48 protein-coding genes (1 of these 48 cut by a window edge) are annotated in these 57,058 nt (G+C 69.9%); 33 read left to right on the top strand and 15 right to left on the bottom strand.

The window, feature by feature from the left end:
* Positions 1-946 (top strand): tetratricopeptide repeat protein (locus FL311_RS04590; protein ID WP_141323726.1); only part of this gene is annotated, 946 nt, incomplete at its 5' end.
* Between the two features lie 44 nt (positions 947-990).
* Here FL311_RS04590 and FL311_RS04595 read toward each other — a convergent pair.
* The 4 genes from FL311_RS04595 to FL311_RS04610 all read right to left on the bottom strand — a co-directional run bounded on the left by FL311_RS04595 (position 991) and on the right by FL311_RS04610 (position 4,321).
* Positions 991-1,758, bottom strand: a complete 768-nt coding sequence (locus FL311_RS04595; RefSeq protein ID WP_141323727.1) for an ABC transporter permease — start codon at positions 1,756-1,758, stop codon at positions 991-993.
* Positions 1,755-2,735 carry an ABC transporter ATP-binding protein gene (locus FL311_RS04600; RefSeq protein ID WP_141323728.1) on the bottom strand — a complete coding sequence of 327 codons (981 nt, stop codon included), beginning with the start codon at positions 2,733-2,735 and terminating at the stop codon, positions 1,755-1,757. The genes FL311_RS04595 and FL311_RS04600 overlap by 4 nt, the downstream gene beginning before the upstream one ends.
* On the bottom strand, positions 2,716-3,636 hold the full coding sequence (locus tag FL311_RS04605; protein WP_141323729.1) for a lipopolysaccharide assembly protein LapB: 921 nt from the start codon (positions 3,634-3,636) through the stop codon (positions 2,716-2,718). Before FL311_RS04605 ends, FL311_RS04600 begins: the two co-directional genes overlap by 20 nt.
* Positions 3,637-3,727: 91 nt before the next feature.
* Positions 3,728-4,321 carry a type IV pilin protein gene (locus tag FL311_RS04610; RefSeq protein ID WP_141323730.1) on the bottom strand — a complete coding sequence of 198 codons (594 nt, stop codon included), beginning with the start codon at positions 4,319-4,321 and terminating at the stop codon, positions 3,728-3,730.
* Positions 4,322-4,537: 216 nt separating this feature from the next.
* Here FL311_RS04610 and FL311_RS04615 point away from each other — a divergent pair, with 216 nt between their 5' ends.
* The 19 genes from FL311_RS04615 (at position 4,538) to FL311_RS04705 (ending at position 31,469) form a co-directional block, all read left to right on the top strand.
* Entirely contained in the window at positions 4,538-5,746 is a 1,209-nt protein-coding gene (locus FL311_RS04615) for an A24 family peptidase (protein ID WP_141323731.1), read from the top strand.
* Between the two features lie 16 nt (positions 5,747-5,762).
* Positions 5,763-6,884, top strand: coding sequence for a sensor histidine kinase (locus FL311_RS04620; RefSeq protein ID WP_141323732.1), 1,122 nt, complete (start codon positions 5,763-5,765; stop codon positions 6,882-6,884).
* 57 nt (positions 6,885-6,941) lie between these two features.
* A complete protein-coding gene (locus tag FL311_RS04625) occupies positions 6,942-8,360 on the top strand; it encodes a sigma-54 dependent transcriptional regulator (RefSeq protein ID WP_141323733.1) in 1,419 nt (472 codons plus the stop codon).
* 195 nt (positions 8,361-8,555) lie between these two features.
* The gene (gene pilM / locus FL311_RS04630; RefSeq protein WP_046715650.1) at positions 8,556-9,638 is read left to right on the top strand and encodes a type IV pilus assembly protein PilM; all 1,083 of its coding nucleotides are present in this window, start codon (positions 8,556-8,558) and stop codon (positions 9,636-9,638) included.
* Positions 9,639-9,665: 27 nt separating this feature from the next.
* The gene (locus FL311_RS04635) at positions 9,666-10,349 is read left to right on the top strand and encodes a PilN domain-containing protein (RefSeq protein WP_141323734.1); all 684 of its coding nucleotides are present in this window, start codon (positions 9,666-9,668) and stop codon (positions 10,347-10,349) included.
* Positions 10,350-10,363: 14 nt separating this feature from the next.
* Entirely contained in the window at positions 10,364-10,948 is a 585-nt protein-coding gene (locus FL311_RS04640) for a type 4a pilus biogenesis protein PilO (protein WP_141323735.1), read from the top strand.
* A 43-nt stretch (positions 10,949-10,991) separates the two neighbouring features.
* Positions 10,992-11,564: a pilus assembly protein PilP gene (locus FL311_RS04645; RefSeq protein ID WP_194869053.1), complete on the top strand. Its 573-nt coding sequence runs from the start codon at positions 10,992-10,994 to the stop codon at positions 11,562-11,564.
* 56 nt (positions 11,565-11,620) lie between these two features.
* Positions 11,621-14,341, top strand: a complete 2,721-nt coding sequence (gene pilQ, locus FL311_RS04650) for a type IV pilus secretin PilQ (RefSeq protein ID WP_141323737.1) — start codon at positions 11,621-11,623, stop codon at positions 14,339-14,341.
* A 36-nt stretch (positions 14,342-14,377) separates the two neighbouring features.
* Positions 14,378-15,022 carry a hypothetical protein gene (locus FL311_RS04655; protein WP_141323738.1) on the top strand — a complete coding sequence of 215 codons (645 nt, stop codon included), beginning with the start codon at positions 14,378-14,380 and terminating at the stop codon, positions 15,020-15,022.
* Positions 15,023-15,063: 41 nt separating this feature from the next.
* Positions 15,064-15,426, top strand: a complete 363-nt coding sequence (locus tag FL311_RS04660) for a hypothetical protein (protein ID WP_141323739.1) — start codon at positions 15,064-15,066, stop codon at positions 15,424-15,426.
* Positions 15,427-15,561: 135 nt separating this feature from the next.
* Entirely contained in the window at positions 15,562-16,143 is a 582-nt protein-coding gene (efp, locus tag FL311_RS04665) for an elongation factor P (RefSeq protein WP_141323740.1), read from the top strand.
* A gap of 30 nt (positions 16,144-16,173) precedes the next feature.
* Positions 16,174-16,770: an acetyl-CoA carboxylase biotin carboxyl carrier protein gene (gene accB, locus FL311_RS04670; protein WP_141323741.1), complete on the top strand. Its 597-nt coding sequence runs from the start codon at positions 16,174-16,176 to the stop codon at positions 16,768-16,770.
* A 70-nt stretch (positions 16,771-16,840) separates the two neighbouring features.
* Positions 16,841-18,226: an acetyl-CoA carboxylase biotin carboxylase subunit gene (gene accC, locus FL311_RS04675; RefSeq protein ID WP_141323742.1), complete on the top strand. Its 1,386-nt coding sequence runs from the start codon at positions 16,841-16,843 to the stop codon at positions 18,224-18,226.
* Between the two features lie 188 nt (positions 18,227-18,414).
* Complete coding sequence (locus FL311_RS04680) at positions 18,415-21,588, top strand: tetratricopeptide repeat protein (RefSeq protein WP_141323743.1); 3,174 nt, start codon at positions 18,415-18,417, stop codon at positions 21,586-21,588.
* A 24-nt stretch (positions 21,589-21,612) separates the two neighbouring features.
* Positions 21,613-22,557, top strand: a complete 945-nt coding sequence (locus tag FL311_RS04685) for an ExeA family protein (RefSeq protein ID WP_141323744.1) — start codon at positions 21,613-21,615, stop codon at positions 22,555-22,557.
* A gap of 5 nt (positions 22,558-22,562) precedes the next feature.
* The gene (locus FL311_RS04690; protein ID WP_141323745.1) at positions 22,563-26,495 is read left to right on the top strand and encodes a translocation/assembly module TamB domain-containing protein; all 3,933 of its coding nucleotides are present in this window, start codon (positions 22,563-22,565) and stop codon (positions 26,493-26,495) included.
* Between the two features lie 11 nt (positions 26,496-26,506).
* A complete protein-coding gene (locus tag FL311_RS04695) occupies positions 26,507-29,593 on the top strand; it encodes a POTRA domain-containing protein (protein WP_141323746.1) in 3,087 nt (1,028 codons plus the stop codon).
* Positions 29,593-30,114: a hypothetical protein gene (locus FL311_RS04700; protein WP_141323747.1), complete on the top strand. Its 522-nt coding sequence runs from the start codon at positions 29,593-29,595 to the stop codon at positions 30,112-30,114. Before FL311_RS04695 ends, FL311_RS04700 begins: the two co-directional genes overlap by 1 nt.
* 35 nt (positions 30,115-30,149) lie before the next feature.
* Positions 30,150-31,469 carry a lysophospholipid acyltransferase family protein gene (locus FL311_RS04705; protein ID WP_141323748.1) on the top strand — a complete coding sequence of 440 codons (1,320 nt, stop codon included), beginning with the start codon at positions 30,150-30,152 and terminating at the stop codon, positions 31,467-31,469.
* A gap of 317 nt (positions 31,470-31,786) precedes the next feature.
* Here the strand turns inward: FL311_RS04705 and FL311_RS04710 are convergent, their stop codons facing one another.
* The 7 genes from FL311_RS04710 to FL311_RS04740 are packed head-to-tail and all read right to left on the bottom strand — an operon-like array spanning position 31,787 to position 38,548.
* A complete protein-coding gene (locus tag FL311_RS04710) occupies positions 31,787-33,088 on the bottom strand; it encodes an MFS transporter (protein ID WP_228556672.1) in 1,302 nt (433 codons plus the stop codon).
* Positions 33,085-34,020, bottom strand: coding sequence for a Ppx/GppA phosphatase family protein (locus tag FL311_RS04715; RefSeq protein ID WP_141323749.1), 936 nt, complete (start codon positions 34,018-34,020; stop codon positions 33,085-33,087). The genes FL311_RS04710 and FL311_RS04715 overlap by 4 nt, the downstream gene beginning before the upstream one ends.
* Before the next feature lie 17 nt (positions 34,021-34,037).
* Positions 34,038-35,222 carry an aminotransferase class V-fold PLP-dependent enzyme gene (locus FL311_RS04720; RefSeq protein WP_141323750.1) on the bottom strand — a complete coding sequence of 395 codons (1,185 nt, stop codon included), beginning with the start codon at positions 35,220-35,222 and terminating at the stop codon, positions 34,038-34,040.
* 50 nt (positions 35,223-35,272) lie between these two features.
* On the bottom strand, positions 35,273-36,568 hold the full coding sequence (locus FL311_RS04725) for an LpqB family beta-propeller domain-containing protein (protein WP_141323751.1): 1,296 nt from the start codon (positions 36,566-36,568) through the stop codon (positions 35,273-35,275).
* A complete protein-coding gene (locus FL311_RS04730) occupies positions 36,565-37,347 on the bottom strand; it encodes a TonB family protein (protein WP_141323752.1) in 783 nt (260 codons plus the stop codon). Before FL311_RS04730 ends, FL311_RS04725 begins: the two co-directional genes overlap by 4 nt.
* Positions 37,348-37,350: 3 nt before the next feature.
* Positions 37,351-37,824, bottom strand: a complete 474-nt coding sequence (gene tolR / locus FL311_RS04735) for a protein TolR (RefSeq protein WP_141323753.1) — start codon at positions 37,822-37,824, stop codon at positions 37,351-37,353.
* A gap of 13 nt (positions 37,825-37,837) precedes the next feature.
* Positions 37,838-38,548, bottom strand: coding sequence for a MotA/TolQ/ExbB proton channel family protein (locus tag FL311_RS04740; RefSeq protein WP_046715628.1), 711 nt, complete (start codon positions 38,546-38,548; stop codon positions 37,838-37,840).
* Between the two features lie 163 nt (positions 38,549-38,711).
* Here FL311_RS04740 and FL311_RS04745 point away from each other — a divergent pair, with 163 nt between their 5' ends.
* Together FL311_RS04745 and murI are read left to right on the top strand one after the other, a co-directional pair.
* Positions 38,712-39,992 carry a hypothetical protein gene (locus tag FL311_RS04745; RefSeq protein ID WP_141323754.1) on the top strand — a complete coding sequence of 427 codons (1,281 nt, stop codon included), beginning with the start codon at positions 38,712-38,714 and terminating at the stop codon, positions 39,990-39,992.
* Positions 39,993-40,106: 114 nt separating this feature from the next.
* Positions 40,107-40,925 (top strand): glutamate racemase, encoded by an 819-nt coding sequence (gene murI / locus FL311_RS04750; RefSeq protein ID WP_141323755.1) that lies wholly within the window; start codon positions 40,107-40,109, stop codon positions 40,923-40,925.
* A 31-nt stretch (positions 40,926-40,956) separates the two neighbouring features.
* Here the strand turns inward: murI and carF are convergent, their stop codons facing one another.
* Positions 40,957-41,823, bottom strand: coding sequence for a plasmanylethanolamine desaturase (carF, locus tag FL311_RS04755; RefSeq protein ID WP_141323756.1), 867 nt, complete (start codon positions 41,821-41,823; stop codon positions 40,957-40,959).
* 246 nt (positions 41,824-42,069) lie between these two features.
* Here carF and FL311_RS04760 point away from each other — a divergent pair, with 246 nt between their 5' ends.
* Positions 42,070-42,627: a hypothetical protein gene (locus FL311_RS04760; RefSeq protein WP_046715624.1), complete on the top strand. Its 558-nt coding sequence runs from the start codon at positions 42,070-42,072 to the stop codon at positions 42,625-42,627.
* 82 nt (positions 42,628-42,709) lie between these two features.
* Here FL311_RS04760 and FL311_RS04765 read toward each other — a convergent pair whose 3' ends face one another.
* Complete coding sequence (locus FL311_RS04765; protein WP_141323757.1) at positions 42,710-44,182, bottom strand: DASS family sodium-coupled anion symporter; 1,473 nt, start codon at positions 44,180-44,182, stop codon at positions 42,710-42,712.
* 122 nt (positions 44,183-44,304) lie between these two features.
* Here FL311_RS04765 and ftsE point away from each other — a divergent pair, with 122 nt between their 5' ends.
* The 9 genes from ftsE (at position 44,305) to FL311_RS04810 (ending at position 54,700) form a co-directional block, all read left to right on the top strand.
* The gene (gene ftsE / locus FL311_RS04770) at positions 44,305-44,997 is read left to right on the top strand and encodes a cell division ATP-binding protein FtsE (protein WP_141323758.1); all 693 of its coding nucleotides are present in this window, start codon (positions 44,305-44,307) and stop codon (positions 44,995-44,997) included.
* Entirely contained in the window at positions 44,994-45,896 is a 903-nt protein-coding gene (locus FL311_RS04775) for an ABC transporter permease (protein ID WP_141323759.1), read from the top strand. Before ftsE ends, FL311_RS04775 begins: the two co-directional genes overlap by 4 nt.
* On the top strand, positions 45,893-47,017 hold the full coding sequence (locus tag FL311_RS04780; protein WP_194869054.1) for a murein hydrolase activator EnvC: 1,125 nt from the start codon (positions 45,893-45,895) through the stop codon (positions 47,015-47,017). Before FL311_RS04775 ends, FL311_RS04780 begins: the two co-directional genes overlap by 4 nt.
* A gap of 75 nt (positions 47,018-47,092) precedes the next feature.
* Positions 47,093-47,953 carry an alpha/beta fold hydrolase gene (locus FL311_RS04785; protein WP_141323761.1) on the top strand — a complete coding sequence of 287 codons (861 nt, stop codon included), beginning with the start codon at positions 47,093-47,095 and terminating at the stop codon, positions 47,951-47,953.
* Positions 47,954-48,011: 58 nt separating this feature from the next.
* The gene (locus tag FL311_RS04790) at positions 48,012-49,388 is read left to right on the top strand and encodes a S41 family peptidase (RefSeq protein WP_194869055.1); all 1,377 of its coding nucleotides are present in this window, start codon (positions 48,012-48,014) and stop codon (positions 49,386-49,388) included.
* 70 nt (positions 49,389-49,458) lie between these two features.
* Entirely contained in the window at positions 49,459-51,339 is a 1,881-nt protein-coding gene (locus tag FL311_RS04795) for a PEGA domain-containing protein (protein WP_141323762.1), read from the top strand.
* A 2-nt stretch (positions 51,340-51,341) separates the two neighbouring features.
* Positions 51,342-51,650 (top strand): hypothetical protein, encoded by a 309-nt coding sequence (locus FL311_RS04800; protein ID WP_141323763.1) that lies wholly within the window; start codon positions 51,342-51,344, stop codon positions 51,648-51,650.
* A 218-nt stretch (positions 51,651-51,868) separates the two neighbouring features.
* Positions 51,869-52,849, top strand: a complete 981-nt coding sequence (locus tag FL311_RS04805; protein WP_141323764.1) for a D-alanine--D-alanine ligase — start codon at positions 51,869-51,871, stop codon at positions 52,847-52,849.
* 327 nt (positions 52,850-53,176) lie between these two features.
* On the top strand, positions 53,177-54,700 hold the full coding sequence (locus FL311_RS04810; protein ID WP_141323765.1) for a cellulose synthase family protein: 1,524 nt from the start codon (positions 53,177-53,179) through the stop codon (positions 54,698-54,700).
* Positions 54,701-54,767: 67 nt separating this feature from the next.
* On the opposite strand, the gene FL311_RS04815 is transcribed toward FL311_RS04810, so the two are convergent.
* On the bottom strand, positions 54,768-55,298 hold the full coding sequence (locus FL311_RS04815) for a hypothetical protein (RefSeq protein WP_141323766.1): 531 nt from the start codon (positions 55,296-55,298) through the stop codon (positions 54,768-54,770).
* Between the two features lie 83 nt (positions 55,299-55,381).
* Here FL311_RS04815 and FL311_RS04820 point away from each other — a divergent pair, with 83 nt between their 5' ends.
* Positions 55,382-56,470, top strand: a complete 1,089-nt coding sequence (locus tag FL311_RS04820) for a PEGA domain-containing protein (RefSeq protein WP_141323767.1) — start codon at positions 55,382-55,384, stop codon at positions 56,468-56,470.
* A gap of 55 nt (positions 56,471-56,525) precedes the next feature.
* On the opposite strand, the gene FL311_RS04825 is transcribed toward FL311_RS04820, so the two are convergent.
* A protein-coding gene (locus FL311_RS04825; protein ID WP_141323768.1) for a hypothetical protein crosses the window boundary here: on the bottom strand, positions 56,526-57,058 show its 3' portion. 58 nt of this gene lie beyond the right edge of the window; only the last 533 of its 591 coding nucleotides appear in the window; its start codon lies off the right edge, out of view; it ends in the stop codon at positions 56,526-56,528.

Raw genomic sequence — 57,058 nt, forward strand, 5'->3', positions numbered from 1 at the left:
CCTCTACCCGCTGCACATGCTGGCGTTGGTGGGGAAGTTGGGCGCGAAGCTCTTCTGGCCCCATCCGCTCGTGGTGACGATTCCCTCGCGAGTGACTCCTTTGGCCTCGGAGATGGTGCTGGGCGGCATCCTGCTCCTCGGCCTGGCCGTCGTGTCGTGGCGCTCGTGGCGCGCGTCCCGGGCCACCTTCGCCGGAGGCGTCTGGCTGCTGACGCCCCTGTTGCCCATCTTCCTCATGCAACTGCGTGGCGTGGAGGCGTACGCGGAGCGCTTCCTCTACCTGCCCTCCGTGGGCTTCTGCCTGCTGGTGGCGGCGGGCGTGAAGTGGGTGCTCGAGCGTTGGCCCGGGCAGGTTCGGGCGGTGGGGCTCGTGGCCGGCGGCGTGGTGGTGGTCTTCGCCGCGTTGACCCTGGCGCGGGTGCCTGCGTGGCGAGATGACATCTCGCTGTGGGAGGACACCCTCTCGAAGACGCCGGATGAGCCCAGCATCCACGCCTACCTGGGCGCGTCCTATCTCAAGGCGCGTCGCGTGGAGGACGCGATTCCGCACTTGCAGGTGGCGGTGGCGTCACTGCCGCAGCTGTACCAGCCGCAGAGCGACCTGGCCGTCGCGTACGCCATGCTGGGGCGCATGGACCTGGCCATCCCGCAGCTCGAGCGTGTCCACGCGCTGCGTCCCAGGGAGCCCGTCGTCCTCCACAACCTGGGGCTCGCCCTGCGCAAGGCGGAAAGATTGGAGGAGGCGGTGGAGCGCTTCCAGGCGGCGCTGCGGCTTTCGCCCCGGCGCGCGGACTCGCAGCTGGAGCTGGGGCGCACGCTACTTCGGTTGGGACGCGCGGGCGAAGCCGTGGCCCCGCTGGAGGAGGCGCTTCGGCTGCGGCCCGACTGGGCGCCCGCGCGAGAGGGCTTGCGGCAGGCGCGACTGGCGGCCGGCGCCACGCAGTGATGCACGAGGGGGACCGGGCGGTCACCCCTCATGCCAACGGCGCTTCAGCGGAAGTCGCGCCGCTCGAAGATGAAGATGGCGGCGGCGGTGAACAGCGCGGCCCAGCCCACCCCATAGCCGATGCCCGAGAAGAACGTCGACGCGTCCACGGGCAGCGCGTACGTCGCCTGGGGCCGGAAGTTCATCCGCTCCAGGTTGGGCAGCAGGTAGTAGAGCGCCGTGGCCACCGTCTTCACCGGGCCATCGTCCAGCCTGCGCGCGATGTCGAACAGGTCATTGGCCAGGTGGCCGGCGAAGTAGATGCCGGTGGTGGCGATGGCCGAGACGGCGGGGCCCGCGAAGCTGGAGAAGAGGATGCCCGCGCTCGTGAGCACGAGCAGCTCGAACCACAGGCCCACCACCGCCAGGAGCTGCGTGGTGTTGACGCTCACCATGAACAGCGCCATCTGGCTGATGAAGATGAGCATCATCGCCGCCATCAGCACGGCGAGCGTCAGCATGTTGCCCGCCAGCCGCGCCAGCAGGAACTGCGAGCGCGACACGGGCTTGCTCACCACCAGGAAGATGGTGCGCCGCTCGATTTCGCGGCTCAACAGGCCGCTCGACAGGAAGATGGTGAGGAAGACGAGGATGAGGCTCATCATCCCCAGGCCGAAGTCGGTGAGCACGCGGTCGAACGTGGCGACCGTCACCTCCGTCACCAGCGTCGACGACAGCAGCACCACCGCCGCGAACGCGCCCACCACCACCGTGACGCGGTTGCGGCGCGCCTCGCGAAACCCGTTCCAGACCATCGCGCCGAACGCGCTCATGTGTTGATCTCCCCGCCGACGCTCGTCGCCCGCCCTGAATCCTTCAGGGCATCCATGAAGAGCTGCTCCAGGGAGAACTTCGCCGCCTGGAGGCTGTTGACCCGTCCGCCCGCCGCGAGCACCTGCCCCAGCAGCCGCTGGCTGTCCGAATCGGCGACCTGAAGCAGCACGCGCCCATCCAGGGCCTGCGTGGATTCAAGCGCCACGCCCAGGTTCTTCACCTGCTCCATCTTCAGCCCCTCCACCACCACCTCCACGGAGGGGACCTGCGCGGAGAGCAACTGCTGCACGCTGCCCTCGCGCACACGGCGGCCGCCCACCAGCACGGCCAGCCTGTCGCAGAGCGCCTCCACGTCCGGTATGATGTGACTGCAGAAGAGCACGGTGGTGCCCCGGTCCCGCTCGGCGAGGATGAGGTCTCTCATCTGCCTGCGGCCCACGGGGTCCAGGCCGCTCGTCGGCTCGTCGAGGATGAGCATCCGGGGCCTGGCCACCAGCGCCTGCGCGAGCGCCACGCGCTGCACCATGCCCTTCGAGTAGCGGCGGATCTGCAGCTTCTCGGCGTGGCTCATGTCCACCGCGCCCAGGACCTCCTTCACGCGCAGGTCGAGCTCGTGGCCGCTCATGCCGCACAACTGTCCGGCGAGCGTCACGAACTCGCGGCCGGTGAGGTACTCGTACGGCGCGGGGTTCTCCGGGAGGAAGCCCACCATCCGTCGCGTCGCCGCCTGGTCCACGGGCTGGCCGTACAGCAGCGCGGTGCCGCCGCTGGGGCGCACCAGGTTCATCAATATCTTGATGGTGGTGGACTTGCCGGCGCCATTGGGGCCGAGCAGGCCGTAGATCTGCCCGGGGCCGACCTCGAGGTCGAGGCCTTGGAGCGCGCGGACCGTGCGGTTGAACCAGAAGCCGACCTTGTACGTCTTGGAGAGGCCTTGGGTCTGGATGGGAGGAGCGTCAGGGCTGGGGGTCGTCATGGCTCTCTACGACGCGGGGCTTGGGGACGATGCGCTCGCCCTCTTCGGTCTTCAGGTTCTTGATGAGCTCGAGCCGGAACTTGGCGGCGGAGGAATAGCTCCGTCCATCCTCGCCGATGAAGAACTCACCGCCCAACGGGTCGGCGGGCAGCTTGTCCAGGTCTCCGGCGGAGACGAGCGCCTTGATCCTGTCGGGCAGGCGTCCTTCGCGTGCCTTGTAGCGCTGAATGGCCGCATCCAACTGCTGGAGCAGCCGCTCCTGGAGGATTTCGCTGACCCGACGCGCGTAGTACTCGCGCGTCTGTTCGTCCTCGGCGCTGTCGCGCAGCATCATCGCCAGGCTCAGGCTGGTGTCGAAGTCGCCCGCCTGGGCATACAGGCGCGTCGCCAGGGCGGAGTACCACTCGGGCGCGTCCGGCTCCTTCGCGAGCTCCTCGATGATGGCCGCCGCTTCCTTGTAGCGGCGCTCGAAGAACATGAGGTTGTAGGCGAGCTGGAAGTGGATGCGCTTGTCCTCGGGCGTGTTGGCGATGCCCTTGCGCAGGATGGCCGAGGACTCCTCCACATTCGTGTACTGCTCGCGCCCCAGGTGGATGGGGATGGTGATGCCCGCGAAGGTGTAGACCTTCGAGAAGCGTGGGTCGAGGTCCGTCGTGAGGTCCGCGTAGTAGTACACGTCGCGGTATTCAGACGGCGTCGAGGCGGAGCCCACCCGGTTGATGGTGAGGATCCAGAAGTAGTCTGAGATGAGCGCGAGCTGCGCCTTGAACAACACCCTGAGGAACCCGGCGCGGGGCAGCAGCGGGCGATCACCCAGGTGGAGGGGAGGGGAGGGCCGGGCCGCCAGCGGCACCACCAACAACAACCCAGCGGCCAGGAGCATGAAAGGCAGCTTGCGCATCGGTCCTTGGAAACGGAGGCGGGGCACTCGGTCTCCCGAGCGCCCCGCTGGTACCACAGGATGGCTCGCCGTGAGCGAGCTCCCGAGGGATTTAGCAGCTCACGTCGTTGTACGCGTTGCCCGGCTCGCCGCCGCTGATGGTGGTCGAGTCCACGCCGCAGGTGCCCGTGAGGGTCGTGGCGGAGGACGCGAGGGACGTGATGCCCCACGTGTCGGCCGCGGGGTCGTTGTCCACGTTGCCGATGGCCGTCGCGGAGAACTCGCAGTTGGGGCAGTCAGCGGGGGTGGGCGACACGCCGGCGGTCAGCGGCGCGGTGGCTCCCGTCGGGATCTTCGCGAAGCGGGCCTGGTCCTGGCCGATGCAGCCCTCGCCGTAGCGACGGCCCGTCACGAGGACGGTCTCGTTGCACGTACCGGTGATGCCGTAGCTGAAGCGGTTGCCGGGCTCGGGGTCGAAGCCGACGACCTTGAAGTCGGTGACGTACTTGTCCTTCTCGCCGAAGTACGCCTTCTGGGCCGTGAAGATGGCCTTCAGGTTGGTCTTCGCCTCGGACTGCTTGGACTTGGCCTGGAAGCGGATGAAGTTCGGGATGGCGATGGCGGCCAGGATGCCGATGATGGCGACGACGATCATCAGCTCGATGAGGGTGAAGCCACCCTTCTTCTTCATGAGGCGATTCAGCATGTCGGGAGTGCTCCGCAGGTGCAGAGGGGGGTTGAACGACTGCCCGGATTCTTAGCACGAAGGGTGCCATGGCCAACAGTCACCCCAACCCGGGGATTTCCCACGAGGTCGGGCCGCGCACCCCGTCAGGCTGGGCGCCTGGTTGCCAAATTTTGTCACTGCTTCTGACGGAAATCGTCGATCCAGGGGGCTGACCTCTCCGGGCGCGACGCTAGGATGCCGGGCTCCGTGACGGACATCTCCCTCCTGCCAGGCTGGGCCGGGCCTCTCTTCACCGCCTTCCTCCTGGTCCTCGGCCTGTGTATCGGCAGCTTCCTCAATGTCGTCATCGCGCGTGTCCCCGAAGGACTGAGCATCGTCCGGCCCGGCTCGCGCTGTCCCCGGTGCGGGCACATGCTCTCCTGGTACGAGAACATCCCCGTGCTCTCGTGGCTCGCGCTGAGGGGACGGTGTCGTTCGTGTCACGCGCCCATCTCGCCGCGCTACGTGCTCGTCGAACTACTCACGGGGCTCTTGTTCCTCGCGTGCCTGCGCCGCTTCGGCTGGACGTACGAGCTGTTCCCCGCGCTGGTGCTGGTGTCGCTGTTGATACCGCTCACCTTCATCGACCTGGCGCACTGGATACTGCCGTTCTCGCTGACGGTGCCGGGCATCGCCGCGGGGCTCTTGCTGGCGGTGCCGCGCGGCGCGGACGCGGTGGTGGACGCGACCGTGGGCGCGGTGCTCGGCTTCCTCGTGTTCCGCCTGATGGAGTACATCGGTTGGAAGGTCTTCAAGAAGGAGGCGCTGGGCGGCGGCGACAAGTTCCTCGTCGCGCTGCTCGGTGCGTTCCTCTCCTGGCGGGCGCTGCTCGGCATCCTCTTCCTGTCCTCGCTCCAGGGCGCGGTGGTGGGGATTGCGCTGCTCGCCCTCACGGGACGCGCGGGGCCCTCTGCGCAACCTCCCGCTCCGGACGCGCCCCCCTCCCCGACGGGGCCAGGGCCCGCGCCGGCCGCGGACGCGGCTCCGGCCAGTGATGGGGCGTCGGATGTCGCGACGACGTCGACCTCGAGCGGTGTCACGCTGCCGTCGTCCGATGATGTGTCACTGCCCGGGATGGCCGCGCACCCGGCGGGTGGCGCGCCTGTGGCCGAGGCGGAGCCGGAGGAGGAGCCCGAGCCCACCATGACATGGGAGTTCACCCGGCCCGGCATTCCGCTGTGGAAGCGGCTGCTCCTGGTGCCCTGGTGCCTGCTCGTCCAGCCGATTCCCGACGCACCCGTCAACGAGGAGACGGGTGAGGAGGAGGAGTGGGTGCCCGGCCCCACCAACATCCCGTTCGGTCCGTGGCTCGCGCTCGCGGGGCTGGAGGTGATGCTGCTCGGTCCGTGGCTGGCTCGGGTGCTGCCCATGGACATCGCGCTGCTCCTGGGAGGCGCGCCGTGAGCCGCGCGGCTTCTCGATGAAGTGGCGCATCGCCAGCGTGGCGTTCCTGCTGGCCTCGCTCTGCACGGGCCTGTCGTGGCTGTCGCTCCAGCCGGTCCTCATCCGGCTCCTGGAACTGGGGCGGCGGCTGGCCCGGCCGGGCACGCCGGACGCGGAGGTGCTGTCGCAGGTGCGGGGCTTCCTGCCGCTGGCGCTCGGGCTGGACCTGGTGGCGCTCACGCTGCTGGCCTACGGGATTCTGTACCTGACGGTGGGGCGCCCGCTGCGCTCGGCCGAGGAGATGGTGGAGCAGCTCGGCCGCCTGGAGCCGGACCCGCACCTGACGCCCACACAGGGTGGCCCTCTGCTGTCGCGCATGCAGCGCGCGCTGCAGCGGCTGGCGGATGCGCTGCGCCAGGAGCAGTCCCTCACGCGCTCCCAGATGGAGTCCCTGCGCGAGGCGAACACGCGGCTGACGCGCGCGCAGACGGAGCTCGTGACCTCCGAGCGACTCGCCACCGTGGGACGGCTGGCGGCGGGCGTGGCGCACGAGGTGGGCAACCCGCTCGCGGGCATCCTGGGCTACCTCTCCCTGGCGCGGATGAAGGCGCCCTCGGCGGAGCTGAAGGACTACCTGGAGCGCATCGACCACGAGGTGCAGCGCATCGACCGCATCGTGCGGGGGCTGCTCGACCTGGGTCGTCCCGAGACGGCCTCGCCAGGCCCGGTGGATGTCGGCTCGGTGGTGGAGACGTGCGTGCGGCTGGTGCGGGCCGCGCCGGAGCTGGCGGGCGTCTCGGTGGAGCTGTCGCTCGAACCCGGGGTGCTGGCCCGCGCGGAGCCAGGGCCCTTGTCGCAGATCCTCATCAACCTGCTGCTCAACGCCGCGCAGGCCATGGGAGGGCAGGGCAGCGTCAGTGTCACCACCCGGCTGGAGGCGGGCGAGGCGCGGGTGATGGTGACTGACCAGGGGCCGGGAATCCCGCAGGACGTGATGCCCCGGCTGTTCGAGCCCTTCTTCACGACCAAGGGGCGTCAGGGCACGGGCCTGGGACTCGCGGTGTCGCTGCGACTCGCGCAGGTGATGGGCGGGCGACTGGGCGCGGAGAACCTCCCCGAGGGCGGCGCGCGCTTCACCCTGGCCCTCCCCGCCGTGTGAGCGGGCCAGAAGCTATCTCCTCCCGCGACTCTGGGGGATGATGGAGGCAAGGCCGCCATGTCCCTGTTCCGCTCCATCCTCGTCGCCGACGACGAGCCCTCCATCCGCCACATCCTCACGTTGGTGCTCACCGACCGGAAGTACGAGGTGCGCGCCGTCGCGGATGGGGAGGAGGCCCTGCGGGAGCTGGCCGCTCGCGACTACGACGTCCTGCTGTGTGACGTGCGCATGCCCCGCAAGGACGGCCTCACGCTCCTGCGCGAGGCCCAGGCCGCGCACCCGGGGCTCACCGTGGTGGTGATGAGCGCCTATGGCTCGCAGGAGCAGGCGCTGGAGGCGGTGTCCGCGGGCGCCTACGACTACGTCCAGAAGCCCTTCAAGCCCGAGGAGATCGTCTTCGTCCTGCGCAAGGCGGAGGAGCGCGAGCGACTGCTGCGCGAGAACAAGCGCCTGAAGCAGTCGGGCCTGCCGTCGCTGCCCCAGGGCCACATCCTCGGCTCGAGCGCTCCCTTGCAGGCGGTGCTCCGGCAGGTGGCGAGGCTGGCGCCCGTGGACACCACGGTGCTCATCAGCGGCGAGAGCGGCACGGGCAAGGAGCTCATCGCCCGGGAGCTGCACGCGAAGAGCCCCCGCGCGCCGCTGCCCTTCGTCGCCGTCAACTGCGGCGCCATCCCCGGCGGGCTCCTGGAGAGCGAGCTGTTCGGCCACGCCAAGGGCGCCTTCACCGACGCGCGCACCGCCAAGCGCGGCCTGTTCGCGGAGGCCGACGGCGGCACGCTCTTCCTGGACGAGGTGGGGGAGCTGCCGCTGCCCGCGCAGGTGAAGCTCTTGCGCGTGCTGCAGGAGGGGGAGATTCGCCCGGTGGGAGAGAGCCGGGTGGAGAAGGTGGACGTGCGGGTGGTGGCGGCCACGCTGCGCGACCTGGGCAAGCTGGTGGAGAAGGGGGAGTTCCGCGAGGACCTCTACTACCGGCTCAACGTGGTGAACGTGAGGATTCCTCCCCTGCGCGAGCGCCGTGAGGACGTGCCGCTCCTGGCGAGCGCATTCCTCCACCGCTTCAACCGCGAGCTCAACCGGGAGCCCCCCGTGGAGGGGCTGTCCCCGGAGGCGGAGGCGCTGATGTCCGCCTACGCGTGGCCGGGCAACGTGCGCGAGCTGGAGAACGCCATGGAGCGCGCGGTGCTCCTGGCGGATGGCCCGCACATCCTCCCGACCAACCTGCCCGAACGGCTGTGGGCCGCGCCCGCACCCGGACCGGCCACGGCGGGGGATGGCGGAGTGCAACAGGTCGGTAGTGACCTGTCGCTCAAGCGGGCCATCCGGGACCTCGAGGAGTCCTACATCCGGGCGGCGCTTCGTCGAACGAAGGGAAACCGCACCCGGGCGGCCGAGGTGCTGGACATCAGCCACCGGGCGTTGCTGTACAAGATCAAGGAGTACGGCATCGACCCGGACGCCGAGGCGGAGCGGGGATGACCGGGTGGGGTGTGCCGTCCCCATTTGACCAAATGCGTCCGAGGCCGGAAAATCGGGCCTCCGCGACCGTGGTGGGGGCCTGGCGCAGCAAGAACGCAGGGGTCCCGGCCGAACGGAGAGCAGGCGGGCTCCGGGCACTTTTTAGGTGGGGTTGACGGCCAGTGCTACGCTGGCCGCCTCTCGACGGAGTCAAGAATGGCGAAGGGCAAACTGGCACTCGGTCTGGACATCGGATCGACCTCCATCAAGATGATCCTGCTCAAGGAGCAGCGCAAGCGCGGCGAGGTCGGCTTCGCGTTGCAGAGCTTCGGCATGAAGCCGCTGCCTCCGGAGGCCATCGTCGATGGAGCGCTGATGAACTCCACCGCCATCGTGCAGGCGGTGCAGGAGCTGATGTCCGAGCTGAAGGTGAAGGGCAAGGACGTCGCCATCGGCGTGTCCGGCCACTCGGTCATCATCAAGAAGATTCAGATGCCGCGCATGTCCCAGGAGGAGCTCGAGGAGAGCATCCAGTGGGAGGCCGAGCAGTACATCCCGTTCGATGTGAAGGACGTGAACATCGACACGCAGATCCTCGACGGCGGCGGCAACGACGCCACCGGGCAGATGGACGTGCTGCTGGTGGCCGCCAAGAAGGACATGATCAACGACTACACCACCGTGGTCTCCGAGGCGGGCCTCGCGCCGGTGGTGGTGGACGTGGACGCCTTCGCCGTCCAGAACATGTTCTCCGTCAACTACGACCTCCCGGAGAAGGAGACCGTGGTCCTCATCAACGCGGGCGCCTCGGTGGTGAACATCAACATCATCGCCAACGGCGTGACGGTCTTCACCCGTGACGTCACCATCGGTGGCAACCAGTTCACCGAAGAAATCCAGAAGCAGCTCAACGTCTCCTACGAGGAGGCCGAGGCGCTGAAGATCGGCGGCAACCGCGCGGACGCGGACGCCGTGGTGCCCCAGGACGTCGAGCGCGTGCTCTCCAGCGTGGCCGAGCAGGTGGCCGGTGAAATCCAGCGCTCGCTGGACTTCTACGCGGGCACGGCGGCGGACTCGAACTTCACCAAGGTCTACCTGTCCGGTGGCACGGCGAAGATTCCGGCCCTGTTCAAGACGATTGAAGCGCGCACCGGCGTGCCGGTGGAGATCCTCAACCCGTTCCGCAAGATTGAAGTGGACAACCGCAAGTTCGACCCCGCGTTCATCATGGACGTGGCGCCCATGGCCGCGGTGGCCGTGGGACTGGCGCTCCGGCGTCCGGGCGACAAGCTGGCCTGACCTGTCCACCTCCTGGAGACGACGCACATGATGATTCGCATCAACCTGCTTCCCGTCCGGAAGGTCCAGACCCAGCAGAAGGGCCGCCAAGTCCTGGTCCTCTTCGCGCTGGCGCTCCTCGGCGCCGCCGTGGGCAACTACTTCTGGTACGACGACCGTGATTCCGAATACCAGCGCAACGCTCAGGGCATCGCCCAGACGCGCGCGAAGATCGCCGAGCTGGAGAAGGTCATCGGCGAGGTGAAGAACATCAACGCCCGCAAGGCGGAGGTCGAGAAGAAGCTCGCGGTGCTCGACTCGCTGCGCAAGGGCCGCAACGGCCCGGTGCGGATGATGGACGCGCTCGCGTCCGCCACGCCCAAGAAGGTCTGGGTGAAGGGCTTCGTCGAGTCCGCCAGCGCGGTGTCCATCGACGGCTCGGCCGTCAGCCACGACGAGGTCGCCGAGTTCATGCGTGGCCTGAATGGCGTGGTGTGGACGCCCAAGGGCATGGGGCGCCTGGTGGACCAGCGTCGTGACGCGAAGACGTCCCGCGTGGAGCTGCTCACGGCGGAGGCCACCATCGAGGAGTTCCCGGCCGGGCAGATCACCCCGTTCTTCACCAACATCGACCTGACCAGCGCGGTGCAGACCAAGGCGTCCGCTGGCGTCGCGGGCATGCCCGCCCTGGTCGACTTCAAGATCACCCTCAGCGCGAACTACGCCATCTGACCGAGGCCCCCACCATGGACAAGTACCTGGACCAATTCGTCAAGGCGTCCCCGGGCGTCAAGTTCGGTGGCCTCGCCGCGATCATCATCCTGATGACCGCCGCCAACTACTTCCTGCTCATCGAGCCGACCGAAACGCAAATCGAGGCGCAGCTGGGTGAGCGGCGCACGCTGGACCTGGAGCTGGCCGAGAAGAGCGAGATCGCCCAGAACCTCAACGAGCGCCGGCGCGAGATGGACGTGCTGGAGCAGAAGCTCGCCGAGGCCCTCACGGAGCTGCCGGAGAAGAAGGACGTCGAGGAGCTGCTCGCGCAGATCAACGACATCGGCAAGAAGAGCGGCCTGGAGATCTCCCTGGTTCAGCCCGACCGCGAGTACGTGGGCGGCGGCGAGTTCTTCGCCCGCATCCCCATCCGCATGACGGTGAGCGGCAACTACCACGAGATCGCCATGTTCCTGCAGGAGATGGCGAACATGCGCCGCATCGTGAACGTCAACAACATCAACCTGGGGCAGCCGACGCTGAAGAACGAGAAGGTCGTCCTTCAGAGCAGCTTCCTGGCGACGACCTTCCGGTTCGTCGAGACCCAGAAGAACTAGAAACTTGATCCGTCCCGGAAGTAGGGCGACAAGGGGATTGAGGATGAAGATGTTCAAGGCCACCATGACGACCGCCGCGCTCGCGCTGACGCTCGCAGCCTGCGAGGACGCGCCCCCGCCTCCTCCGCCGGTGGCGGCGGCTCCCGCGCAGGCCGCTCCCGCCGCGCCGGCGGAGACGGCTCCCGCAGCGGTCGAGGCCGCGGCGGCTGCGCCGTACGTCTACTCGTACAACCCGGTGGGCAAGCGCGACCCGTTCCGCAGCCCGCTGGAAGAGCTGGGGCCGGTGAACCCCAACATCGCGGCGCCCACCTGCACGGAGCCGCTGTGCGCGTTCGACCTGGACCAGCTCAAGCTGGTCGCGGTCGTCACGGGCGACGCCAATCCACTTGCCATGGTCGAAGACCCGCTGGGTCGAGGCCACATCGTGCGCCGCAACACCCGCGTGGGGCGCCAGGGCGGCAAGGTCACGCAGATCCTCCGTGATTCGTTGACGGTGACCGAGGTGTTCTCGGGCAACGGAGAGATCATCAAGAATCCGGTGACCCTGCAGCTCAAGCCCGATGATCGGCAGGACCCGAGCTACAATTTAATGACGGGCAAGAACTACGGGGAGTAGCGCCCCCGTGGCGCGCCCGCGGGCGGCAGCCCGCTTCCAACTTGGTGAGGGGACGCATGCTCGAGAGGAGCGCTGTGACGAGGGGCAAGTGGATGTTGGCGACTGCATTCGCGGTCGTCCTTGCGGGCGCCAGCAGTAGCGGCGCCGAACTGAATACGCTTCGGGACCTGGATGTGTCCCGTACCGGCTCGGGCGCCCAGGTGGTGGTGACCGGAACCCGGCCCCCCACCTTCACCGTCTTCCGGCTCAGTGGGCCGGAGCGGTTGGTGGTGGACCTCTCGTCGGCGGATGCGACGGGTATCAAGGGCCACCATGACGGCTCCGGACCGGTGTCCGGCGTCGTGGCGTCGCAGTTCTCGGACGAGCGCGCGAGCGTTGGCCGGGTGCTGCTGGCGCTCGACAAGGCGTCCCAGTACGACGTGCGCGCGGACGGCAACCGCGTGGTCATCTCCGTGGATGGAGCGGCCTCCGCCCCCGAGGCGAAGTCCGCCGCGCCCGCGACTGTCGCGACGGCCCCCGCCGCCCCGATGACGCCCGCGCCCTCCGCCGAGGTGAAGCCCGCCGCCGTCGTCGCGGAGGCCCCGGTGAAGCAGGAGGCGGCCGCGAAGCCCGCGCTGCCCGAGAACGTCGTCGCCGCCGAGGCCGACGAGCGCGAGGTGGCGCAGCCCGCCCAGCGCATCACCCAGCTCGCGTACGCCGATGACACCCTGCGCATCCGCGCGGACGGCGACATCGCGCGCTACGAGGTGCTGGAGCTGGCGGACCCGCCGCGGCTCGCGGTGGACCTGTACGGGGTGGGCCTGGCGGCCCGCGCGCCCCGAATCAATGGCGCGACCCTGAAGGAAGTGCGCGTGGGCGCCCATTCGGACAAGGTCCGGCTGGTGCTCGACGTGCGCGGCAAGATGCCCGCCTACCGCGTGGACCGCGCGGACAAGGGCCTCGAGGTGGTGCTCGGTGGCGCGGTGGCCCGCAAGGCGGCGCCGTCGCCCGCGCCGCAAGAGGTCATCGCCTCGGTCGCCGAGGTGGAGCCCCTGCGTCCGGCCCCCGTGGTCGTGGAGGCTCCGGCCACCGCGTCCGTGGTCGAGGTCAAGGACCTGTCGTTCCAGGAGGGTGGGGCGGGTGGCCGCGTGGTGCTGAAGCTGTCCGGCACCGCGGGCTGGAAGGTGGACCGTCCGGACCCGCGCAGCGCGGTGCTGACGCTGGACAACGCCCGGCTGCCCAAGAAGCTCGAGCGCAGCCTGGACACCAGCGCGCTGGAGACGCCGGTGAAGATGATCAGCGCCTTCAGCGTACCCGGTGAGGGCCGCAAGGTGCGCGTGGTGGTCGCCGCCGACGGCGCCATCGAGGAGAAGGTCAGCCAGAGCGGCAACACCCTGTCGTGGCGCCTGGACGTCAAGGGCGTGAAGACGGACGAGGTGTCCGTCGCGCAGCGCACCGCCGGCTTCACCGCCGAGGCCCCCGCCTACGCCGCCGAGGGCGCGCCGCAGCAGGCCCGCTACCGCGGCAAGCGCGTGTCCTTCGAGTTCAAGGACATCGACATCCAGAACCTCCTGCGCGTCATCGCGGAGATCTCCAAGAAGAACGTGGTCGTCGCGGACGACGTGAGCGGCCGGGTCACCATCCGCTTGCGCAACGTGCCCTGGGACCAGGCGCTGGACCTCATCCTGCGCACCAAGCAGCTGGGCAAGGAGGAGTTCGGCAACATCATCCGCATCGCCCCGCTCAAGACGCTGGAGGAGGAGGCCCGGCTGCGCCAGGAGCGCAAGAAGTCGCTCCAGCAGCAGGAGGACCTGCTGGTTAACCTCATCCCGGTGAACTACGCGGTGGCCTCCGACATGTCCGCCCGCGTGAAGGACGTCCTGAGCGAGCGCGGCACGGTGACGGTGGACACCCGCACCAACGTGCTCATCGTCAAGGACGTGCGCTCCAACACGGAGAAGGCCCGCTCGCTGGTGCGCAGCCTGGACACGCAGACGCCGCAGGTCCTCATCGAGAGCCGCATCGTCGAGGCGAGCACGACCTTCAGCCGTCAGCTCGGCGTGCAGTGGGGTGGTCAGGCCCGGGCCGCCGCCGCCACGGGCAACTCGACGGGTCTCATCTTCCCGAACAACGTCGCCGTGACCGGTGGTTCGCCGAGCATCGGTGCTCAGGGGGTGCCGGCCGTTCCGAACTTCGCGGTGAACCTGCCGGCGCCGGTGGGAGAGAACGCCGGTGGCGCGCTGGGCTTCGTCTTCGGCTCGGCGGGTGGCGCGCTGCAGCTCAACCTGCGCCTGTCCGCCGCGGAGACCGAGGGTACCATCAAGACCATCTCCGCGCCCCGCGTGACGACGCTGGACAACAACACCGCTCGCATCAGCCAGGGTGTGTCCATCCCGTTCAGCCAGACGTCCGCGGCCGGTGTGAACACGACCTTCGTGGAAGCGCGTCTGTCGCTGGAGGTGACGCCGCACATCACCCAGGACGGCAGCATCCTGATGGCCATCAACGCCTCCAACAACCAGCCGGACCCGGCCAACACGGGCGCCAACGGTCAGCCTTCCATCCAGCGCAAGGAGGCCGTCACCCAGGTGCTGGTGAAGGATGGCGACACCACGGTCATCGGCGGCATCTACGTGCGCCGTGGCTCCACGCGGACCAACTCGGTGCCGTTCCTCTCGAAGATTCCGGTCCTCGGCTTCTTCTTCCGGCAGACGAACGACACGGATGAGCGTCAGGAGCTGCTCATCTTCATCACGCCCCGCATCCTCAACCGGCAGACCATTGCGCAGAGCCTGTAAGGCATCGCGCCTCTTCTTCGAGGAGAGAGTACGCTCATGAAGCCCATCTATTTCGCCGCGCTGCTGGCGTTTGGCTCGGTGTCTTGCGTCGACGACGTTCCTCAGTTGCAGGTCCTCCACGCCGCCCTGCCGGACCAGGACTGCACGATTCCGGAGGATGAGGCCATCCTCCGGGGCTCGCTGGACATGTCCCTGGCCTCGAACTTCCGGCTGGGGCTCATCGTCACCTCGAACCGCATCGGCACGGAGGTCCTCGTCGGAGAGGGCGGTCAGGTGTCGAGCCCGGGGTCCCAGGTCGTCTACATCACCTCGATGGACGTGTCGTATCAGACGGAGCCGGACCTCGGCATCGAGGACACCAACGTGCGGCTGTTCGGCGGCTTCGAGGGAGGGGAGGGGAGCAACATGCTCCTCAACGTGCTGACGCCGCAGGCCCGGGATGCGCTCGCCGCTGCGACCGCGGGCGGGGCTGTCGTCGACACCCTGATCACCATGAAGTTCAAGGGGCACACGAGCGCCAACAGCAAGGTGGAGGCGAACGAGTTCACCTTCCCGCTCACGGTCGGTCGCACTGGTTACAGCTGCCCGGCGGGTCAGCAATTCGCCGCGCCGACCGCGAACTGCGACCTGCGTGGCCACAATGGCATCGTGCCGGAGTGCGAGGACATCCCCGTTCCGTAGCCGTCAGCGCCGTACCGCTCCACCCAGGAACCCCCGAGCCCATGTCCTTTCGCACGCACCTCGAGTCAGTCGTCAACCAGGTGGACGGAGCCCTCGCCTGCAGCGTGATGGGCTTCGACGGCATCTCCGTGGACACCTACCAGCGCGAGGAGGCGGGCGAGCTGGACCTGGGCGGGGCCTGGGTGGAGTACGCCAACCTCCTCACGCAGCTGCGCCACGCCGCGGAGACGCTCAAGACGGGCGCGGTGAGCGAGGTCAGCGTCAACAGCGACAAGGTCCTCACGCTGATGCGGCTGGTGTCCCCTGAGTACTTCCTCGTGCTCGCCCTGCGCGCGGATGGCAACTACGGCAAGGGCCGCTATGTGCTTCGCGTGACGGCCCCCAAGGTGAGCGCGGAGCTCTAGCCGCGCCCTCTGTAAAGCAGTCGTCCGGACGACGCGGCGCTCCGCAGCTTTCCCCTTCCCATGGGAGGGGGCATGGGCTAGACACCCCCGACTTTTCAAGCTTCCGTATTTTCGAGTCTGAAGGAGTCGGTCCCCATGGCCGGTGTCATCGATACGTCCGAGTTTCACAACGGTATGAAGATCGAAATCGACGGTGAGCCGTTCGTCATCGTCGAGTTCCAGCACGTGAAGCCCGGCAAGGGTTCCGCCTTCGTCCGCACCAAGATCCGCAGCCTCACCACGGGCCGCGTCCTGCAGCCGACGCTGAAGTCCGGTGAGAAGGTGGGCCGTCCCGACATCGAAGAGAAGGACATGCAGTACCTGTATGTCCAGGGCGACGACTACTACTTCATGGACAAGCGCGACTTCGAGCAGACCTTCATCAGCGAGAAGGCGCTCGGCGACGCGAAGAACTTCCTGAAGGAGAACACCGACGCGACCATCCTGTTCTGGAACGGGAAGGCCATCAGCGTGACGCTGCCCAACTCGGTGGACCTGAAGGTCATCAAGTGCGACCCGGGCGTGCGCGGCGACACGGTGTCCGGCGCGCTGAAGCCCGCCACGCTGGAGACCGGCTTCGTGGTCAACGTCCCCCTGTTCATCAACGAGGGTGATGTCCTCAAGATCGACACGCGCGAGGGTGGCAAGTACCTGACCCGCGTGGCCACCGCGGGCTGACCCAGGACGCCCGAGGGAGGGGACGCGAGCATGGCAACCAAGCGCAAGTCGACCCGGGCCTCCGCGCCCGCCAGCGCGTCCGCTCCGGCGAACGCGGCCAACGCGGGCAACACGTCGCTGGACGTGGAGGCCCTGCGGGAAATCGTCAACATCCTGGAGGCCTCGGACGTGACGAGGCTGGTGTGGAAGCGCGGGGAGGAGAAGCTCTTCATCCGCCGCGGCCACGCCCCGGAGACGACCATCGTCCACCACGCGGCCCCGTCGGCCGTCCCGGTGGGCCCGGCGGTGGAGTACGCGGCGCCCGCGCCCCGCCCCGTGTCGTCCGCTCCTGCCTCCGCGCCCGCGGCGGCCCCGGCCCCCGCGGCTGAGAAGGCCCCGGAGAAGCCCGGCCACGTGGTGACCAGCCCCTTCGTCGGCACGTTCTACCGGACGCCGGCGCCGGACCAGCCGGCCTTCGTCGACGTGGGCACCGTGGTGAAGAAGGGCCAGGTGCTCTGCATCATCGAGGCGATGAAGTTGATGAACGAAATCGAGTCCGAGGTCTCCGGTCGCGTGGTGGAGATCCTCGTGGAGAACGGGCGGCCGGTGGAGTTCGGCCAGTCCCTGTTCCGCATCGAGCCGGCCTGACGCTGGCGGGCGCGCCCCTCGCCCCACGACGGGCGCGCGCCCCACGCCCACCGCTCCAGGAGACACCCCCGTGTTCAAGAAGGTGCTGATCGCCAACCGCGGGGAGATTGCCCTGCGGGTCATCCGCGCCTGTCGGGAGCTGGGCATCGCCACCGTGGCGGTGCACTCCACGGCGGACGCCAACGCCCTCCACGTGCGCTTCGCGGACGAGGCCGTCTGCATCGGCCCTCCGTCGTCCAAGGAGAGCTACCTCAACGTCCCGCAGCTCTTGTCCGCCGCCGAAATCACCCGCGCGGACGCCATCCACCCCGGCTACGGCTTCCTGTCGGAGAACGCCGAGTTCGCCGAGGTCTGCGAGAACTGCAAGATTCGCTTCATCGGTCCGCGCCCGGAGATGCTGCGGATGATGGGCAACAAGGTGCGGGCCCGGCAGGCGGCGCGGGAGGCGGGCATGCCGCTGCTGCCCGGCAGCCCCGGCACCGTGAAGGACCCGCGCGAGGCGGAGGAGTTCGCCCGTCAGATTGGCTTCCCCGTCATCCTCAAGGCGGCCGCGGGTGGCGGCGGCAAGGGGATGAAGATCGTCCGCGAGCCGAGCGCGCTGGCGCAGGCGTTCTCCACCGCGCAGGCGGAGGCGGTGGCGTCGTTCAACAACGGCGACCTCTACATCGAGCGGTACGTGGAGAAGCCGCGCCACATCGAAATCCAGATCGTCGCGGACGAGCACGGCAACATCATCCACCTCAACGAGCGCGAGTGCTCGGTGCAGCGGCGGCACCAGAAGCTCATCGAGGAGGCCCCGTCCCCGGCGCTCACGCCGGAGCTGCGCGAGCGGATGGGCAGGGTGTCCGTCGAGGCGATGCGCAAGCTGCGCTACAACAACGTCGGCACCATCGAGTACCTGCTCGACGAGCGCGGCGAGTTCTACTTCATGGAGATGAACACGCGCATCCAGGTGGAGCACCCGGTGACGGAGCTCGTCACGGGCGTGGACCTGGTCCGTGAGCAGATTCGCATGGCTTACGGCCACCCCCTGCGCTTCAAGCAGGAGGACATCCAGATCCGCGGGCACGCCATCGAGTGCCGCGTCAACGCCGAGGACCCCATCACCTTCGCGCCGTGGCCCGGCAAGATTACGGGCTACAGCGTCCCGGGCGGCTACGGGGTGCGCGTGGACTCGGGGGCCTACGAGAACTACACGGTGCTGCCGTACTACGACAGCCTGCTGGCCAAGCTCATCGTGCACGCGGAGGACCGCGAGACGGCCATCCGCCGCATGCAGCGCGCGCTCGGCGAGTACGTCGTGGAAGGCATCCGCACCAACATCCCGTTCCACCGCGCGGCGCTCGGCGAGGAGTCCTTCCAGGAGGGCAACTACGACACGCGCTTCGTGGAGCGGCTGCTCGCGAGTGAGACGGGTTCCCGTCGACTCAAGAAAGCCGTGGAAGAGACGCCGTAGCGCACGTCCGCCTACGTGGCGCGTCCGTCTAATGGGCGGGTGTGCAAGCAGGTGAGCTGGCCCCGGGGGGAGCCGGGCTGTTTCTTGACCCGCGTCGGAGGATTCCGTTAGCCTCCGACTCTCCCCCTTTTGAAGATAGAAACCCGCGAAGTTCCAAGGGGTTTCGGCTCGCCGGAAGCCCACGCTCGATGGACAAGAACAAGATCATCGAAGCCGCCGCGAAGCTGGTCGCGAAGGGCGCGTACGACAAGGCCATCAAGGAGTATCAGAAGGTCCTGGAGGTCGACCCGAAGGACATCCGGGTGCTCCAGAAGATGGGGGAGCTGTACCAGAAGAAGAACGACAACGCCCAGGCGGCGCACTTCTTCACCAAGGTCGCGGAGAGCTACTCCTCGGACGGCTTCTTCCTCAAGGCCGTCGCCCTCTACAAGCAGGTCCTCAAGCTCAACCCGAACCTGCTCGAGGTGAACCTCAAGCTGGCGGAGCTGCACCAGCAGCTCGGGCTGATGTCGGAGGCGATGGCCTACTTCCAGATCGTGGCGAACCACTACGACAAGGCGGGCGACACCAAGTCGTCGCTCGACACCTTGAAGAAGATGGTGGACCTCGACCCGGAGAACGTGGCGTCGAAGATCAAGCTCGCGGAGCTGTACGCGCGCGAGAACATGTCGCGTGAGGCGGTGCAGGAGTTCAAGCGCGCCGCCGAGTACCTCAAGCGCAACGGCCGCGGTGACGACTGGGCCCGCGTGGCCGAGCGCCTGTCCACGCTCGAGCCGGACAACCTGCCGCTCGCCAAGGAGCTGGCGACCTCGTACCTGCAACGCGGTGACCAGAAGCGCGCGCTCGCGAAGCTGCAGGTGTGCTTCAAGGCGGATGGCCGCGACGTGGAGACGCTGTCGCTGCTGGCCCAGGCGTTCCAGGGGCTGGGGCAGACCTCCAAGACGGTGTCCGTCTACAAGGAGCTGGCGAAGATCCACCAGGAGCGCGGCCGTCTCACCGAGGCCGAGGCGGTCTGGACGCAGATTGAAGTGTTGGATCCGCAGGACCCGGAGCTGCTCGCGCGTCGCGCGCCGGCGCCGGCTCCCGCGCAGCCCCAGCCCGTGGCGGCGCCGCAGCCCCAGCAGCCCTCCGCGCCCCAGCCGGCCGCCCGCGCCGCGCCTCAGCCCGCGGCCCAGCCTCAGCCCGCGCCCGTCGCGGCGCCGCCTCCCTCGCAAGCCGGAATGGCGCGCGAGCAGCTGGCGAAGCTGCTCACGGAGACGGACGTCTACGTGAAGTACGGGCTCCACGACAAAGCGCTGGAGCACCTGCGCAAGGTCTTCTCCGTCGACCCGGAGAACCTGGACGCGCACGAGAAGGCGTATCAAATCTACGTCGCGTCGGGGAACACGGCGCAGGCGGGCGAGCAGCTGTTGAACGTGCTGCGCCTGTGCACGCGCGCCGCGGACTCGACGCGCGCGCAGCCGTACTTGGCGACCATCCTCCATCAGAACCCCGCGCACCCCGAGGTGCCGGCGTTCCTGTCGGTGCTGCGCGTGGAGGGCCCGGTGACGGCCTCTCCGTCCGCGACGGTGGTGGAGTCGGTGGGCGAGGACGCCATCCTGGTGGACTCCAGCGACGACGAGGTGCTCGTCGCGCCGCCGCCCGAGGACGCGCTCTTGCATCCTCCGGGGGACGAGCTGGCGCTGGCCACGCTGCCCTCGAGCGACTCCGACGAGGTCATCGACGACGAGCACGACGCCACCGTCGTGAGCGAAGAGGCGCTCGTCGGCGAGGCCATCACCTCGGGCGAGCACGACGTCTACGACTCCCCCGCGCCGGAGGACCTGGCGGCGGCGGCCGAGGACGAGCTCCTGGTGTCGGGCGACGAGGGGATGGTGCTCACGGACGAGCCCGGCCTGGCGTCCACGGACGACGAGCCGCTCGTCGAGTCGGCCGACCTGGACGGGCCGCTCTCCGACGACGAGAGCTACTCGCTGGGCGACTCGGACGACGAGGCCACGTCCACGATGGCGGCCATGTCGCTGGGCGACGATGACGACGCGCCGCCGCCGACGATGGTGCGCGCGCCCACCCGTCAGCTCCTCCAGGACGCCGCGCCCGACACGCGCAAGCAGGCGACGCTCGTCGAGGAGGCCTCGCTCGACGTGGACGAGGTCCCCACGCGCGTGGGCATCGCGCCGCTGGACGCGTCGATGCTCGACGACCTCGAGGAGCCCGCGGGCTCCGACATGCCGTCGCTGGGCGACTTCGAGGAGGAGGAGCCCACCGCCTCGCACGCCATCGTGGCGATGGACGACGCGCCCCTCGACGAGCCCGAGCCCCTGCCGGAGACCGACTTCGGCTCGGTGGAGGAGGAGCCCCAGGACTTCGGCTCGCCCGTGGAGGAGCCTCAGGAGGAGGCCGCCGCCGAGCTCGCCGACGACAGCGTCAGCGAGCCGGAGGAGGAGCCCGCCGCGGAGGAGTGTGACGAGGCCGCGTTCTTCCTGGACCAGGGCCTGCTGGAAGAGGCGCGCGAAATCCTCGAGACGGTGAGCATCGCCTTCCCGGGCCACCCGCGCGCCACGGAGCTGATGGAGCGCCTGGAGGCGCTCGAGGCCAGCGGCGGCGTGCCGCCGGAAGAGGAGCCGCCCGAGCCGGTGTCGGTGCCCACCGTGCTTCCGGTGACGGAGCCGGCGGGGGAGCGCGACGCGTTCGACCTGGCGGCGGAGCTGGCCGGCGAAATCGACAACCTGGGCGACGACACGGCGGCGGCGCCCGCGGCGGAAGAGGACTTCCAGTACTCGGTGGAGGAGGTGTTCTCCGAGTTCAAGAAGGGCCTGGCCAAGGTGGTGAAGCCCGAGGACGTGGACACGCACTACGACCTGGGCATCGCCTACAAGGAGATGGGCCTGCTGGACGACGCGCTCCACGAGTTCGAGGTGGCGCGTCAGGGCTCCATGGGCTCCAAGCGCGAGCTCGACTGCCTCACGATGATGGGCATGCTGCACCTGCTGCGCGGTGACGGCGCGTCCGCGGTGGCCACCTTCCGCGAGGGGCTCGCCAGTCCCCACGCCACGGGCGAGGCCGCCAAGGCGCTGGGCTTCGAGCTGGCCCAGGCCTGGGAGGCGAGCGGCGAGCCGGGCAAGGCGCTGCACCACTACCAGCGCGTGGCGGCGATGGACGCGAAGTACCGCGACGTGAGCTCGCAGGTGTCCCGACTGTCCGCCAGCACGTCACCGGAAGACGACCCCCTCCCCATGCCCGCGCCCGTCGCCACCGCCAACGGCACGAAGAGCCCTGGCGGCGGTGCAGCCGCGGCCGTGGCCAATCCCCCCGTGCCGGCCGCCGGCGCGCCCAAGGCGCGCAAGGTCGGTTACGTGTAGTTGCCCCCGAGGTCCGGCGAGCCCATGACGACCTACCTCGATTTCTTCGACCTCTCCCAGGAGCCCTTCTCCAACGCTCCGGTGAGCCGCTTCTATTACAACTCGGCTCAGCACTCGCAGGCGCTCACCCGGCTGATGCACGCCGTCAGCTACATGAAGGGCCTGTCCATCCTCGTCGGCGACATCGGCGCGGGGAAGACGACGCTGGCGCGCCGCATGCTCGACTCGCTTCCCGAGTCCGAATACGAGGCCGCGCTGCTCGTCATCATCCACTCGGGCATCACCGCCAACTGGCTGTTGCGCCGAATCGCGCTGCAGCTGGGCGTGGAGAACCCCGCGCAGGAGAAGCTCGCGCTCCTGTCCCAGCTCTACCAGCGGCTCCTCCAAATCTATGAGTCCGGCAAGAAGGCCGTCGTCCTCATCGACGAGGCGCAGATGCTGGAGACGCGGGAGCTGATGGAGGAGTTCCGCGGGCTGCTCAACCTGGAAGTGCCGGAGCGCAAGCTCATCTCCTTCGTGTTCTTCGGCCTGCCGGAGATCGAGAAGAACCTGAAGCTGGACCCGCCGCTCGCGCAGCGCGTGGCCATGCGCTACAAGCTTGAGCCCTTCACGGCGGAGTCCACCGAGGCGTACATCAAGCACCGCCTGCGGCTCGCCGGCTGCCCGCGCATGCCGTTCTCGCCCGAGGCGCTGCTGGCCGTGCACGAGCACTCGTCCGGCTCGCCGCGTGTCATCAACACGCTGTGCGACAACGCGCTCTTCGAGGCCTTCCTGGCCCGGGCGGACACCGTGTCCGCGGACCTGGTGAACCGCATCGGGAAGAACCTGGGCCTGCAGGGCATCAACTCGGCCGCTCCTGGAGCAGCCGAGCGGGCGAGCGTGCCCGCCACGAACCTGCCCCGAGCGGCCAACAACAAGCTCGACCTCGCGGAGATAGACCGCTACCTCGAAGGGCTGGGTAAGCTCTAGGGGCTTTGGCCACACAGAGCCGCAACGGTGCGCTTCGAGCGCTGCTGCTCGTGCTCCTCGTCATCTCGGGGAGTGTCCTCGCGTTGCGCATGCCCGCCACGTGGGAGGTGGCCTGCACGGTGGCGCGGCGACACCTGCCGGACGTGCTCGGCCTGGACGTGGGCATCGGCCGCTGTGAGTTGGACCCGCTCGGCTCGCGCGTGCTGGTGCACGGCTTCTCGCTCTTCCTGCCGGGCGCGGACACGCCGCTGTTGGCGGCGGACCTGGCGGAGGTGCAGTTCGGCTTTTTGCGCCCCCTCTCCGGCAGGCTGACGTTCGCCTCGGTGCGCGCGGTGCGTCCGCGGCTGTCGCTGGACGTGTCCCAGCCTCGCGAGCGTCCCGAGACGAAGTCGGAGGGCTGCTTCCTGGACCCGCTGGAGCGGGTGCGGGTGGCGAAGCTGGACATCGTCGGCGCCGAGGTGCGCGTGGCGCTGCCCGAGGGGCGCCGCGTGGAGGTGGCGGACCTGGATGTCCGCTGGGCGGAGCGCTGGGGCGTCATCGAGCTGGACGTGGAGGCACGCCGGGGACTCGTGCGTCTGGGGCCCGGAGGCCAGGAGCTGGCGCTGCAGCGGCTGGCCATCGCCGGTGCGGTGGACCCGGACGAGGCACTGCTGGAACTGGAGCGCGCGGAGGTGTCACTGGATGACATCAGCACCACGGTGTCCGGACGGGTGGACTCGCTCTGCCAGCCGCACCTGGCGCTGGACGCGCAGATCTTCCTGCCGCTGCGCACGCTGTCGCAGGCGAAGCTGTTGCCGAAGCCGGCGACGGGCCACCTGTGGAGCCGCGTGTCCATCGCCGGCAGGCCCGAGTCTCCCGCGGTGTCGCTGGAGCTGTCCGGCAATGGGCTGGGCTACGAGCGCTTCGGACCCGCCAACATCTCCGCGCGGCTGTCCTACGCGGGCGACGAGGTGCGGCTGGAGGAGGTGGTGGTGCCGGTGGGCATGGGGCGGGTGCGCGCCACGGGCAAGCTGCTGCTGACGCCGCTGCTCCCGCTGGAGGTGAGCCTGAAGACGGAGGATGCGTCGCTGGCGCGCATCCTCGACAAGGCGGGCGTGAAGGGCTCGTGGGTGGACTTCCCCGCGTCGCTCGAGGCGCAGCTCTCCGGCAATCTGCTGCCGCGCTTCTCGCTGTCCGGGCCGCTCGACTTGCGCACCGGCCGCTTCCGGCTGGCCACGCGCGCCTATGACGCCCCCACCAGCGAGGGCATCCACATCCTGGAGTTCGACAAGGGGCGGGCGCAGGCGCAGGTGCGGCTGCAGACGGACCGCGTGTCCTTCAACCACGTCCAGGCGGAGGTGGGCCGCTCGCGCGTGCAGGCCGACGTGGGGCTGCTCATCGGCAATGGCCTGGGGTTGGACATCCACGGTCAGGGCGAGGTGGACCTGTCGGACTTCGGCCACATCGCCGGACTGAAGTGGGCGGGGCGCGGCAACGCGACGTACTCGATTACGGGGCCGGTCTCCGAGGTGAAGGTGGAGTCGGGCCTGTCGTTCCGCGACTTCGTCTTCTGGGGCTTCAACCTGGGCGTGCTGCAGGGGAAGCTGGGCTACTCGGATGGGGTGCTGGCCTTCCCCTCGTTCACGGGACAGAAGGGGCGCACGCAGTACTACGGCAAGGCGGCGGTGGGCTTCGGCCGGCTGCTCAACCTGAAGCTCGAGGTGAACGTCCCGCAGGGGCGCACCGAGGACCTGGTCGACGTGGTGGCGGGCCTGACGCCGTCGCTGGCGGTGATGCAGGGCACGCTGGGCGGCACGGCGTCCGGGCGCGTGGAGGTGGACAGCCCCATCGAGAAGCTGGAGGGGCTGGTGGCCTTCGACGTGAAGGACACCACGTACCACGGGCGGCGCATGGGGGACGGCTCGGCGCGGCTTCGCTTCGTGGACGGCAAGGCCATGGTGCTCGAGCGCACGGAGCTCAAGGGCCCGCTGGGCCGCACCTGGGCGGAGGGCACGCTGCTGTTCGCGGGCGGGCTGGACTACCGCTTCGGCGGGGACGGGCTGTCGCTCGGGGAGACGGTGGGGCCGGAGCTGGCCGGGCGCCTGGGGCTCACGGGGACGATGGTGATGGACGGCGTCGTGTCCGGCACGTCCGACATCCCCGTGGTGGACGTCACGCTGAAGTCGCCGCACATCGCGCTGGATGGTCGCAACCTGGGCGCCATGGACCTCACCGGGCGACTGGTGGGCAAGGACTTCGAGGTCTGGGGGCGGCCCTTCCAGGACGCCAGCGGCCGCGTGAAGATGAAGGTGCAGGACACGTGGCCCTACGACGCCACGCTCACGCTGGCGCTGCCGGAGATTCGCACGCTGCTGCCGGCGGAGCCGCTGTGGGCGGGCGTGTCCGGCCAGGTGTCCGGCTCGCTCTCGGCGAAGGGGCCGCTGATGGAGCCGCAGGCCGCGCAGGTGCGCGCGACGGTGGACCGTCTGGTGCTGTCGCGTGACGACGTGCGCGCGGAGAACACGGCGCCCATCTCGCTCGCCTTCGAGAAGGGGCGGCTGGAGGTGCAGCCGTTCCGCTTCCTCGGGCCGTACGTGGACCTGAACATGGGCGGCTGGATGACCACGCGCGGCGGCATCGGCCTGACGCTGCGCGGAGGCGGGGACCTGCGCCTGTTGGAGTCACTGCTGCCGTCGATGGTGGAGCGCTCCACGGGGCGGCTCACCGTGGACGCGGAGGCCACGGGGACGCTGGAGGCACCCTCGGTGGTGGGCAGCGCGGAGCTGTTGGACCTGCGCGTGGCGATGCGCGACCTGCCCATCAACGTCCGAAGCATGTCCGGGCGCGTGGAGCTGACGGGCCAGCGCGTGTTGCTGGAGCACCTGCGGGGCGTGGTCAACGAGGGCAAGGTGTCCGCGCGCGGTGACGTGCGGCTGTCGCGCTTCCTCCCCCAGCGGCTGGGACTCACGGTGCAACTGGACGAGGTGCCCTACCGGCTCACCGAGGACCTGCCGGCGACGTTCTCCGGGCTGCTCCAGGTGGTGGGGCCACCCAAGGGCTTCACCGTCACGGGCGGCATCGACATCGTCAAGATGCGCTACCAGAAGGCGCTGGACGTGGAGGCGCTGCTGAAGTCCATGCAGAAGCGCGCGCCGGTGCAGGCGCCCTCGCCGTCCGCGGCCCTGGGCGAGGCGTTGAAGCCGTGGGTCATCTGGGATGTGAACGTCCACTTCGGGGACGTGCGCGTGGACAACAACCTGGCCAAGGCGCGGATGCTCGGGGACGTGCGGCTGACGGGGACGGACCTGCGGCCGGGCCTCTTGGGGCGGGTGGAGCTGGCCGAGGGCAGCCAGGCGTTCTTCCGCAACAACCCGTTCACCATCAGCCAGGGGCAGTTGGAGTTCCAGGACGCCAACAGCCTGGAGCCCGTCTTCGAGGTCCAGGCCCAGACGCAGGTGCGCGAGTTCGTGGTGAAGCTGCACGCCTTCGGCAAGCCCACGGACCCGCAGATTCTCCTCTCGTCGGAGCCCGCGCTGGTGGAAGGGGACATCGTCTCCCTGCTCACCCTGGGGTTCACCTCGTCGGACCGGGACACCGCGGCGTCGGCCGGAGCCGGGCTGGCGGCCGAGGCCCTCTTCAACGCGTCGGGTCTGGACCGGCAGGTCCAGCGGTTTCTTCCCAGCAATCCGGTGCTGAGGGATTTGTCCCTCCAGATAGCCACCACCTACAATGACGCCACCCGACAAGCGGAGCCCACCGCGCAACTGGAGTCGAAGTTCCTCAGCGAGCAGCTTAAAATCGGGATGACTCAACCGGTGAGTGGGCGCGGAACGCGGGCGCGTGCCGAGTACCGCTTCGACGACAGACTTTCCGCGCAGGCCCAGTGGGACAACGAGAACAGCGAAGCCTCGTTTGGCAACCTCGGGCTCGAGCTGAAGCTCAGCTGGGAGGTCGAGTAACCCGCGCCGCGGTGGCGCTGGGGCTCTGGCTGTGCGTCCTGGCCTCGGCCTCCGCGCGCGCCCAGGCGCCCGAGCCTCGCGCCGCCGGTCAGAACGTGGTCGCCGTGGAGCTGCACCTGCCCGGAGGCGAGGACGCCGAGGGGCTCAGCGGCCTGGTGGCGGTGCGCAAGGGCCAGGCGCTGATGCCCTCGTTGGTGCGCCGCTCGGTGGAGCGGCTGTGGGCCACGGGGCGGTTCTCGGACGTGGTGGCGCGCGCGGAGGAGGTGCGCGGCGGGGTGCGGCTGGTCTTCCAGCTCACGCCCGTGTCGCGGCTGGCGCGGCTTCGCTTCGACGGGAACCAGGTGCTGACGGACGGGGAGCTGCTCGACGCCAGCGGCCTGCTCGAGGGCGGCCCGCTGGACCCGGAGGAGCTGGAGGGCGCCGTGTCCGGTGTGCTCCAGGCGTATCAGCGCAAGGGCTACGACTCCGTGCGCGTGACGGCCACGCAGGAGCCGCTGCCTTCGGGCATCCAGGTGTCGCTGCACGTCACCGAGGGGCAGCCGACGCTGGTGCGACAGGTGAACTTCTCCGGCAGCCCGGGCCTGCCGCTGCCCCGCTTGCTGGCGGCGGTCGCGATGCGCCCCGGTGAGGTGTTCGACCGCGTGCGGCTGGACGCGGGGTTGGATCAGCTGCGCACGGTGTTGCGAGAGGCGGGGCACTGGCGCGCGCAGGTGGGCGCGCCCGCGGTGCTGGTGGAGGGCAGCGCCGCGTCGGTGTCGGTGCCGCTGTCGGCGGGGCCTCGCTACCGCGTGCGCTTCCATGGCAACCACCGCTTCACGGCCGAGGTGCTGGAGCAGGTGCTGGCGTACGACGTGGCCGAGCCGCTCGACGAGGTGGTGGCCGGACGGCTGGCGCGGCGGGTGGAGTCGTTCTACCGGCACCGGGGGTTCCACGACGCGCGCGTGCGTCCGCGCGAGGTGCTGCGGCCGGATGGTGAGGTGGCGGTGCTGGCCTTCGACGTGGACGAGGGCCAGCCCCTGCGCGTCAGCGAGGTCCGCTTCCATGGCAACGCGTCGCTGGGCTCGGGCACGTTGAGGGAGGCGCTGGCGGAGCGCATCCGCGCCGGCGAACTCCAGCCGGAGCTGGACCTGCGGCTCCAGGACGACCCGCTGGACGTCGAGGGTCGTCACGGCCGCGGGCCTGGCGCCACGGAGCCGGTGCCGGACCCGGCCACGGTGTACGTCGAGGACGCGTGGCTGGAGGCCACGGAGTCGATGATGGAGCAGTACCGTGAGCGGGGCTTCCTGTCGGTGGTGGTGACGCTCCGGGGGCTGACGGTGGATGCGCGCACGCGCACGGCGGCGGCGGACTTCGACGTGGTGGAGGGGTCCCAGACGCGCGTGAAGCAGGTCGTCCCCGACGGGTTCCCGGACACAAAGGCCGCGCGCGCGACGGCCTCGGGCATGGGGGTGCACGAGGGCCTACCGCTGAGCTTCGAGGCGGTGGAGGCGGCGCGCGTGGCGCTGGAGCGCGGGCTGGGCACGCAGGGCTACCTCTTCGCCCGCGTCACGACGAAGTCCTCGCTGGAGGAGGGCGACACCGTCGCGACGGTGGTGTTCACCGCGGACACGGGGCCGCAGGTGAAGGTGGGCAAGGTGCTGGTGCAGGGCCTGACGCGCACGGACCCGGACCTCATCATGGCCAACCTGAACCTGGAGGAGGGGCAGCCGCTGGCCATGGACTCGCTCACCGAGGGGCAGCGCAGGCTCGCGCGGCTGGGCTTGTTCCGTCAGGTGGACGTGACGCTCGCGGACCCCACGCGGCGCGAGGCGTCCAAGGACGTGGTGGTGACGGTGCACGAGCGCCCTCGCCTCGATGGCCAGGTGTCCGGCGGCTACTTCCTGGTCGACGGTCCTCGAATCACCTTGGACACGGCGTACCGCAACCTGGATGGACTGGGCCTGAGCCTGCTGGCGCGCGGCAAGGTGAACTACGCGGGCTGGAGCGCGGAGGCGTTGTCGGCGGACCGGCGGATTGCGTGTGAGCAGTCGGGCGGTGCGGCCTCGGCGGGCTGTGACGTGGAGCTCCAGGGACTGAGCGGACTGGGTGGCCGTGGCAACCTCGCGCTGGCGCAGCCTCGGCTGTACTTCCTGCTGCCGTTCGAGGTGGGAGCGCGACTGGACTTGATTGCGGAGCGCGTGCACCGGCCCTCGTACGTGTCCTCGCGGCTCGCGGCGGCGGCGGCGTTGGACTGGGCGGTGGCGTCCTGGTTCAACGTCTCGCTGTCGTACGAAGTGGAGAACAACCGGCTGCGCTCGCGCGCCGGCGTGCTGGAGCTGCTCAACCGCGCGGACCAGGAGCGGCTGCGCTATCCGTTCGGCGACTTCGTGCTGCACTCGCTGCGGCCCGCAATCACGCTCGACTTCCGTGACGACGCGACGAACCCCCGGCGCGGTCTGGTGCTCATCAGCAGCGCGGAGCTCACGCGCGGCATCAGCGTGAGCCCCACGGACGTCGCGGGCAACGCCGTGCCCGCGTTTCCCATCAACGGCCTGAAGCTGGCGAGCAGCTTGAGTGGCTACATTCCTCTCGGGCGTCGAGCGAGCCTCGCGTTGTCGGCGCGCGCGGGCACCATCGTCCCGATGGAGACGGGCGCGCAGCCCATCGGCTCGAAGCTGTTCTACCTGGGCGGCTCGTCGAGCCTGCGCGGCTTCCGCGAGGACGGCGTGCTGCCCGAGGACGTGCGTGAGGCGCTGCATCAGCGGCTGCGCGACTGTCGCTCGCTCATCAGTCCGACGGGGTGCTCGGGCGAGCTGAAGGCGGTGCTCGCGGGGCAGGTGCCGGCGAGCCAGGGCGGTGAGCTGTTCACCTTGGGCAAGGCGGAGCTGCGGCTGCCGGCGCTGACGTCGTTGGACCTGGGCCTGTTCTTCGAGGCGGGCAACCTGTGGCTGGACAGGACGCGGCTGGACTTGGAGCGGCTGCGCTACGCGGCGGGCATGGGCCTGCGGTACATGACGCCGGTGGGTCCGCTCGCGTTCGACGTGGGCTTCAACCTGGACCCGGACGAGGAAGTGAACGAGGCGCGCACGCAGTTCCACTTCAGCATCGGGACGTTCTGATGAGGCTCAGGTCCACGGGGTGGATGGCGCTGCTGTTGACGGGCCTCTGGGGCGCGGGGTGCCGCCACACGCAGGAGGTCACCGACGCGCCGGAGCGTCCCAAGTGGATGCCGCCGGAGGGGACGTGTCCGAAGGGCGCGCTGGTGCAGATGGAGCGGCTGGGGCTCAAGCCCGGCGACAAGCTCCCCGTCATCGTGGATGCCATCCAGGACCACCCGGGACCGGCGCGTTACAACTACAGCTTCGTCATCGCGCTGCCCCGGGACGAAGGGGAGAAGGTGCTACCCGGCGCTCGCATTGGCGGGCGGCTCTATGTGACGAAGCACCGCGTGTTCGGCCGCTACGACCGCGTCTTCCTGCCGGAGAGCGGCGCCATGTCCGTGCCGTTCTGCGGAATCCTGCTCGACGCGAGGTGGGACCGCGATGGCGAGGGGTTGATTGCCTACCCGAGCCCGATGAAGGGGTTCTCCGTGGTGCAGGACAACACGGGCGTCATCCTGGTGGTGGACAAGTACCCGTGAGCGCCGGCCTCGCGGCGTGAGGTACAGTCCCGGGCGTGTTCTACGCCTGTGTCCGTGCCGTGGTGGCGGTGTGTCTGCGCCTGTTCTATCGGGTGAAGGTGAATGCCTCCGGCGCCGAGCCCGAGGGGCCCGTGCTCTTCGTGGGCAATCACCCCAATGGGCTCATCGACCCCGGGCTCGTCTTCATCCTCACGCGCCGCAAGGTGACGTTCCTCGCGAAGGCCCCGCTGTTCCGCATGCCCGTCATCGGCTGGCTGCTGAAGGGGCTCGACGCGCTGCCGGTGTACCGCAAGCAGGATGACCCGACGAAGATGGGCGGCAACGAGGGCACGCTCGACGCGGCCAAGGGTGCGCTCGTGCAGGGACGCGCCATCACCATCTTCCCCGAGGGCAAGAGCCACTCGGAGCCGGGGCTCGCGGAGCTGAAGACGGGGGCCTCGCGCATCGCGCTGAGTGCCGTCCGAGAGGGCGCGCCCGTGCGCATCGTCCCCGTGGGGCTCACGTACGCGGAGAAGCACGTGTTCCGCAGCGAGGTCCTCATCGACGTGGGGCCCGCCATCGACGCCACCGCGTTCCTGCCCGCGGACGCTGCGTCGGAGCAGGACTCGGTGCGCGCGCTGACGGAGCGCATCGCCGAGGGGCTTCGCGCGGTGACGCTCAACCTGGAGCAGTGGGCGGACCTGCCGTTGATTCAGCTCGCCGAGCAGTTGTTCGCGTTCAAGCAGGGCGGCGCGCTGGATGCGGAGCGACTGCGCTTGTGGGCTCGTGGTGTGCAGCTCTTTCGCACCCAGGAGCCGGAGCGCTTCGAGGACCTGCGCGCGCAGCTCACGTCCTTCAAGCGTCGGTTGGACCTGGTGCACGCGACGGGGCCGTCGGACCTGGCGCTCATCTACCGGCCGGGCAACGTCACGTCGTTCATCGTGAAGAACCTGCTCGCGCTGGTGTTCGGGCTGCCGCTGTTCGTGCTGGGGCTCGTGCTGTTCTGGCTGCCGTACCAGGTGCCTCGGGCCGCCAGCCGCAAGGCGGAGCTCGACGTGCAGGCCACGGTGAAGTTCCTCACGGGCTTCGTCGTGATGCTCGCCTGGTGGGCGGCGCTCACCGTGACGGCGGGCGTGCTGGGCGGCGCGCTCCTCGCGCTCTTCACCTTCGTCGCGGTGCCGCCGCTGGCGCTCTTCACGCTCTACTTCTCCGAGCGCTCGGACGTGCTGCGGCGGGACGTGGATGTGTTCTTCATGCTGGGCAACCGCGCGCGCCTCAAGGCGCTGCTGCTCGCGGATGGCGAGCGGCTGGCCACGGAAGTGGAGCGACTGGCGGACGAGTACCGGCCGAAGGTGGATGCCGCCGTCAGGCGGTAGCGCCTGGAAAGCCGCGAACCTCGTGGTGCTGCCGCTCGTGGATGGCCTCGAGGCGGAATGGTCGGAGGACGAGTAGCGGCCAAAGGTGGATGCCGCCATCAGGCGGTAGCGCGTTAGCTACCCGCGCCTCACGGTGTTGCTACTGGCGGATGGCCCTTGAGGTGTAGCGGTTGGCGGACGAGGCCCAGCCGAAGGGGGGCCGCTGTCAGGTGGTGGCTCGCTGAGCAACCTCGCGCGCCTCGCAACACTGCTGCTCGTGGATGGCCTCGAGGCGGAACGGTCGGAGGACGAGTAGCGGCCGAAGGTGGACGCCGCCGTCAGGCGGTAGCGCGCTCCCGTGGCACCGCGTCCCGGAACAACCTCGCGCCGACGAGCAGCGCCAGTCCGCCCAGCAGCACGGGCAGGGCGTTCACCGCGATGGCGGTGCGCAGGTTGGACGCGTCGGCGATGTTGCCGATGAGCGTGGGCGAAATCGCATCCCCGAGCAGGTGGATGCACAGCACGTTGAGCCCCATGGCGAAGGCGCGGAACGCGGGCGGCACGCAGTTGACGATGGCCGCGTTGATGGGGCCGCTGTTGAGGAAGATGAGGAACTGCGCGGCGCCGATGGCCGCGAACGTGGGCCCCACGTCCTTCAGGTGCACGGCCAGGTACATGCACGGCGCCGCGAGCAAGAGGCCGATGCCCGACATCCACAGGCCACCGCCCTCGCGCTTGCGGTCCAGCTTGTCGCCCAGCCACCCGCCGGCCACGGTGCCCAGCAGGCCCGCCACCGCGGTAATCGCGCCGAACAGGAACCCGGAGCTGTCCGCCGACATCGCGCGCTCGCGCACCAGGTACGTCGGCATCCAGAAGCCCAGGCCGCCGATGGAGAACGTCATCAGCGTGTAACCCGCGGTCACCGCCCAGAAGGCCGCGTTGCGTCCCAGCCCCTTCAAACCCACCATGAAGGGCAGCTTCACCTCCGCGTCCGGCCCGTCCATGGCGCCGCGCTGGGGCTCCGGCATGAAGAACGCCATCGCGCCCAGAATCAGGCCCGGCACGCCACCGGCGAAGAAGGCCACGTGCCACGAGTACTTCTGCGTCAGCCAGCCGCCCAGGCCGTAGCCCGCGGCCGCGCCCACGGGGATGGCGATGTAGAAGAGCGCCAGCATCCGCGTGCGCCGGTCGCGAGGGTACAGGTCCGAGATGATGCTCGGCGCCACCGCGCCATAGCCCGCCTCGCCGATGCCAATTACCGCCCGAGCGACGAGCAGCGCGATGAAGGACGTGGCGAGCCCGCTGGCCCCCGTGGCCAGGCTCCACAACAGCACACCGCCCGCGACCAGGAACTTGCGGGGATACCGGTCTCCGAGGAAGCCGCCCAGCGGCGAGGCCAGCATGAACACCACGATGAACATGGTGCCGAGCAGGCCCGACTGGGTGTCGTTGATGCCGAACTCCTGCTGGATGCCCGGCAGCGCCACCGCGACGATGTATCGGTCGAGGTAGTTGACCAGGTTGATGAGCGTGAGGATGAGCAGCGCGTAGCCGGCGTTCGCCGCCGGAGCCACGGGCGCGGTGGTGGGCGAAGGGGACGGAGACGGGGGAGGAGAGACGCTCACGGAGGGCGCGCTCATGAACGGGAGGCCCCCGCGCCGAAGCGGTGCGCGAGCAGTCCCCATCTCAAGCCCCGGTCACTCACCCGGCAGCCATCGAGCCCCAGCGCCTTCACCGCCTCCAGCAGGATGATCGCACCCGCGGGGATGACGTCCGCGCGCTTGGGCTGCATGCCCGGCAGCGTGCGCCGCTCCTCGAGCGGCTGCCGGCACAGCTGGTCCACCAGCGCGCTCAATTCGCCCACCGACAGCGTGCCCCCGTGCACCCGCGCCGCGTCGTACGGGGCGATGGCGTGCTTCACCGCGTACACCGTGGTCACCGTGCCCGCCACGCCCACCAGCACCGAGGAGGGAGGCGGAGGCGGCAGCGCCTTGAAGGTCTCGCGCAGGTGCGCCTGGATGCGCGCGCGGTCCTCGGCGGACATCGGGTCCGAGCGCACGAAGCGCTCGGTGAGCCGCACCGCGCCCACGTCGAAGCTGTGCCGGAAGTCCACGTGGCCCGCGGGGTTGCCGTAGATGAACTCGGTGGAGCCGCCGCCGATGTCCAACACCAGCAAGGGCCCGGCCGCCTCGCCCGAGAAGTCCGAGCTCACCGCGGCGAACGACAGCTCCGCTTCGAGCTGCCCGGAGATGATCTCCACCGTGACGCCCGCGCGCGTCTTCGCGGCCTCGAGGAACTCCGCGCCGTTCACCGCGTCGCGCGCGGCGCTGGTGGCCGACACCGCGATGTCCTGCGCGCCCTGCTCACGCGCCTCGCGCGCGAAGGCCTCGAGCACCGACAGCGTGGCCTCCATGCCCTCGGCAGACAGGCGGCGGGTGGCGTCCACGCCGCGTCCCAGGCGGGTGATTTCTGCGCGCTCGAGGACGGCTTCGAAGCGGCCGTCCCCGGTGCGCTCCGCGACCAGCAACAGCACGGAGTTGGTACCGATGTCGATGGTGGCGAATCGCGGCATATGTGTAGCCAGCCTACTCAACGCAGCAGCGCTTCCAAAGCGTCTGCCAGCGCGGCGTACTCGTCCGGGGTGTTGTAGAGCTGCGCGGACAGTCGCACGTGACGCTCGGGGGGCCGGGGCCACGCGACGATGGGCACCTCGATGCGGTGCTCGTCGAACAGACGCAGGTGGAGCGGGTCCAGGTAGAGCGGAGCTTCGGGCTCCAACGGGTAGCCCGGTGGCAGCGTCACCACCGCCATGCTGCCCACCATCTCCTCGGGGCAGGCGGGGGAAACTTTCAGCCGCTCGCACAGGAGGGCCCGCGCGGCCAGGGCCTTGCTCCGGTTGGCCGCCATCACCTCGGGCCAGCCGCCGGGTAGCAGGCCACCCACCACGCGCAGTGCCTCCGGGACGCAGAGCACGGCGGACGGGTCATGCGTCCCCGTCCAGTCGAACAACAGCCGGTAGCGGGAGCGGTCCGTGCGGGGCGAGTTGCGCCCATGGCTCACCGCCAGCGGCGTCAGGCCCTGCTGCAAATCCCTGCGCACGTGGAGGAACGCGGCGCCCTTGGGCGCGCACAGCCACTTGTGGCAGTTGCCCGTGTAGTAGCCAGCGCCGAGCGAGCGCAGCGACAGCGGCACCTGTCCCGGCCCATGCGCGCCGTCGACCAGCGTCTCCACGCCGCGCGCGCGCAGCTCCGAGACGAGCTTCGCCAGCGGCATCACCAGCGCCGTCTGGCTGGAGACATGGTCCACGAGGAACAGCCGCGTGCGCGGCGTCACGTGCGCGAGCACCGTGTCCACGATGGACCGAGCGGACGTCACCGGCCACGGCAGCTTCGCGACCACCACCTTGGCGCCGCCGTGCTCGGCGACGAAGTCCAGCGCGTTGCGGCTCGCGTTGTATTCGTGGTCCGTGGTGAGCAGCTCGTCGCCGGGCTGGAAGCGCAGCGAGCGCAGCACCGTGGTGACACCGCTGGTGGCGTTGGTGACGAAGGACACGTCCTCGGTGTCCGCGTCGAGGAAGTCCGCGAGCACGCCGCGGGCCTCGTCCAGCAGGGGCTCGATTTCACGGTGCAGGAAGCGGACGGGCTCCGCCTCCATCCGCGCGCGCAGCTCCGACTGCTTCTGGAGCACGGCGGTGGGGCACGCACCGTAGGAGCCGTGATTGAGGAAGCGGACCTGGGGATCCAATCCCCAGTGGGAACGGAGGGAGGCGCTCATGCGCGGGGACTGCACCCGAGCACGCGCCCCCTGTCAACGCTCCGCGAGTCCTACGGCTGGCTGTCCGCGAGCGGCGCCCAGTCGGGCGTCAACAGCGTGCCCTTCTCCGCGCGCAGGGGCAGCTGGTTGTTGCCGTCCGCCGTCATCACGAACAGCTGCGTGCCGCCCGCGCGCGTGGAGGAGAACAGCACCAGCCTGCCGTTGGGGGAGAACGCGGGCTCCTCGTTGTTGCCCTGGTCCTGCGTCAGGCGCGTCACCTTGCCCGTCTCGACGTGGATGGTGAACAGGTCGAACGCGTTGCGCTCGTCGCGCGCGGTGAAGACGATGAGGTCGCCGCGAGGAGACCAGTCCGGCGTCTGGTTGTAGTTGCCCTGGAAGGTGAGCCGCCGCACGCCCGAGCCGTCCGCGCCCATGACGTAGATCTGCGGGCTGCCGCCGCGGTTGGACACGAAGGCGATTCTCTTGCCGTCGGGCGACCAGGTGGGGCTGGTGTTCAGGCCGTAGGGCGTGTCGGTGACGGCCTTGGCGCCCGAGCCGTCCGCGTTGGCCACGTAGATTTGAGCGCTCTCACCCTCGGCCTGCGAGTACGCCAGGCGCTTGCCGTCCGGGGAGAACGCGCCGCCGGTGATCATCTGCCCGTCGGAGACCACCATGCGCGCATCGCCACCCGGGCGCTGCACCCAGAGGTCCGGCCGGTTCTTGCGGTACGACGTGTACGCCACCTGAGCGCCGTCCTGGCTCAGCGAGGGCAGGATGTTGATGCCGCCCTTGGTGAGCGTCACGGCGTTGCCGCCGTCCCAGTCCGCCACGGCGATGTCGCGGTTGTTGCCCGCCTTCTTCACGTAGGTGATGCGCGACAGGAAGGGGCTGGGCTCGCGGGTGAAGTGCCGGTAGAGCGCGTCCGCCAGCCGGTGGGCCAGCAGCGACGGGTTCTTCACCGGCGCGTCCTTGGTCACCTTGAGGTCCTCGCGACCGGTGCCCACGTTGTACAGGCGCAGCTCGCCGCGCAGCGTGCCGGCGTCGTCCGCCAGCGAGACCTTCACCAGCGCCTCGGCGCCCACGTCCGCCCAGCGGCTGAAGGTGATGGTGCCCGCGGCCATGCCCTCCTTGGGGTCGGCCGTGAAGCTCTTGCGGTCCAGCACCTGGAGGATGCCGGACGCGGTGAGGTCGAAGGTGAAGGCGGTGTCGAAGGCGTTCGCCGCGCCCTTGGCGCCCTCGTTCTGGGTGAGGGGCGCGGCCACCGCCACCGGCAGCGGGCGGAAGTTGGCGCCGGAGATTTCGATGGTCGGCGTCTGGGCGAAGGCCGCCAGCGGGACGAGGAGGAGGGAGAGGAGCAGGGCTTTCATAGGGCGTTGAACATCAGGTTGACGCCGTTCTTCTGCAGCGCGTCTCGGAGGTGGTCGGGAGGAGGCGAGAAGGGTGAGGCCTTGCGCACGGCGGCGACGACCGCCGAGTCGAACAAATCATTGCCGCTGGGCTTGGTGAGGCTCACGTCCAGCACCTCGCCCGCGCGCCCCAGCCTGAGCGCCACGAGGGCCTTGAGGTGCAGTCGCTCGGACTCAGGAATCGTGTCCGCGACGCTGTAGTTGCGGCGCACCTGCGCCTGCAAGAGGCCGAAGTAGCGCTCACCCTCGGCGGTGGCGGAGTCGCCGTCCGGGTCGCCGTCCTCGGCGCCCTCGGGCTCCTCCTCGGATGCCTTGGCCGTCTTGTCGAACGCGCCGAACAGCCGCTTGCGCCGGTCCTCGCCGTCCTTCTCACCCTTCACGGGCGTGGGCTTCGGCGCGGACGAGGGCTCAGGCTTGACGCCGGGGATGGGCACCGCGACGGCGGCGGAGGAGGGCGCGGGCGGCGCTTCGGGCGCGGGCTTGGGCGCGTCCACCTGCTTGGGCGGCGGCGGCAGCGCTTCCTTGCGCGGCAAGAGCTTCGAGTCGCGCGGCTTGCCCTGGCGCACCAGCGTGGCGCGGATGGGCTGCGCGGTGAGGTCCACCTTGGGCCCGGCGTTGAGGTGGGCGTACAGCATCCCCGCCAGCAGCAGGGCCACGTGCCCCACCACCGACGCGATGATGAACGGCGACACCCGTGAGCTCTTGCTGAGGAGCAGGCTGTGGCTCACCGCGGAATGCATGGGCTAGCGCTTCGCCTCCTTGGGCTTCTTCGAGGTCGACTGCGTGTTGGACGTCTTGGACCCCGTGGAAGGGTCCGTGATCATCCCCACGTTGTTGATGCCCGCGCGCTGGGCGGCCGCCATCACCTCCACGACGGTGCCGTAGGGCACGTCCCGGTCGGCGTGGAGGAAGACCTCCTTGTCGGCCTGCACCTTGGCGTTGGCGGCAAGCTTCGCCTCCAGCTCCTCGAGCGCCACCTCCGCGTCGCCGATGTAGACCTTCTTGCCCGCGTCGATGGAGAGCACGACCTTCTTCTCGGTCGCCTCCACCGGGGCCGCCTTGGTCTCCGGCAGGTTCACCTTCACGCCCTGCTGGATGAGGGGCGCGGTCACCATGAAGATGATGAGCAGCACCAGCATCACGTCCACCATGGGCGTGACGTTGATCTCGCTCATCGTGGTGCGGCCACCGCCGCGATTGCCTCCGCCCATGCCCATGGTCGAGGTCCGCCTACCGGAAGAAGTGACGCTTGATGATGTTGAGGAAGTCCGCGGAGAAGTTGGACATCTCCGTGTCGAACACCTTGATGCGGCTGACGAACGAGTTGTACGCGACCACGGCCGGAATCGCCGCGAACAGGCCCGCCGCCGTGGCGAACAGCGCGTTGCCCACCGGCGCCGCCACCGTGGCCAGGGTCGCGTTGCCCTGCTCGGCAATCTGGTTGAACGCGCTCAGGATGCCAATGACCGTGCCGAACAGGCCGACGAAGGGCGACGCGGCGCCCACCGTGCCCAGGAACGACACGCGGGCCTCCAGCTCGGTGATTTGCGACGTGGAGGCCCGCATCAGCGCGCGCTCCACGTTCTCGATTCCGCCCAGCCGCTCCGCCATGGCGCCCTCGGCGCCGCCTTCCTTGGCCTGCGCCAGCTTGGTCAGCTCCTCGTACCCCGCACAGAAGACCTTGGAGAGCGGCGAGGCGTCCAGCTTCTGGGCTGTCTGGTAGATGGCCTCCAGCCGGGAGGCCTTCCAGAAGGTGTCGAGGAAGGTGAGAGACTGTGCGCGAGCCTTGGCGAGCTGGGTGGCCTTCATCGCGATGAGGGCCCAGGAGGCCACGGAGACGCCCATCAGGAGCAGCAGCACGGCCAGCTCGATGAAGGACGCGTCGCGGATGATCTCCACGTAGTTCATGGCGCCGAGCGCCAGGGGCAGGTGGGGCGTCATGGGTTGGAGCGCGTAACACTCCGCTACAACTGGGTCAAACAAACGGGGCAAGCCCGGCTGCTTGAAGTGGATTGGCCGTGCCGGTGAATAATTCCCGGGAGGGGTCGTCCGAGGTGACTGAAACGGGCCGAACACCTCATCACCCCAAGACAGGTTGCCCCCCATGAACTCCCGACTGCTGGTTGCATTCCTCTGCCTGGCGGCGGTCTCCTCCGGCTGTATCATCCACGACGAGCCCGCCTACGAAGGTGACGTGACGTTCCGTTGGACCCTCGCGGGGCTGCGCTGCGACGAGGACCCGGATGTCCGGGGCGTGAACATCTACATCCCGGGCGAGCGCCTGGAGAACGATGGCCGCTACCCGTGCCGCGCCAATGGCTTCGACGGCATTGTCCTGCACCGCTTCCAGCCGGGCACCTACAGCTTCCAGTTGGAGGCGGTCAGCTACGTCAACGAGGTGCTGTACGAGGGCAGTGGCACCTTCCGCATCAACGGCGACCAGACGGTGGAAATCGATTTGCTGCCGCCGGGTGTCCCGCCGTCCTACGCGTACCTCGAGTGGCAGTTCCCGGGGAACGCGAGCTGCAACTCGGCCGGCGTGCGCTACGTGGACGTGCGCATCGACAACAGCGAGTGGGGCCGCTTCGACTGCGAGGCCGGCAGCAGAGGCAACGCCATCAAGTCGCTGTACGTGGACCCGGGGGAGCACAACGTCATCATGGTCGCGCTCGACTCCCGGCTGCGCGCCGTCTACGAGCACAACGGCCGGCTGACCACGCACTATGGCGCGCCGACCTCGTACATCGGCTCGATGCGCTCCACCGCCACCGGCGTGACGCTGGGCTGGGAGTTCCAGGATGGGCCGAGCCGCTTCAACTGCAGCCAGGCGGGGGTGACGCACGTGGAGCTCCGCATCGACGGCGGGCCGTGGGAGCGCTTCTCCTGCTCGGCGGGCAGCGCGGGGGCCACCATCACCAACACCAACCTGGGCGCGGGCAACCACGACCTGCAGCTGGTGGCGGTCGATGCCCAGAACAACCCCTGGTACTACTACACCGGTTCGTTCTCGGTGCCGTCGGGTGGCTCGGCGAACGTGCTGGCCTCGCTGTGGGTGATTGGCGGCGCGTCCATCAAGTGGGAGCTGCGCGCCGGTGGCGCCGCGCTGAGCTGCTCGCAGGCGGGCATCAACGACGTGGCCATCAACTTCCGCGACGTCTTCACCGGGGAGCTGGTGTACGGCATCGTCGGTGACGTGCACGGCTGCAACGACGCGCCGGTGGTCTTCGAGTTCCTGCGCCCGGGCCGCTACCAGGTGGAGATGTTCGCCCGGGCCAACAACGGCGTCGAGTACCGCTCGGTCGCCAACAGCGTCACCGTGGACGTGGTGGGCCACTCGTTCCCGGGCCCGAACAATGCCCTGCTGGTGTCGCTGTTCCCCAACTAGTCGAACCCACCCGTTCGTGGCGTGAACAGGAGGGCCGGGGCCAGGTGCCTCGGCCCTTCGTGCTTGCGGGGGTGGGCCCTGTCGCTGGCATCAAACGTGATAGGGACACGGGACATGCGGCAAGGCAGCCACAATCCCATCGGCGTATTCGACTCCGGCATCGGCGGGCTCACGGTCCTCAAGGCCCTGATGGCCCACCTCCCCCACGAGAGCACGGTGTACCTGGGCGACACCGCGCGCGTGCCCTACGGCACCAAGTCCGGCGAGGTGGTGACGCGCTACTCGCTGAAGAACGCGGAGTTCCTGCTGGAGCGCGGCATCAAGCTGCTGGTGGTGGCCTGCAACACGGCCTCCGCCGCCGCGCTGCCCTCGCTGGAGGCCTCGCTGCCGGTGCCGGTGGTGGGCGTCATCCAGCCGGGCGCCTCCACGGCCCTTTCGCGCACGCGGGGCGGCGGGGTGGGCGTCATCGGCACGCCGGGCACCATCCGCTCCGGCGCCTATCAGCGGGCCCTGGAGGCCGGTGGGCCGCGGGTGCGGGTGAAGGCCCGCGCCTGTCCGCTCTTCGTGCCGCTGGCGGAGGAGGGGTGGACCACCGGGGACGTGCCGCTGCTGACGGCGCGCGAGTACCTGGGGGACTTCGCCCGGGACGGCGTGGACACGCTGGTGCTGGGCTGCACGCACTATCCGCTGCTCAAGGGCGTCATCGCGGAGGTGGTGGGCCCGGACGTCGCGCTGGTGGACTCGGCGGAGGCCACCGCACAGGCCGTCGCGGCGCTGCTGGAACAGAAGGGGCTCTTGGCACCCGCGTCGGGGCAGAAGCCGCCTTCTCACGACTACTTCGTCACCGACGTGCCCGAGCGCTTCATGGAGGTGGGGGCGCGCTTTCTGGGCCGCCCCATCACCCACGCCGAGCAGGTGGACCTGAAGTTCTGACGGCGTGGGCCCGGCTCCGGGCCCGGCGTGCTCAGGCGGAGGGGCGGGTGGTGACGGTGGCGGGCGCGGCCTCCTCCGTCGTGGTGGCCTTGGTGAGCAGCTCCTTGGCGGCCTGGACGACGGGGGGCTCGGCGGCGCCCTCGGCCTCCACGAGCGCGCGGGCGGCCTCGTCACCGATGTCGTCCTCGCGCGGCACCAGCCCGGTGACGCGGGTGATGAGCCGCTCCATCAGCGGGAAGAAGGACACCAGGTTGAGCGGCCAGTTCAGCCAGCCCACGGTGATGCAGTAGTACTTGTTGAAGGGCGCCGTGTGGTGGATCTGGTGGTGGGCCGGCGGCAGGATGAGGTGGATGCGCTGCAGGAAGCCGATGAGGGCCGGGGGCGCGTCCATGTGCGACCACTTGTGGAACTGGTTGGTCGCCATCACCCAGAAGATCATCGCGCCCAGGAAGCTGGACACGAACACCCAGCCGGAGCTGGACAGCGGCATGCTCACCGCGGCCACGGCCACCGGCAGCGAGATGAGGCAGTTGTTGCCGTTGGTCTCCACGAAGTCGTGGCGGGTGATGGCCTTCTCGTCGACGTGGTGCTCGCGGAAGGGGCGGATGAGCGCCTTGCCGAGGATGGGCATCTCCGTGGAGCCCCACGTGTCCCCCATCCAGTGCACGAAGCCGGAGACGAAGTCCGCGGCCAGGTAGCCCAGCAGCACCGCGCCCAGCAGGAGCCACGGCCCGCCGTGCGGGTTGTTGTAGAGCCGGTAGACGAGGAGGAGCTCCAGCGCCACGAAGCTGACGATGGCGCCAATCTCCATGGCGCGGATGGCGGGGGAGTAGCCCTCGGCCAGGACCTGGGCGTCCTGCAGGCGGACCTTGTTCTTGATCTCGTTCGTCTTCTTCATCCGTGGCGTCCCTGGGCCGGGGGTGTCGTGGAGCACCACACCCAAAGCCTGTACGTACCCCAGCCGCTTTTGGCTTTTCAACGGACCGGAGTCGCGGGCGCACTCGAAGGCCGGGTCGCAAGGCAGGCGGGCTCCCGCCGCAGGTTTTGCGTCATGCCCGGCGGGCAGGCGCGCGGGACGGACATGCGGGGGCGAGGCTTACCTTGCGACGTGGGGAAGCGGCTGGTACGGTCCGCCCACTCGGCAATGACGAAAACCTTCGAGAAGGCCGTCACCGGCTTCAACCACAACATCAAGCACAAGGGGAAGGTCTACCACGTCCAGACCGAGGACTCGGGCGTCAACAATCCCCACATCATCACCCACCTGTTCGTGGGCGGGAACATCCTCGCGTCGAAGAAGACGTCCTACTCGGACATCCTCAACGCGGAGAGCCTGGCGGAGGTCGTGCGCGAGTTGATGGAGGAGCAGCACAAGGAGATGCTGCGAAACCTCATCAACGGCGTGTACGACAACTACGAGTCCGCCGTCCGGTCGTACCAGCCCGGTCAGCTCGCCTCCGAGGCCGACCAGGCCCAGGCGAAGCTGCAGACCGGCCAGCCGATGGCCCCCAAGCCGGTGGTGGTGCCCGTCGCGCCTGTCGCACCCGTGTTGCCTCCGGAGGTCGCCGCCGCTCGGGCCCTCAAGGAGAAGCCGAAGATCAACGAGGTCGGCGTGGAGACCCTCTTCGGCGAGGACCTCATCTCCGAGAAGAGCCTCGACGAGGTCATCCTCAGTTACCTGGCGGGAGAGGGCGAGCAGTAGCCCCCCCGCCGTTCGTCGCCCCGGTGGCCTTGCTGCCCCGGGCGCGTCGACTGTCCTCCAGTCGACACCTCCTCCCGCCTCGCTAGGGTAGCACCCACCGGACCCAGGTGGCGCCGTAGACCGTGAGCAGCAGCGCGGCGAGGACGTCCAGCAGGAGGCCCGTGCGCATCATCACCGGCAGGCGCACCACGCCGCTGCCGAAGACGATGGCGTTGGGCGGCGTGCCCGCGGGCAGGGCGAAGTCGCACGAGGCCGCGAAGGTGCTCACCGCCAACAAGGGCCGAGAGGCGGGCAGCACGTTCAGCATGACATTCGTCGTGGCGGTGTTGGAGGCGATGGCCGACAGCAGGATGGTGGCGCTGGCCACCGTGCCGTATTGGACCAGCCCCGGCAGTGACTCCAGCCCCGCCAGGCGCGAGGTCATCCACGAGGCAAGCCCGCTGGCCTCGATGCCCGCCGCCAGCGCGAAGCCGCCGCCGAGCAGGAGCAGCGTGTCCCAGGGCACCCGGCGCAGCGCGGCCACCGACAGCCGGCCCAGCACCACCAGCGTCACGGCGCCCACGATGGCCACCGCGGCCTCGTAGTGCTTGCCGCCCAGCTTGAAGCCGTCGAAGGCGCGGGCCACCCCCGGCGCGAGCAGCGCGCGCAGCGGGTCACCGAAAATCCACAGCACCGCGGCTACGAGGAAGACGGCGCCCACGGTGCGCTCCCCGCGGGACACGGGGCCCAGCTGCTCGAGCTCCCGGGCGATGACGTCTCCGCCCTGGCCCGGGCCCATCCGGTCCTGCCGGGCCCATCTCCACAACACCGCCCACGCCACGGGCAGGAAGATGAGGACGAAGGGGAGGGCGGCGACCATGTACTCGACGAAGCCCACGTCCGTGCCCAGCCGCCGCGACACCACGCCAGCGAAGACGGAGTTGGTGGGGCTGCCAATCTTGGTGCCGATGCCGCCGAGGTTGGAGCCGTAGGCCACCGCGAGCATCAGCGCCGCGCCGAAGTGCTCCAGCGGGCGGCCCTCCGACGCGCGCAGCTGGGCGAGCAGCGCCATGCCGATGGGCACCATCATCACCGCGGTGGCGGTGTTGGAAATCCAGAGCGACACGACGGCGGTGGCCGCGAGCATGCCGAACAAGAGCCGCTGGGGGCCGGTGCCCACCGCGCGCATGATGAGCAGGGCGATTCTGCGGTGCAGGCCCCACTGCTCCATGCCGGCGCCCAGCGCCATGCCGCCCATGAAGAGGAAGATGTACGGGTCCAGGAAGGGCAGCACGGAGCGGCCCGCGGCCACCGTGATGCTGTCCGTGTCGAACACGCCGAGCACCGGGAAGAGCACGACCGGGAGCACGGCCGTCCAGGCCATGGGGACGGCCTCGGTGAACCACCAGAGGGCCATCCACGCGGCCACGGCGGCGGCGGCGGCGGGGCGGTGGTCCAGGCCGGGCAGGGTGTGCAGACCGGAGGGAACCCCGTAGATGAGGCCAGCGGCCAGGGGGCCCGCGACACGTCCCACCCACTGTCCCGTCGTCGCGCCGCGCGCGGCCTGCTCACTCATATGGCGTGGGACCGTCGCACAGGTGGTGCCGGGGGTGGGAGGGGAAAGCCCGTCCTCCCGCCGGGCGTGCGTGGGTCGCCCGCGCCCGGCCGTGGTAGGTTGGCGTCCTCCCGCGCCGCGCCATGATTCAATTCTTCCACGTCTACAAGGCGTATCCCGGCGATCCGCCGGTGCTCTCGGACATCAACCTCAGCGTGGAGAAGGGCGAGTTCGTCTTCCTCACGGGCCCCTCGGGCGCGGGCAAGACGACGCTGCTCAAGCTCATCTTCTGCGCGGAGAAGGCCACCAAGGGGCAGATTCTGGTGGGCGGCCGCAACATCGCCCGCATCCGCGAGTCCGCCGTCCCCTACCTGCGCCGCAACATCGGCGTGGTGTTCCAGGACTTCAAGCTGCTGCCGCACCGCACCGTGGAGGACAACGTGTCCTTCACGCTGGACGTGCTGGGCGTGCCGCGCGCGCAGGCGCGCGACAAGGTGCGGCGGATGCTCAAGCTGGTGGGGCTGGAGCACAAGGCGGACTCGTTCCCCCTGCGCCTGTCGGGTGGAGAGCAGCAGCGCGTGGTCATCGCGCGCGCGCTCGTGAACGACCCGACCATCCTCCTGGCGGACGAGCCCACCGGCAACCTGGACCCGGCGCTCACCGTCGAAATCATGGACCTGCTCACGCAGGTGAACATCCGGGGCACCACGGTGGTGGTGGCCACGCACGACGCCACGCTGCTGGCGCGCTACCAGAAGCGCACGGTGCGCCTGGAGCGCGGGCAGATTGTCTCCGACGAGGACGGCGTCAAGGCGGCGCGGCGGATGGTGGTATGAGCGCGCTGGCGAAGACGCGGTACTTCTGGCGCTCGGCGGCGGTGGGGCTCAAGCACTCGCCCTTCGTGCACTTCATCGCCGTGACGACCATCGCGATTGCCCTGTTCTCCGCGGGGCTGGCGCGCGGCGGCGCCCGGGTGCTCGACAACCTCCTGGCGTCCCTGGGGGGCGAGGTGGAGGTGACGGTGTACCTGGCGCCGGAGCTGGGCCAGGACGAGGCGCACGGCGTGCGCGCCCGCGTGGAGGCGCTCAGCCAGGGGCAGGTGACGCTGGTGCCGCCGGACGCGGCGCTGGCGCGGCTGCGCACCGAGCTGGGTGATTTGGGCGAGGCCCTGTCGGAGCTGCCGGAGAACCCGCTGCCCGCGGCGCTGGAGCTGCGCGTGCCGCCCGCGCAGCGCACGCCCGAGGCGCTCCAGGCCCTGGCGAAACAGCTGCGTGAGCTGCCTGGCGTGTCCGGCGTGGACTACGGCGAGCAGGCCGTGGAGCGGCTCACGGCGATTGCGCGCGCGCTGAGCTTCGGGGCGATGGTGGCCTTCGTGGTGGTGCTGGGCGCCACCGTCGTCATCGTCGCGGCCACGCTCCAGCTCGCCATCTATTCGCGGCGCGAGGAGATTGAAATCCAGAAGCTGGTGGGCGCCACGGACCGCTTCGTCAAGGCGCCCTTCCTGCTGGAGGGGCTGCTGCAGGGGCTGCTCGGCGCGGGCGTGGCGCTGCTCGGGCTGTGGGCCTTCGGCGAGCTGGTGGGGCCCACGCTGGGCTCGCTGTTCGCCTTCCTCCTGGGGCCGGGCGTGGCGGCGCCGTGGGTGGAGCCGCGCCTGGTGCTGGAGCTGGTGGGCGCGGGCTGTGGCCTGGGCCTGGGCGGCAGTTTCGTCGCGGTGGGGCGCTTCCTGCGCGTATGAGCCGCGTCCTCGTCCTCGCGCTCGGCCTGGCGCTCCTCGGCCTCCCCGCGCGCGCGCAGAAGCTGGAGGAGGCGGAGCAGTCCGCGCTGCGCGAGAAGCTGGCCGCGCAGCGCGCGACGCTGGCGCTGGTGGAGGCCAAGAAGCTCACCGTGCTCGAGGGCCTGGAGCTGATGGAGGAGATGGTCGCCTTCTCGCGGCGCCGTGTGCGCGCGCTGGAGGCGGACCTGGCCGTGTTCCGCAAGCGCGTCATCCTGGCCGAGCGTGAAGAGGTGCTGCTGCGCGAGGCGCTGCGCGTCCAACTGCGCCGGCTGTCCCCGCGGCTGCGCACCCTCTACCGCGTCATGCGCCGCCGCCCGCTGGAGGTGCTGCTGTCCGCGGAGGACTTCTCCGCGCTGGTGTGGCGCGCCCGCGCGCTGGAGGCGAGCATGGCCGGAGACCTGGACCTGCTGCGCGGCGTGCAGCGCGTGGCCCACCTGCAGCGCCAGTCCACGCTGGAGCTCAAGCGGCTGCAGACCTCGCTCGCCGCGCGCGTGACGTTCCTCCAGGAGCAGGAGCGGCTGGCGCGCGCGCAGCACGAGGCGCTGGAGGAGGTGGTGGGCTCGCTCGCGGGTGAGGCGGAGCTGGCGCGCCGCGCGGTGAAGGAGCTGGAGCAGGCGGACGCGGAGCTCTCCCAGGTGGTGCGCGAGCTGAAGGAGGCGCCCGCCACGCACGGCTTCGGCGCGCTCAAGGGCAAGCTGCCCTCGCCCACGCGAGGCATCGTCGAGGTGGGCTTCGGCAAGGTCGTCAACCCGCGCTTCAACACCGTCACCGTGCAGAAGGGGCTCGACATCCGCGCCGCCTCCGGCACGCCCGTCATCGCCGTGGCCGATGGCACCGTCGTCTATGCCGGCTCGCTGCGCGGCTACGGCAACCTGCTCATCCTCGACCACGGGGACGGCTACCACACCCTCATGGCCCACCTGTCCTCCGTCACCCCGGAGGTGGGCGCCCCCGTCGTCGCCGGTGAGCCGGTGGGCGAGGTGGGGGACACCGGCTCGCTCAAGGGCTCGTACCTCTACTTCGAGGTCCGCAAGGCCGGGCAGGCCGTCGACCCCGCACCCTGGCTGGCCCCCATGCCCTGACGCATTGCGGCACGCTTGAGGCGGGCTTGTTATCCTGGGTGAAGGGATTTCGGCACGAGAGGAGCGAGCAGGCGCATGGACCTCATGGGCGGAATGCAGAAGGCGGTGCGACGGGTGCTGGTGGCCCGGGGTGTCCAGTCCTCGACAGTCGACGTCGGCGGACAGTCGGTGCACTTCTACTCGCTGAAGGGGCAGGGGAAGGGGCCGCCGGTGGTGCTGGTGCACGGGCTGGGCGGCTCGGCGAACGGCTTCGGGCGCACGTTCTTCGGCCTGTCGAAGCGCTTCTCGCGCGTGGTGGCGCCGGACCTGCCGGGCCATGGCTTCTCCGTGCAGTACTGCGGCGGCCAGGTGTGCGTGCGCAACCAGTTCGAGGTGCTGCGCGCCTTCGTCGAGCAGGAGGTGAAGGAGCCCTCGTACGTGGTGGGCAACTCGCTGGGGGGCGCCATGTCGGTGAACCTGGCGGCCGAGTCTCCCCAGTGGGTGCGCGCGCTGGCGCTGGTGGCCCCGGCGGGCGCGGAGCTGCCGCTGGAGGAGAGCACCGCGCTGCTCAACGCGTTCAAGGTGGGCACGCCCGCGGAGGCGCGCGCCTTCACCCGGCGCCTGTTCCATCAGGCCCCGCTTCCCGCGCTGCTCCTGGCCAGCGAGCTGCGGCGCTTCTACGACACGCCCACGGTGAAGGCGCTCACGGCCGAGGCGCTCGAGTCGCGGCTGAGCCTCTCGCCGGAGGCGGTGGGCAAGCTGTCCATGCCCGTGCTGTTCCTGTGGGGCGGCAGCGAGCGGCTGTTGCCCTCGCGCTCGCTGGACTGGTTCCGCTCCCACCTGCCGGCCCACGCGCAGGTGCGGGTGGTGCAGGGCTTCGGCCACGTGCCGCAGATGGAGCGTCCGGACGAGCTGGTGTCGCACCTGGTGCGCTTCGCGGATGCGTCGGGCCTCTGAGGGCCGGGTATAGACTGGGACGCCCTTCGAGCTGTCTTCCGCGAAAGGACGTACCGTCGTGATGCGTCTCTCCCAGCCATGGCGCGCGGCGCTGGCCGCGCTCCTCCTCGTGTCCGGGCCCTCGGCCGCACAGGAGAAGAAGGACGCGGGCGGGAGCAGACCTCCGGGGAAGGCGGAGCGGGCGGAGAAGGACGACGCCACCTATCGCCAGCTGGAGACCTTCGCGCGCGTGCTCTCCTACGTGGAGAACAACTACGTGGAGCCGCCCGACCGCGAGCGGCTGGTCTACGGCGCCATCCAGGGGATGCTCGACACGTTGGACCCGCACACCGTCTTCATGCCGCCCGACGTGTTCCGGGAGATGAAGATCGACACCTCGGGTGAGTGGGGCGGGCTGGGCATCGAAATCGCGCGCAAGAACGACCGCATCATCGTCGTGGCGCCCATCGACGACACGCCGGCGGCGCGCGCGGGGCTCAAGGCGGGCGACGAGCTGGTGGGCATCGACGGTGAGAGCACGCGGGGCATGGACGTGGGCCGCGCGATGCAGAAGATGCGAGGGCCCGCCGGTGGCCGCGTCCTGCTCACCATCCAGCGCCAGGGGTTCACCGCGCCGCGAGAGATCGCCATCATCCGGGACCACATCCGCATCGTGTCGGTGGAGGGCGCGCTCCACGGCGGCATCGGCCACGTCAAGGTGAAGAACTTCCAGGAGCGCACGGACCAGTACCTGCGCAAGGAGCTGGACCGGCTGCGCGGCCTCAACGGCGGCAAGGAGCTGCGCGGGCTGGTGCTGGACCTGCGCAACAACCCCGGGGGCCTGCTGGACCAGGCGGTGGCGGTGAGCGACCGCTTCCTGCCGGGCAACCTGCCCATCGTCTCCACCCGGGGGCGCGACGGGCGCAACTCCACCGAGGAGCGCAGCAAGGACCGCGACACGGAGAAGAACTACCCCGTCGTCGTGCTGGTCAACGCGGGCAGCGCGTCCGCGTCGGAAATCGTCGCCGGCGCGCTCCAGGACCACGGCCGCGCCACGCTCATCGGCACGCCGACGTTCGGCAAGGGCAGCGTGCAGACGGTCATCGAGCTGGAGGACGGCTCCGGCCTGAAGCTGACGATTGCCCGCTATTACACACCCAAGGGCCGCAGCATCCAGGAGCGAGGCATCACCCCCGACTACGTCGTCGCGGACGAGACGGGTGGAAAGCCCGGACGCGAGGCGCCGCGCGAGAAGGACCTGCAGCGTCACTTCCGCGCGGAGGGCTCGGAGGAGGCCACGTCCCAGTCGTCCACGCTCAAGGGGCCTCCGGAGAACCTGGTGCCCTGGGACGTCGTCGCGCAGCTGAAGGACCCGCCGCTGAAGGTCGCGCTCGAGTACCTCAACGGGCTCGCGGCTCCCGGTGGACGGCCTCCGGCGCGCGCCGAGGGTCGCTGAAGACACTGCTTCCCCCTTGCTTTTCGCCGCGACCTCCGTTTGATGGCGGGCGGACAAAGGTGAACGAGTGATGCGACCTTCGAGCAATCGCGCGATGCACGCGGCCCTCAGCGGGTGGTTGGTGGGCATGCTGGCCGTGGGCCCCGCCGCCGCGCAGTCGAGCCTCCCCCTCAAGCTGACGCCCCGAGCAGTCCCCTCCGCCTCTCCGTCCTCGGTGACGGTGGTGGCCATCCCGCTCGATGCCACGGCGCGCACGGAGGCGGCGCGGCTGGCGTACTGGGCCGAGCAGTCCGTGGCGCGCTCGGGTCGGCTGGAGCTGGTGCGCCTGTCGGAGGCGCTGGACGCGCAGGGCAGGGCCGAGCGCGAGGCGAAGGCCGCCGAGGGCGCCCAGGCCATGAAGGACGGCCAGGCGGCGTACGACGAGCTGGACACGCAGAAGGCGCTCGTGCGCTTCGACGTGGCCGCCAAGGCGTTCGAGGCGGGAGACCTGTCGCGAGGCTTCGGCGACTTCGTCCGCGCCCGGGTGATGAAGGCGGCCTCGCAGGTGGCCAACGGCGAGAACGCCGCCGCGCAGCTGGAGATTCGCGCGGTGCTCGCGGTGGACCCGCGGGCGCAGTTCTCGTCCAACTTCTTCCCGCCCGACGAGATGGCCTTCGTGGACAAGGAGCGCAAGGCGGCGCTCGCCGGCTCCACCGTCGCGCTGACGGTGCGCACCGAGCCCGTGCCCGCGCAGGTGTACGTGGACGGCCAGTTCCGCGGCGTGTCGCCCGTGTCGCTCCAGGGACTGACGGCGGCGGACCACTTCGTGACGGTGATGGCGCCGGGCTACGAGCTCGAGCAGCGCCGCGCCCGCGAAGGGGAGACGTCGCTCACGCTGCGGCCCTCGGCTTCGCAGCGCGCGCTGCAGGCCATCACCGAGCGCGTCGTGCGCAAGCCCGACGGCGTCGAGCGGGACATGGCCCTGCGCGAGTTGGGCGCGCTGGCCGGTGTGTCCCAGGTGCTGGCGCTGCTGGTCCAGGGCGGCACGGGCACCGCGCCCGTGCAGGTGACGGGCCTGCGGCTGGACGTCACGGACGGCCACAACCTGGGCTACGCCGTGGGCTCGGTGCCCGTGGGCGAGGCCATGGCGACGGGCTCCGACACGTTCCTGTCCTCGCTGGTGGGCGCGGACACGGCGAGGCTCGCGGGCAACAAGCCGGTGACGCACTTCTCCAGCGGCGGCAGCAGCAACCGCAAGACGATGGGCTACGTGCTGATGGCCACGGGGGTCGCGCTGCTGGCGGGCGGCATCTACTTCGGCATGGAGGCCTCCTCGAAGGAGGATGACTTCCGCCGCGCGCCCCAGACGAGCCCCCGCGCCAAGGACTTCAAGGACACGGGCAAGACGTACGCGCTGGTGGCCGACATCGGCCTGGTGACGGGCCTGGTCTCCGCGGGTCTGGGCAGCTACTTCGCCTTCGCCGGCGGTGGAAGCAGCTCTTCGTCCTCCTCCTCCAAGGCCGCGGCCACGCCCTTCCGTTCGCGGGCCACGCCTCCGCCGTCCAAGGCCGCGCCCTCCAAGAGCGAGTCCCTGGACATGCCGCCTCCGCCCAAGGGCACCCGGCCCGTGAGCGAGCCGCTCCCCATGCCTCCGCCCCCGTCGAAGACGACGACGCCCGCGCCGGCCAAGACGACGCCCGCGCCCCAGGCCACCGAGCCGGCTCCGGCGCCGCCCCCCGCGCGCGACACGAAGCGCTCGCGCGACGAGGACGCCGCCCAGCGCGAGGAGGAGCTCAAGAAGCGCCGCGAGGAGGTCGAGCGCCAGCGCCGTGAGCTGGAGGAGCGCCGCAAGCAGGAGGAGGCTGATGCGGAAGCCAAGCGCAAGCGCGACGAAGAGGAGAAGCGCAAGCGCGAGGAAGAAGAGAAGAAGAAGCGGCCGTCCATCGACGAAGACGATCTCCGGAATTACTAGCCATGCGACGTCCCCTTCGTTTGCTCATCCCCATGGCGGCCCTCTCCCTGGGCCTGTCCGCGTGCAGCCTCCTGGTCGACTTCGACGAGGAGGGTCAGCCCTGCGATGACCGCAACCAGTGCCTGGAGAACTACGTCTGCAAGGACGGCAGTTGCACCGCGGACGACACCCCTCGGCCCTCCGACGGTGGCGCCGACGCGGGCACCACGGACGCCGGCACCGACTCCGGCACCCCGGACGCGGGTGGCGACGCCGGCCCTGTCCCGGGCCCTGGCCCCGTGGACGCGGGAACCGGTGACGGCGGCTTGTAGTCGCGGGCGCGAGGGGCGGTAGTTCCTACAGCCCCTGGCGCCGCGTGGCCGGGCTGCCGCGCCGCGTCCCCGCGGACACGCCCGCCTGGCCGCCCCCTGGTCCTCGCAACCCCGCGTCTCCACTCGGGACGCGTGGCCTGGACGCCTGTGTCCCACCCCTCGGGGTGGGGTTGGCATCCGCCGTGCTCTGTCGTGAACCCACGGAGGGTTTCATCGACATGGGCAAGCGCGTCGGAGTGCTGATGGGCGGGTGGGGTGAGGAGCGGGAGATTTCGCTCAAGAGCGGGGAGGCCGTGGTGGCGGCGCTCGAGTCCCGTGGCCACCACGTCACCCGGATATTCGCGGGGCCGGGCCTGGACCGCGCGCTGCGGGCCGCCGAGCTGGACGTGGCCTTCATCGCGTTGCACGGGCGCATGGGCGAGGACGGCCGTGTGCAGGGCCTGCTGGAGCTGCTGGAGCTGCCGTACACGGGCTCGGGCGTCCTGGCGTCCGCGCTGGCGATGAACAAGCCCTTCGCCAAGAAGCTCTTCCGGCTGCACAACCTCCCCACGCCCCAGGGGTACCGCGTGGGCCGCGACGGCGCGGCGCGCGCCCCGGAGCTGCATGGGGACCTGGGCTTCCCCTGCGTGGTGAAGCCCGCCTGTGGCGGCTCCTCGGTGGGCCTGAGCGTGGTGCGCGAGCCCCAGGAGCTCGCCCAGGCGGTGGCCCAGGCGTGCCGCTTCGGGGGCGAGGCGCTGGTGGAGCGCTTCGTGTCCGGGCGCGAGGTGACGGTGGGCATCCTCGGTGACGCGGTGCTGGGCAGCTGCGAGGTGGCCACGCCGCGCGAGGGCTTCGACTTCGAGGCCAAGTACAAGGGCGGCGCCCGCTACTTCCTGCCGCCCCGGCTGTCCGCCACGCGCGTGGCCAACGTGGAGGCGCTGGCGCTCGCCGCGTACCGCGCCCTGGGCTGCCGGGGCTACGCGCGGGTGGACCTGCTGTGCTCGGACACCGACAACGACGTGGTGCTGGAGGTCAACACGCTGCCCGGCTTCACCCCCACCAGCCTCCTGTCCAGGATTGCCGGCCACGCGGGCCTGGACTTCCCGGAGCTCGTCGAGCGCATCCTGGCGCTCGCGACGCGCGACGAGGCGGGTATCCTGGACGCCCCCGAAGTCACCTCCACTCCCGTCGTCGACGAGCCCCGCCGCGCCGTGAGCTGAAGCGACGCCCCGACAGCTCCAGGTCGCCTGCCCGGCTCCCCAGGGCGTTCTTCCAGGCCCTCGTGACCCGCTCCGACGCGGTGGGTCACGATGGACCTGAACGGAACGTTCAAATTCGGGGAATAATTTGACACGTCCTTGACGCCTCCCTATTGTCCGGCGCGATCAGTCCCGGAAGGTCAAACCCTTGTCTTTTCGGGCACATACGGGGCGGGGGCTCAGCGGACCCAGGAGGCGGCGGTCGGCGTGAGGACGGGATTCCGGAGCCGCCGCGTATGGAAGGACCGCGGGCCACGGGGGCCGTGCGGGAGGGGCTGAGCGTCACCGATGACCACCGTCGAGATCATCTTCCTGGGCGTCTATTTCAGCGTCCTGTGCGTGCTGGCGGTCTACGGCTCGCACAGGTACCGGATGGCGTTCCTGTACTACCGGCACAAGTTCAAGCTGCCGACGCCCAAGGGCTCCCTGAAGGAGCTGCCTCGCGTCACCATCCAGCTGCCCATCTTCAACGAGATGTATGTGGTGGAGCGCCTGGTGGAGTCGGTGTGCCGCATCGACTACCCGCGCGACCTCCTGGAGATCCAGGTCCTCGACGACTCGACGGACGAGACGTGTGGCATCGCCCGGGCGTGCGTGGAGCGTCACCGCCAGAAGGGCCATGACATCGTCTACATCCACCGCGTCAACCGCGAGGGCTTCAAGGCGGGCGCGCTGGAGAACGGCCTGAAGTCCGCGCGCGGCGAGTTCGTCGCCGTGTTCGACGCCGACTTCGTGCCGAGCCCCGACTTCCTCTTGCGCACGGTGCCGTTCTTCTCCGACGCGAAGGTGGGCATGGTGCAGGTGCGCTGGGGCCACCTCAACCGTGAGTTCTCCATCCTCACGCAGGCCCAGAGCATCTTCCTGGACGGCCACTTCATCATCGAGCACACGGCGCGCAACCGCTCCGGCTGCTTCTTCAACTTCAACGGCACCGCCGGCATCTGGCGCCGGGGCACCATCGCGGACGCGGGCGGCTGGCAGCACGACACGCTGACCGAGGACCTGGACCTGAGCTACCGCGCCCAGCTCAAGGGCTGGCAGTTCGTGTTCCTCCCGGAGGTCATCTCCCCGGCCGAGGTGCCGGTGGACATGAACGCCTTCAAGAGCCAGCAGCACCGCTGGGCCAAGGGCTCCATCCAGACGGCGAAGAAGCTGCTCCCCACCATCCTCAAGAGCGACCTGCCGCTGGCGGTCAAGCGCGAGGCGTTCTTCCACCTCACCAACAACATGGCTTATCTGTTGATGGTGCTGCTGTCGGTGCTGATGCCCATCAGCATGGTGGTGCGCTTCCAGCACGGCCTGTACGGCACGCTGTTCCTGGACCTGCCCTTCTTCGTGTCCGCCACGGCGAGCGTGTGCTTCTTCTACGTGGCCGCGCAGCGTGAGCGGGGCGTGAAGGGCTGGGAGCGGGTGAAGTACCTGCCGTTCCTGATGAGCCTGGGCATCGGCCTGGCCATCAACAACGCCAAGGCCGTGGCGGAGGCGCTGCTCAACCAGCAGTCGGGCTTCGCCCGCACGCCGAAGACGGGCGCCGAGGGCAAGAAGGTCGTCGCGGTGAAGAAGGCGTACCGCGGCAGCAAGACGCTGATGCCGGTGGTGGAGCTGCTCTTCGCGGCCTACTTCACCGGGGCGCTGTGGTTCGCCATCGACGCGCGCATCTACACGTCGCTGCCCTTCATCATCCTGTTCCAGGCGGGCTTCCTGTACGTGGGTGTCTCCAGCCTGATGCAGGGGTTCGCGGGCCGCGTGAAGCTCAGCGACGCCGCTCCCGCCGTCAACGGCGCCGAGGAGCAGGCGCGCCGCGCCGCCTGAGGTCAAGCCGTGCGCGCCCCGGGAGGTCTCTTCCGGGGCGTGACTCGAAGTCGGACGACGGGGACCTTCAGGGACCCGCGTCCGGTGTCTCCCGCAGCAGCACCTGCTTGAGGCGCACCGGCGGAGGTCCGGTGCGGGAGGGCTGGCAGCCCTCGTCGATGGACGTGCTGGCCACCGCGCGCAGCGTGAGGCCCGCGTCGTCGCACGCCACCAGCTCCGTGGGGAACGCGACGGGGCAGGGAGCGCCCGAGCCCGTGAAGCCCGTGGCGCGCGTCTCCCCGACGAAGCCGCCCGGTGTGCGCTGCAGGACGATGGTCGCCCCGCTCGAGTCGGCGCCCGGGGTGCCCGCATCCGTGTCCGCGCGCGCGCGCACCACGGCCAGCGTCAGCGTGCCCGCGTCCTCCTCGCCCCGGTAGCGGAACGCGGGGTTCTCCTCGTGGCGGTACTCGCCCGCCTGGCTGCTCTCACAACCGGGCGGCACCCGGATGGGCGGTGGAGGTGGGGAGCGCGTCTCCAGGGTGGGAGGCGCCTTGGCGGGGCACGCCGTGAGGCAGAGAACACTGAAGCCGAGGGCCAGCGATGGCAGGGCGCGGTGCATGGGGCGCGGATATTGGCTGAATGGACGTGCGAGCGGGACTTCGTTTGATTCCCCTTGGACGACTCTCTAACCTTCGGACCGTCATGAGCATTCGACGCCTCGTCCTCTTTTCGCTGGTGGCCGTCCTGGCGGCACCGTCCTCCGCGCTCGCTCAGGCCGACGACCTGCTCGCTCCACTCACGCCGTCGAAGTCGGCGACGAAGAAGCCGGCCAGGTCGAAGGTGGTGAAGAAGAAGAAGGCGGAGAAGGCGACGGCGAAGAAGCCGCCGAAGACCGCCAGGCCCGCCGCCACCGCGAAGGGCTCGAAGAAGAAGAACCTCCCGCCGCCGGATGACAGCCTGCTGGCGCCCCTGGCGCCGGTGAAGACGGAGCTCGCCGTCGTCATCGCCGGGGGTGTCCGGGGTGCGCGGCTGACGCTGGATGGCCGCGACGCGGGCGCGCTGTCGGCCACGCCCATGACGGTGCCGGTGGCGCCCGGCGACCACCTGCTCGTGGTGCGCAAGGCCGGCTACGAGGACTACTCGCGCCGGTTCACCGTGAAGGAGGGCTCGACGCAGGACGTGAAGGTCGCGCTGGTGGCCACCATGGGCTTCGCGCGGGCCTTCTCCGACGTGGCCGGCACCAAGGTCCTGGTGGACGACGTCGAGGTGGGCACGGTGCCCCTGAGCGACATCCTGCTCAAGCCCGGCTCGCGTGAAATCGAGTTCCGCGCGGAGGGCTTCCGCCCCGACATCCAGCGCATCAACGTGCTGGCCGGCACCAACTACGAGCTGGTGGGCAAGATGCGGCCCCTGGTGGACACCGCGGTGGCGAGCAACACGCCGCGCGAGGACGTGCCCGCCAACCCCGTGCTGGACCCGTCCACCACGTCGCAGGGGGATGACTACAACCCGGCCCTGGCCTTCAACGAGAAGTCGCCGGACGCCGAGCTGGAGGGCTCCAGCAAGCCCTGGTACGGCCGTTGGTACGTCTGGGCCGGCGTGGGCGCCGTCGTGGCCGCGGGCACCGTGGGCGCGGTGATGGCGACGAAGGAGCCGGGCATCAAGCCCCCCAACCTCGGGACGGCCTGCAACAACGGCCCCTGCGACATCGTGCTGGGGGGCGGCATCCGCCCGGTGCGCGGCAACGGTGGCGCGCAGAAGCTGGCGCCCGTGGGCGGGCTGCGCTTCTAGCCTCCCGAAAGGCCGTGTCCCCTCGGACGGGTGGCGCGGCCCCGGAGGCTTCGTCTCACTCCCCGCGCAGGTCGTCCTCGACGGCGCGGGGCTCGGGCGCGGAGAGGACCAGGTACACGTCCGACACGCGTCCCACGCCCCAGGTGTCCAGCACGGTGGTGCGCACCTTGAAGGGCTCGGACTCCGGCAGGAACTCCGTGAGGTCCACCTCTCCCGGCTCGAAGGTGAAGGCCCGGCGCCCCACGTTGTCCACCTGCTCGTTGCCCAGGTGGACGCTCTCGGTGAAGCCCACGACGGCGCGGCGCTTCACCTGGCCCTTGGCATCGGTCACCTCGAACAGCAGGAAGTTGTCCACGCTGATGCCGAGCGTGCCCTTCGCGTCCCCGTAGAGCCGCGCGCGCATGCCGTCGCGCTGGAGCACGGGCGTCTCGCCGAAGGTGACGACGCGGGGCGTGCGCTCGCCCTCGTCCGTGTCCACCTCCACGTCCTCGCGCACCTTGTCCAGGGTCTCCGTCTCCTGGGGCGGCGTGTCCACGACCAGGCGGACGGAGCGGGGAGTCGTCGGGGCGGCGGTGGGCGCGGGGACGT

Source organism: Myxococcus sp. AB025B (genome assembly GCF_006518215.1).
GTDB lineage: Bacteria > Myxococcota > Myxococcia > Myxococcales > Myxococcaceae > Myxococcus > Myxococcus fulvus.

What these genes read in the sequence shown, in the direction of transcription:
- FL311_RS04595 (WP_141323727.1), bottom strand. Translation starts at nt 1,758, where the DNA reads ATGAGCGCGTTCGGCGCGATGGTCTGGAACGGGTTTCGCGAGGCGCGC.
- FL311_RS04600 (WP_141323728.1), bottom strand. Translation starts at nt 2,735, where the DNA reads ATGACGACCCCCAGCCCTGACGCTCCTCCCATCCAGACCCAAGGCCTC.
- FL311_RS04605 (WP_141323729.1), bottom strand. Translation starts at nt 3,636, where the DNA reads ATGCGCAAGCTGCCTTTCATGCTCCTGGCCGCTGGGTTGTTGTTGGTG.
- FL311_RS04610 (WP_141323730.1), bottom strand. Translation starts at nt 4,321, where the DNA reads ATGCTGAATCGCCTCATGAAGAAGAAGGGTGGCTTCACCCTCATCGAG.
- FL311_RS04615 (WP_141323731.1), top strand. Translation starts at nt 4,538, where the DNA reads ATGCCGGGCTCCGTGACGGACATCTCCCTCCTGCCAGGCTGGGCCGGG.
- FL311_RS04620 (WP_141323732.1), top strand. Translation starts at nt 5,763, where the DNA reads ATGAAGTGGCGCATCGCCAGCGTGGCGTTCCTGCTGGCCTCGCTCTGC.
- FL311_RS04625 (WP_141323733.1), top strand. Translation starts at nt 6,942, where the DNA reads ATGTCCCTGTTCCGCTCCATCCTCGTCGCCGACGACGAGCCCTCCATC.
- pilM (WP_046715650.1), top strand. Translation starts at nt 8,556, where the DNA reads ATGGCGAAGGGCAAACTGGCACTCGGTCTGGACATCGGATCGACCTCC.
- FL311_RS04635 (WP_141323734.1), top strand. Translation starts at nt 9,666, where the DNA reads ATGATGATTCGCATCAACCTGCTTCCCGTCCGGAAGGTCCAGACCCAG.
- FL311_RS04640 (WP_141323735.1), top strand. Translation starts at nt 10,364, where the DNA reads ATGGACAAGTACCTGGACCAATTCGTCAAGGCGTCCCCGGGCGTCAAG.
- FL311_RS04645 (WP_194869053.1), top strand. Translation starts at nt 10,992, where the DNA reads ATGAAGATGTTCAAGGCCACCATGACGACCGCCGCGCTCGCGCTGACG.
- pilQ (WP_141323737.1), top strand. Translation starts at nt 11,621, where the DNA reads ATGCTCGAGAGGAGCGCTGTGACGAGGGGCAAGTGGATGTTGGCGACT.
- FL311_RS04655 (WP_141323738.1), top strand. Translation starts at nt 14,378, where the DNA reads ATGAAGCCCATCTATTTCGCCGCGCTGCTGGCGTTTGGCTCGGTGTCT.
- FL311_RS04660 (WP_141323739.1), top strand. Translation starts at nt 15,064, where the DNA reads ATGTCCTTTCGCACGCACCTCGAGTCAGTCGTCAACCAGGTGGACGGA.
- efp (WP_141323740.1), top strand. Translation starts at nt 15,562, where the DNA reads ATGGCCGGTGTCATCGATACGTCCGAGTTTCACAACGGTATGAAGATC.
- accB (WP_141323741.1), top strand. Translation starts at nt 16,174, where the DNA reads ATGGCAACCAAGCGCAAGTCGACCCGGGCCTCCGCGCCCGCCAGCGCG.
- FL311_RS04680 (WP_141323743.1), top strand. Translation starts at nt 18,415, where the DNA reads ATGGACAAGAACAAGATCATCGAAGCCGCCGCGAAGCTGGTCGCGAAG.
- FL311_RS04685 (WP_141323744.1), top strand. Translation starts at nt 21,613, where the DNA reads ATGACGACCTACCTCGATTTCTTCGACCTCTCCCAGGAGCCCTTCTCC.
- FL311_RS04700 (WP_141323747.1), top strand. Translation starts at nt 29,593, where the DNA reads ATGAGGCTCAGGTCCACGGGGTGGATGGCGCTGCTGTTGACGGGCCTC.
- FL311_RS04710 (WP_228556672.1), bottom strand. Translation starts at nt 33,088, where the DNA reads ATGAGCGCGCCCTCCGTGAGCGTCTCTCCTCCCCCGTCTCCGTCCCCT.
- FL311_RS04715 (WP_141323749.1), bottom strand. Translation starts at nt 34,020, where the DNA reads ATGCCGCGATTCGCCACCATCGACATCGGTACCAACTCCGTGCTGTTG.
- FL311_RS04720 (WP_141323750.1), bottom strand. Translation starts at nt 35,222, where the DNA reads ATGAGCGCCTCCCTCCGTTCCCACTGGGGATTGGATCCCCAGGTCCGC.
- FL311_RS04725 (WP_141323751.1), bottom strand. Translation starts at nt 36,568, where the DNA reads ATGAAAGCCCTGCTCCTCTCCCTCCTCCTCGTCCCGCTGGCGGCCTTC.
- FL311_RS04730 (WP_141323752.1), bottom strand. Translation starts at nt 37,347, where the DNA reads ATGCATTCCGCGGTGAGCCACAGCCTGCTCCTCAGCAAGAGCTCACGG.
- tolR (WP_141323753.1), bottom strand. Translation starts at nt 37,824, where the DNA reads ATGGGCATGGGCGGAGGCAATCGCGGCGGTGGCCGCACCACGATGAGC.
- FL311_RS04740 (WP_046715628.1), bottom strand. Translation starts at nt 38,548, where the DNA reads ATGACGCCCCACCTGCCCCTGGCGCTCGGCGCCATGAACTACGTGGAG.
- FL311_RS04745 (WP_141323754.1), top strand. Translation starts at nt 38,712, where the DNA reads ATGAACTCCCGACTGCTGGTTGCATTCCTCTGCCTGGCGGCGGTCTCC.
- murI (WP_141323755.1), top strand. Translation starts at nt 40,107, where the DNA reads ATGCGGCAAGGCAGCCACAATCCCATCGGCGTATTCGACTCCGGCATC.
- carF (WP_141323756.1), bottom strand. Translation starts at nt 41,823, where the DNA reads ATGAAGAAGACGAACGAGATCAAGAACAAGGTCCGCCTGCAGGACGCC.
- FL311_RS04760 (WP_046715624.1), top strand. Translation starts at nt 42,070, where the DNA reads ATGACGAAAACCTTCGAGAAGGCCGTCACCGGCTTCAACCACAACATC.
- FL311_RS04765 (WP_141323757.1), bottom strand. Translation starts at nt 44,182, where the DNA reads ATGAGTGAGCAGGCCGCGCGCGGCGCGACGACGGGACAGTGGGTGGGA.
- ftsE (WP_141323758.1), top strand. Translation starts at nt 44,305, where the DNA reads ATGATTCAATTCTTCCACGTCTACAAGGCGTATCCCGGCGATCCGCCG.
- FL311_RS04775 (WP_141323759.1), top strand. Translation starts at nt 44,994, where the DNA reads ATGAGCGCGCTGGCGAAGACGCGGTACTTCTGGCGCTCGGCGGCGGTG.
- FL311_RS04780 (WP_194869054.1), top strand. Translation starts at nt 45,893, where the DNA reads ATGAGCCGCGTCCTCGTCCTCGCGCTCGGCCTGGCGCTCCTCGGCCTC.
- FL311_RS04785 (WP_141323761.1), top strand. Translation starts at nt 47,093, where the DNA reads ATGGACCTCATGGGCGGAATGCAGAAGGCGGTGCGACGGGTGCTGGTG.
- FL311_RS04795 (WP_141323762.1), top strand. Translation starts at nt 49,459, where the DNA reads ATGCGACCTTCGAGCAATCGCGCGATGCACGCGGCCCTCAGCGGGTGG.
- FL311_RS04800 (WP_141323763.1), top strand. Translation starts at nt 51,342, where the DNA reads ATGCGACGTCCCCTTCGTTTGCTCATCCCCATGGCGGCCCTCTCCCTG.
- FL311_RS04805 (WP_141323764.1), top strand. Translation starts at nt 51,869, where the DNA reads ATGGGCAAGCGCGTCGGAGTGCTGATGGGCGGGTGGGGTGAGGAGCGG.
- FL311_RS04810 (WP_141323765.1), top strand. Translation starts at nt 53,177, where the DNA reads ATGACCACCGTCGAGATCATCTTCCTGGGCGTCTATTTCAGCGTCCTG.
- FL311_RS04815 (WP_141323766.1), bottom strand. Translation starts at nt 55,298, where the DNA reads ATGCACCGCGCCCTGCCATCGCTGGCCCTCGGCTTCAGTGTTCTCTGC.
- FL311_RS04820 (WP_141323767.1), top strand. Translation starts at nt 55,382, where the DNA reads ATGAGCATTCGACGCCTCGTCCTCTTTTCGCTGGTGGCCGTCCTGGCG.